The organism is Pseudomonas spelaei (genome assembly GCF_009724245.1).
GTDB lineage: Bacteria > Pseudomonadota > Gammaproteobacteria > Pseudomonadales > Pseudomonadaceae > Aquipseudomonas > Aquipseudomonas spelaei.
This window is the reverse complement of record NZ_WNNK01000021.1, coordinates 55,882-112,975: the sequence shown is the minus strand read 5'-3', so window position 1 is coordinate 112,975 and position 57,094 is coordinate 55,882. Positions and strand designations below refer to the sequence as shown.

48 protein-coding genes and 2 pseudogenes (2 of these 50 running past the window's edge) are annotated in these 57,094 nt (G+C 60.5%); 21 read left to right on the top strand and 29 right to left on the bottom strand.

The genetic code is table 11. From position 1 onward, the window contains the following. From GNF76_RS22395 to GNF76_RS22375, 5 genes are all read right to left on the bottom strand, one after another. Positions 1 to 689 carry the 5' portion of an SDR family oxidoreductase gene (locus tag GNF76_RS22395; RefSeq protein WP_155585256.1) on the bottom strand. It extends 79 nt beyond the left edge of the window, so 689 of the gene's 768 nt are visible here — the first part of the coding sequence; it begins with the start codon at positions 687 to 689; its stop codon lies off the left edge, out of view. Positions 690 to 705: 16 nt separating this feature from the next. Then, on the bottom strand, positions 706 to 1,773 hold the full coding sequence (locus GNF76_RS22390; protein WP_155585255.1) for a phosphotransferase family protein: 1,068 nt from the start codon (positions 1,771 to 1,773) through the stop codon (positions 706 to 708). A 138-nt stretch (positions 1,774 to 1,911) separates the two neighbouring features. Continuing rightward, positions 1,912 to 3,792, bottom strand: a complete 1,881-nt coding sequence (locus tag GNF76_RS22385) for a pilus assembly protein TadG-related protein (protein WP_155585254.1) — start codon at positions 3,790 to 3,792, stop codon at positions 1,912 to 1,914. Between the two features lie 120 nt (positions 3,793 to 3,912). Then, positions 3,913 to 4,863: a 2-hydroxyacid dehydrogenase gene (locus GNF76_RS22380; protein WP_155585253.1), complete on the bottom strand. Its 951-nt coding sequence runs from the start codon at positions 4,861 to 4,863 to the stop codon at positions 3,913 to 3,915. 132 nt (positions 4,864 to 4,995) lie between these two features. After that, positions 4,996 to 5,532 carry a cysteine hydrolase family protein gene (locus GNF76_RS22375; RefSeq protein WP_155585252.1) on the bottom strand — a complete coding sequence of 179 codons (537 nt, stop codon included), beginning with the start codon at positions 5,530 to 5,532 and terminating at the stop codon, positions 4,996 to 4,998. Positions 5,533 to 5,924: 392 nt separating this feature from the next. On the opposite strand from GNF76_RS22375, the gene GNF76_RS22370 reads away from it, so the two are divergent. Then, a complete protein-coding gene (locus GNF76_RS22370) occupies positions 5,925 to 7,202 on the top strand; it encodes an HAAAP family serine/threonine permease (protein ID WP_155585251.1) in 1,278 nt (425 codons plus the stop codon). Between the two features lie 247 nt (positions 7,203 to 7,449). On the opposite strand, the gene acnB is transcribed toward GNF76_RS22370, so the two are convergent. Next, complete coding sequence (gene acnB / locus GNF76_RS22365) at positions 7,450 to 10,050, bottom strand: bifunctional aconitate hydratase 2/2-methylisocitrate dehydratase (RefSeq protein WP_178123494.1); 2,601 nt, start codon at positions 10,048 to 10,050, stop codon at positions 7,450 to 7,452. Positions 10,051 to 10,442: 392 nt separating this feature from the next. Between acnB and GNF76_RS22360 the strand changes: the two genes are divergently transcribed. Further along, the gene (locus GNF76_RS22360; protein ID WP_155585249.1) at positions 10,443 to 10,913 is read left to right on the top strand and encodes a DUF1289 domain-containing protein; all 471 of its coding nucleotides are present in this window, start codon (positions 10,443 to 10,445) and stop codon (positions 10,911 to 10,913) included. 61 nt (positions 10,914 to 10,974) lie between these two features. Here the strand turns inward: GNF76_RS22360 and GNF76_RS22355 are convergent, their stop codons facing one another. Further along, positions 10,975 to 11,838, bottom strand: coding sequence for a universal stress protein (locus GNF76_RS22355; protein WP_155585248.1), 864 nt, complete (start codon positions 11,836 to 11,838; stop codon positions 10,975 to 10,977). 188 nt (positions 11,839 to 12,026) lie between these two features. Between GNF76_RS22355 and GNF76_RS22350 the strand changes: the two genes are divergently transcribed. The 3 genes from GNF76_RS22350 (at position 12,027) to GNF76_RS22340 (ending at position 14,791) form a co-directional block, all read left to right on the top strand. After that, positions 12,027 to 12,629: a MiaE family protein gene (locus GNF76_RS22350; protein WP_155585247.1), complete on the top strand. Its 603-nt coding sequence runs from the start codon at positions 12,027 to 12,029 to the stop codon at positions 12,627 to 12,629. A gap of 176 nt (positions 12,630 to 12,805) precedes the next feature. Beyond that, positions 12,806 to 13,513, top strand: coding sequence for a winged helix-turn-helix domain-containing protein (locus tag GNF76_RS22345; RefSeq protein WP_155585246.1), 708 nt, complete (start codon positions 12,806 to 12,808; stop codon positions 13,511 to 13,513). After that, on the top strand, positions 13,514 to 14,791 hold the full coding sequence (locus GNF76_RS22340) for an ATP-binding protein (protein ID WP_155585245.1): 1,278 nt from the start codon (positions 13,514 to 13,516) through the stop codon (positions 14,789 to 14,791). It begins immediately after the preceding gene. Positions 14,792 to 14,880: 89 nt separating this feature from the next. On the opposite strand, the gene GNF76_RS22335 is transcribed toward GNF76_RS22340, so the two are convergent. From GNF76_RS22335 to GNF76_RS22310, 6 genes are all read right to left on the bottom strand, one after another. Then, on the bottom strand, positions 14,881 to 15,786 hold the full coding sequence (locus GNF76_RS22335) for an HlyD family secretion protein (protein WP_155585244.1): 906 nt from the start codon (positions 15,784 to 15,786) through the stop codon (positions 14,881 to 14,883). Further along, on the bottom strand, positions 15,783 to 16,535 hold the full coding sequence (locus GNF76_RS22330) for an ABC transporter ATP-binding protein (RefSeq protein WP_155585243.1): 753 nt from the start codon (positions 16,533 to 16,535) through the stop codon (positions 15,783 to 15,785). The genes GNF76_RS22335 and GNF76_RS22330 overlap by 4 nt, the downstream gene beginning before the upstream one ends. A gap of 7 nt (positions 16,536 to 16,542) precedes the next feature. Next, positions 16,543 to 17,670: an ABC transporter permease gene (locus GNF76_RS22325; protein ID WP_155585242.1), complete on the bottom strand. Its 1,128-nt coding sequence runs from the start codon at positions 17,668 to 17,670 to the stop codon at positions 16,543 to 16,545. Continuing rightward, positions 17,670 to 19,028, bottom strand: coding sequence for an efflux transporter outer membrane subunit (locus GNF76_RS22320; RefSeq protein ID WP_178123490.1), 1,359 nt, complete (start codon positions 19,026 to 19,028; stop codon positions 17,670 to 17,672). The genes GNF76_RS22325 and GNF76_RS22320 overlap by 1 nt, the downstream gene beginning before the upstream one ends. Positions 19,029 to 19,271: 243 nt before the next feature. Next, positions 19,272 to 21,095 (bottom strand): serine hydrolase domain-containing protein, encoded by a 1,824-nt coding sequence (locus GNF76_RS22315; RefSeq protein WP_155585240.1) that lies wholly within the window; start codon positions 21,093 to 21,095, stop codon positions 19,272 to 19,274. Positions 21,096 to 21,238: 143 nt separating this feature from the next. Then, positions 21,239 to 21,730 (bottom strand): GFA family protein, encoded by a 492-nt coding sequence (locus tag GNF76_RS22310; RefSeq protein ID WP_155585239.1) that lies wholly within the window; start codon positions 21,728 to 21,730, stop codon positions 21,239 to 21,241. Positions 21,731 to 21,923: 193 nt separating this feature from the next. On the opposite strand from GNF76_RS22310, the gene GNF76_RS29825 reads away from it, so the two are divergent. Then, on the top strand, positions 21,924 to 22,211 hold the full coding sequence (locus GNF76_RS29825; RefSeq protein ID WP_155585238.1) for a double zinc ribbon domain-containing protein: 288 nt from the start codon (positions 21,924 to 21,926) through the stop codon (positions 22,209 to 22,211). On the opposite strand, the gene GNF76_RS22300 is transcribed toward GNF76_RS29825, so the two are convergent. Continuing rightward, positions 22,145 to 23,107 carry a LysR family transcriptional regulator gene (locus GNF76_RS22300; RefSeq protein WP_379652596.1) on the bottom strand — a complete coding sequence of 321 codons (963 nt, stop codon included), beginning with the start codon at positions 23,105 to 23,107 and terminating at the stop codon, positions 22,145 to 22,147. The two genes, GNF76_RS29825 and GNF76_RS22300, sit on opposite strands and share 67 nt — an antisense overlap. 127 nt (positions 23,108 to 23,234) lie before the next feature. Here GNF76_RS22300 and GNF76_RS22295 point away from each other — a divergent pair, with 127 nt between their 5' ends. From GNF76_RS22295 to dctM, 8 genes are all read left to right on the top strand, one after another. Then, positions 23,235 to 24,053, top strand: coding sequence for an HTD2 family dehydratase (locus GNF76_RS22295; RefSeq protein WP_155585237.1), 819 nt, complete (start codon positions 23,235 to 23,237; stop codon positions 24,051 to 24,053). 28 nt (positions 24,054 to 24,081) lie between these two features. Beyond that, on the top strand, positions 24,082 to 25,245 hold the full coding sequence (locus GNF76_RS22290) for an acyl-CoA dehydrogenase family protein (protein ID WP_155585236.1): 1,164 nt from the start codon (positions 24,082 to 24,084) through the stop codon (positions 25,243 to 25,245). A 10-nt stretch (positions 25,246 to 25,255) separates the two neighbouring features. Beyond that, positions 25,256 to 26,605, top strand: a complete 1,350-nt coding sequence (locus GNF76_RS22285) for an MmgE/PrpD family protein (protein WP_155585235.1) — start codon at positions 25,256 to 25,258, stop codon at positions 26,603 to 26,605. Positions 26,606 to 26,609: 4 nt separating this feature from the next. Then, positions 26,610 to 27,812 carry a CaiB/BaiF CoA transferase family protein gene (locus GNF76_RS22280; RefSeq protein ID WP_379652599.1) on the top strand — a complete coding sequence of 401 codons (1,203 nt, stop codon included), beginning with the start codon at positions 26,610 to 26,612 and terminating at the stop codon, positions 27,810 to 27,812. Between the two features lie 163 nt (positions 27,813 to 27,975). Further along, positions 27,976 to 28,791 (top strand): HpcH/HpaI aldolase/citrate lyase family protein, encoded by an 816-nt coding sequence (locus GNF76_RS22275; protein ID WP_155585233.1) that lies wholly within the window; start codon positions 27,976 to 27,978, stop codon positions 28,789 to 28,791. A gap of 159 nt (positions 28,792 to 28,950) precedes the next feature. Further along, positions 28,951 to 29,934, top strand: a complete 984-nt coding sequence (dctP, locus tag GNF76_RS22270) for a C4-dicarboxylate TRAP substrate-binding protein DctP (RefSeq protein ID WP_155585232.1) — start codon at positions 28,951 to 28,953, stop codon at positions 29,932 to 29,934. A 105-nt stretch (positions 29,935 to 30,039) separates the two neighbouring features. Beyond that, a complete protein-coding gene (locus GNF76_RS22265) occupies positions 30,040 to 30,672 on the top strand; it encodes a TRAP transporter small permease (protein ID WP_155585231.1) in 633 nt (210 codons plus the stop codon). Then, complete coding sequence (gene dctM, locus GNF76_RS22260) at positions 30,672 to 31,952, top strand: C4-dicarboxylate TRAP transporter large permease protein DctM (RefSeq protein WP_155585230.1); 1,281 nt, start codon at positions 30,672 to 30,674, stop codon at positions 31,950 to 31,952. Before GNF76_RS22265 ends, dctM begins: the two co-directional genes overlap by 1 nt. Here the strand turns inward: dctM and GNF76_RS22255 are convergent. Both GNF76_RS22255 and ampC read right to left on the bottom strand, forming a co-directional pair. Further along, positions 31,915 to 32,202: an Ada metal-binding domain-containing protein gene (locus tag GNF76_RS22255; RefSeq protein ID WP_155585229.1), complete on the bottom strand. Its 288-nt coding sequence runs from the start codon at positions 32,200 to 32,202 to the stop codon at positions 31,915 to 31,917. The two genes, dctM and GNF76_RS22255, sit on opposite strands and share 38 nt — an antisense overlap. A 14-nt stretch (positions 32,203 to 32,216) precedes the next feature. Next, complete coding sequence (gene ampC / locus GNF76_RS22250) at positions 32,217 to 33,371, bottom strand: class C beta-lactamase (RefSeq protein WP_155585228.1); 1,155 nt, start codon at positions 33,369 to 33,371, stop codon at positions 32,217 to 32,219. Between the two features lie 133 nt (positions 33,372 to 33,504). Here ampC and GNF76_RS22245 point away from each other — a divergent pair, with 133 nt between their 5' ends. Next, positions 33,505 to 34,377: a LysR family transcriptional regulator gene (locus GNF76_RS22245; protein ID WP_155585227.1), complete on the top strand. Its 873-nt coding sequence runs from the start codon at positions 33,505 to 33,507 to the stop codon at positions 34,375 to 34,377. A 7-nt stretch (positions 34,378 to 34,384) separates the two neighbouring features. On the opposite strand, the gene yghX is transcribed toward GNF76_RS22245, so the two are convergent. Both yghX and GNF76_RS22235 read right to left on the bottom strand, forming a co-directional pair. Continuing rightward, a complete protein-coding gene (yghX, locus tag GNF76_RS22240) occupies positions 34,385 to 35,272 on the bottom strand; it encodes a YghX family hydrolase (protein WP_155585226.1) in 888 nt (295 codons plus the stop codon). Between the two features lie 45 nt (positions 35,273 to 35,317). After that, entirely contained in the window at positions 35,318 to 35,812 is a 495-nt protein-coding gene (locus GNF76_RS22235; protein WP_155585225.1) for a PaaI family thioesterase, read from the bottom strand. A gap of 109 nt (positions 35,813 to 35,921) precedes the next feature. Here GNF76_RS22235 and GNF76_RS22230 point away from each other — a divergent pair, with 109 nt between their 5' ends. Further along, positions 35,922 to 36,482: a YceI family protein gene (locus GNF76_RS22230; RefSeq protein WP_155585224.1), complete on the top strand. Its 561-nt coding sequence runs from the start codon at positions 35,922 to 35,924 to the stop codon at positions 36,480 to 36,482. Between the two features lie 9 nt (positions 36,483 to 36,491). Here GNF76_RS22230 and GNF76_RS22225 read toward each other — a convergent pair whose 3' ends face one another. Continuing rightward, on the bottom strand, positions 36,492 to 37,385 hold the full coding sequence (locus GNF76_RS22225; protein WP_155585223.1) for a DMT family transporter: 894 nt from the start codon (positions 37,383 to 37,385) through the stop codon (positions 36,492 to 36,494). Between the two features lie 91 nt (positions 37,386 to 37,476). Here GNF76_RS22225 and GNF76_RS22220 point away from each other — a divergent pair, with 91 nt between their 5' ends. Beyond that, on the top strand, positions 37,477 to 38,802 hold the full coding sequence (locus tag GNF76_RS22220; protein ID WP_155585222.1) for an aminotransferase-like domain-containing protein: 1,326 nt from the start codon (positions 37,477 to 37,479) through the stop codon (positions 38,800 to 38,802). Between the two features lie 125 nt (positions 38,803 to 38,927). Here GNF76_RS22220 and GNF76_RS22215 read toward each other — a convergent pair whose 3' ends face one another. After that, positions 38,928 to 39,359, bottom strand: coding sequence for a nuclear transport factor 2 family protein (locus GNF76_RS22215; RefSeq protein WP_155585221.1), 432 nt, complete (start codon positions 39,357 to 39,359; stop codon positions 38,928 to 38,930). 223 nt (positions 39,360 to 39,582) lie between these two features. On the opposite strand from GNF76_RS22215, the gene GNF76_RS29995 reads away from it, so the two are divergent. Together GNF76_RS29995 and GNF76_RS22210 are read left to right on the top strand one after the other, a co-directional pair. Then, a complete protein-coding gene (locus GNF76_RS29995; RefSeq protein ID WP_379652595.1) occupies positions 39,583 to 39,735 on the top strand; it encodes a twin-arginine translocation signal domain-containing protein in 153 nt (50 codons plus the stop codon). A 21-nt stretch (positions 39,736 to 39,756) separates the two neighbouring features. Continuing rightward, positions 39,757 to 40,221: pseudogene (locus GNF76_RS22210) on the top strand (SMP-30/gluconolactonase/LRE family protein); the annotation flags it as partial. Positions 40,222 to 40,234: 13 nt separating this feature from the next. On the opposite strand, the gene GNF76_RS22205 reads toward GNF76_RS22210, so the two are convergent. From GNF76_RS22205 to GNF76_RS22190, 4 genes are all read right to left on the bottom strand, one after another. Then, the gene (locus GNF76_RS22205) at positions 40,235 to 41,401 is read right to left on the bottom strand and encodes a cystathionine gamma-synthase (protein ID WP_155585220.1); all 1,167 of its coding nucleotides are present in this window, start codon (positions 41,399 to 41,401) and stop codon (positions 40,235 to 40,237) included. Next, positions 41,398 to 42,774: a pyridoxal-phosphate dependent enzyme gene (locus GNF76_RS22200; protein ID WP_155585219.1), complete on the bottom strand. Its 1,377-nt coding sequence runs from the start codon at positions 42,772 to 42,774 to the stop codon at positions 41,398 to 41,400. Before GNF76_RS22200 ends, GNF76_RS22205 begins: the two co-directional genes overlap by 4 nt. 205 nt (positions 42,775 to 42,979) lie before the next feature. Beyond that, the gene (locus GNF76_RS22195; protein WP_155585218.1) at positions 42,980 to 43,783 is read right to left on the bottom strand and encodes a hypothetical protein; all 804 of its coding nucleotides are present in this window, start codon (positions 43,781 to 43,783) and stop codon (positions 42,980 to 42,982) included. A gap of 264 nt (positions 43,784 to 44,047) precedes the next feature. Then, positions 44,048 to 44,707, bottom strand: a complete 660-nt coding sequence (locus tag GNF76_RS22190; RefSeq protein ID WP_155585217.1) for a hypothetical protein — start codon at positions 44,705 to 44,707, stop codon at positions 44,048 to 44,050. A gap of 213 nt (positions 44,708 to 44,920) precedes the next feature. Here GNF76_RS22190 and GNF76_RS22185 point away from each other — a divergent pair, with 213 nt between their 5' ends. After that, positions 44,921 to 45,130, top strand: a complete 210-nt coding sequence (locus tag GNF76_RS22185; RefSeq protein WP_155585216.1) for a DUF6434 domain-containing protein — start codon at positions 44,921 to 44,923, stop codon at positions 45,128 to 45,130. On the opposite strand, the gene GNF76_RS22180 is transcribed toward GNF76_RS22185, so the two are convergent. Both GNF76_RS22180 and GNF76_RS29990 read right to left on the bottom strand, forming a co-directional pair. Beyond that, positions 45,118 to 45,699, bottom strand: coding sequence for an HD domain-containing protein (locus GNF76_RS22180; protein WP_155585215.1), 582 nt, complete (start codon positions 45,697 to 45,699; stop codon positions 45,118 to 45,120). The genes GNF76_RS22185 and GNF76_RS22180 overlap by 13 nt on opposite strands. A gap of 98 nt (positions 45,700 to 45,797) precedes the next feature. Beyond that, positions 45,798 to 45,986 (bottom strand): annotated as a pseudogene (locus tag GNF76_RS29990) (hypothetical protein); the annotation flags it as partial. A gap of 37 nt (positions 45,987 to 46,023) precedes the next feature. On the opposite strand from GNF76_RS29990, the gene GNF76_RS22175 reads away from it, so the two are divergent. Beyond that, a complete protein-coding gene (locus GNF76_RS22175) occupies positions 46,024 to 47,607 on the top strand; it encodes an FAD-dependent monooxygenase (protein WP_178123488.1) in 1,584 nt (527 codons plus the stop codon). Here GNF76_RS22175 and GNF76_RS22170 read toward each other — a convergent pair. The 3 genes from GNF76_RS22170 to GNF76_RS22160 all read right to left on the bottom strand — a co-directional run. Next, the gene (locus GNF76_RS22170; protein WP_155585214.1) at positions 47,580 to 48,422 is read right to left on the bottom strand and encodes a hypothetical protein; all 843 of its coding nucleotides are present in this window, start codon (positions 48,420 to 48,422) and stop codon (positions 47,580 to 47,582) included. The two genes, GNF76_RS22175 and GNF76_RS22170, sit on opposite strands and share 28 nt — an antisense overlap. 83 nt (positions 48,423 to 48,505) lie before the next feature. After that, entirely contained in the window at positions 48,506 to 55,558 is a 7,053-nt protein-coding gene (locus tag GNF76_RS29795; RefSeq protein ID WP_178123486.1) for a YadA-like family protein, read from the bottom strand. Positions 55,559 to 56,568: 1,010 nt separating this feature from the next. Continuing rightward, a protein-coding gene (locus GNF76_RS22160) for a LysR family transcriptional regulator (RefSeq protein WP_155585212.1) crosses the window boundary here: on the bottom strand, positions 56,569 to 57,094 show its 3' portion. The gene runs 389 nt beyond the window's last position; the window shows 526 of its 915 coding nt (coding positions 390–915); its start codon lies beyond the right edge, outside the window; its stop codon occupies positions 56,569 to 56,571.

The window sequence follows — 57,094 nt, the reverse complement described above, 5'->3', positions numbered from 1 at the left end:
GCACCCGCCATTTCACTCGGCGCAGCCACGCGCTTGAGTGGGATCTGTTGCAGGGCCATTTTCAGGATCGAATCGTTCTTCACCAGGGCCGAGGCGAACTTGGTGTCGGTCAGGCCGGGCAGCAGCGCGTTGCAACGAATGCCGAACTGCGCGCATTCCTTGGCGAACACTTTCGTCATGTTGATCACTGCGGCCTTGGTCACCGAGTAGATGCCCTGGAAGTGCCCCGGCGAAATGCCGTTGATCGACGCCACGTTGATGATGCTGCCACCGCCGTTTTCACGCATCAGCTTGCCGGCTTCCACCGACATGAAGAAGTAGCCACGGATGTTCACGTCGACGGTTTTCTGGAACGCGCCGAGGTCGGTGTCCAGCACGTTGCAGAACTGCGGGTTGGTGGCGGCGTTGTTGACCAGGATATCCAGGCGCCCGAACTGTTCGCGGATGCCGGCAAACACCTGGGTGATCTGCTCCATCTCGCCGATATGGCAGGCAATCGCCGTGGCCTTGCCACCGTCGGCGATGATTGCGTCGGCGACGTGTTGGCAGCCGTCGATCTTGCGGCTGGAGACGATCACATGCGCGCCTTGCTGGGCCAACAGCTTGGCAATGGCCTCGCCGATACCGCGGCTGGCGCCGGAAACGAAAGCAATCTTGCCGTCGAGGTCGAACAACTGGGTCTTGGACATGGTGGTTCCTTGTGGGTCAGAGCGCGGATTTGCCGATGACGCTCAGGCTCATTTGCTCCAGCAGCTTGTTCATCTGGATGAACTGCGCAAAGCGTTTGTCCTGGGTCTGGCCATGGAAGAAGCGGTAGTAGATCTGCTGCACGATGCCGGCCAGGCGGAACAGGCCGTAGGTGTAGTAGAAGTCGAAATTGTCGATCTGGACGCCTGAGCGTTCGGCGTAGTAATCGACGAACTGGCGGCGGGTGAGCATCCCTGGCGCATTGCTCGGCTGGCGGCGGGTCAATTGCACGGGGGCGGGGTCGCCGGCTTCGATCCAGTAGGCGAGGGTGTTGCCCAGGTCCATCAACGGGTCGCCCAGGGTGGTCAGTTCCCAATCCAGCACGCCGATGATCTGCATCGGGTTGTGCGGGTCGAGGATCACGTTATCGAAGCGGTAGTCGTTGTGCACGATGCTGGACGTGGGGTGGTCGGCGGGCATCTTGTCGTTGAGCCAGGCGCGTACGGTTTCCCAACTGGGCGCATCGGGGGTCAGGGCTTTTTCGTAGCGGTCGCTCCAGCCGCGAATCTGCCGTTCGACGTAACCTTCAGGCTTGCCCAGGTCGGCCAGGCCGCAGGCGGTGTAGTCCACCTGGTGCAGCTCGACAAACTTGTCGATAAAGCTTTTGCACAAGGCTTCGGTCTTGGCCGCGTCCAGGCCGAGTTCCGGCGGCAGGTCCGAGCGCAGGATGATGCCGTTGACCCGCTCCATCACATAGAACTCGGCGCCGATCACCGATTCGTCGGTGCAGTGCACATAGGCCTTGGGGCAGTACGGGAAACCGTCCTTGAGCTGATTGAGAATCCGGTATTCGCGGCCCATGTCATGGGCGGACTTGGCCTTGTGGCCAAAGGGCGGGCGACGCAGGACGAACTCCTGGCCCGGGTATTCCAGCAGGTAGGTCAGGTTGGACGCGCCACCCGGGAACTGGCTGATTTTAGGGGTGCCATCGAGGCCCGGGATATGGGCCTTGAGGTAGGGATCGATGAGGCTGACATCAAGTTCTTCGCCTGGGCGAATCCGGGTCGATTGGTCGTTAAGCGCCATGCTTATCCCTTCTGCTTATTCTAAAGGCCTTGGACTATTGGCTAATCTAATGCGCGCAGCCGCCCGGCCACAAGGTCGGGGCGGCTTAATAGGCTAGCGTGTTGGCCGATGATCAGTGTTCCTGATGTGCCTGAAGACTCAGATCACCAGGACCGCACGACCACCGGGGTTGCAGGACAGGTTGGCACCGATTTCGACTTTTGCCAGGTCGATGCCCAGGCCGGCGAGGAGGTTGTTGACGATAGGGTCGAGCAGGGGGCCGAGGACGCCGGAGATAAGGCCACTCAACAGGTTCAGCACACCGCTCAGCAGGCCTGTGACAACCCCCAGCAGCAGGCTCAGAAGGCTGTCGACGATCGGTACATGACTGATGAACTTGATACCGGCGAGGGTGCTGCTGAGGCTGCCGACCACGTTGTTGGCGGTGAAGCTGTAGAAACTTGGCGGTTGCTTGACCTCCGGCGGCATGTCGAACACATGGGGCTTGCTGGTTTGAGCGATGGGACTGTCGATTTTCAGGCCCAGGCCGCCTCCGGTAAAGGCTTGGCGGGTACAGGGCTTGCTGCCTGCACAGGTGATCATGCCGACATCCACCACCGGGAACTCGTCGACGCTCAGGTCTTTGCTGGAGGAGAACAGATTGGCGGGGTCAATCTGGCCAATCATCAGGCGAACGGCTGATGTGGTACCGACCACGGACAGTGATTTTTTCTGTGGGTCTGTACAGCTGTAGTCTGTGACATAGCTGCTGCCGCTGGCGGCCTCCAGGGCAACATTGAGGTGTTGGCCGATTTTCAGGCTGATCCTGGAGTCCGAGTTACCCAGCAACGCATTCAATAGGCCAATGGTACCGTCGAGAAGATCGTTCACTACCCCAACGATGGGCAGGTCCACGGTGACCAGCGTCCTGACCTGCGCTGTGCGTACATAGATTTGATTCGGTCCGCGCGGGTCCTTCCTGGCCAGTTCCGGGTTGCCGATCGCCGAGACTTGAGGCGGCGATATGACCTTGGTCTGAACCTTTACGCCGAGCAACCCCAGCACATTCACTGGCAATTCTGCGGCCACGGCACTTTCCTTGTTCGACAGTTGTACAAAGCCCTGGATCAGGTTGAACAGTTGCAGGTTCACATCGAGGGCTGCCTTGTCGAGGCCGGCCTGGATGTTCAGCAAGTCCTTGAGGTGCAGGATCTCGGTGCCGGCCGCGATCAGCTTGATGGCCTCCAGGCTGTTGATGATCACCTTGATCCCGTCGCCACCTCGTTGAAGCACATCAATGGCAGCCTGGATCAGTTGGCCCACGGTGGCGTCGGTATTGAGCAACTTGTCGTAGTTGCCGGCACTGACGTGCAGTTCAATGGCCAGGGCGTCGAGGTAGCTGAGCAGGTTGATGTCGGTGTTGATCAGGCCTTGCCAGCCCAGGGCGTCGATCTTCAACTTGCCGCCCAGCAGTCCGCCGATCAGTCCATTCAAGATTTCGGACTTGCTGCTGTCCACAGTCAGCAAGGTACTGCGTACCGTCAGTGTCGCCATTGGCGGCAAGGGCACAGCAGCCACCGCAACCGCCGTCAGTTGCGTCGTGAGATCAGCACGGCCGGTAGTGAACAAGGCGCGGATGCCACCGGCAATACTGGTGGTGACGCGATGCTTGGCGATGACCTGAATGGCGTCGGCCTTGAGCGGATCGGCATTGAAGGTGCGCAGGAAGCTGGCGCCCGTGACCAGCGTGCCGCAGGCAATGGTCAAGGTGCGGTTATCGTCGAGGGTAAAGTTATTGCGCGCAGCGCTTTCCCGGGCAAACACCACCGCGTTATTGGCCGGGGCGGCGCAGGTACCGCCACGGCTCACGGCTTCCAGGGCCGCCGTATCGACGACCCGCTGCAACTTGCGTTTTTCCAGGTACAACCGACCGCTATCGACCACGACCAACAGCAACAACAGCGCGAGTCCGAGGGTCAGCGCGCCCATCAGCCCGATCACACCGCGTTGGCGGGCCGGGCCTGATCCATGGCGAAACATACTGCGTCCTTCGCCAGTCCTGCACCGGCGTCCTGAGGTTCCCCGGAAGCAGTGTAGTCAAGATCTGGAAAGTTGCTGGCCATGAGCCATTATTTGTTTCGATAAAGGTTTTCGACAGTTTCAGTTCGCGGGTGGCAGTGCCACCGGGGTCAATACGGGGCGGCCTGCGAAGTATTCCATCAGGTTATCCGCCACCCGTTGCACCGTGTCATGAGCTGCCTCGGGCGACAAACCGGCGACATGGGGCGTCAGCACGGTATTGCTCAGGTGCTTGAGGGCATCTGGCACCTGGGGCTCATCATCGAACACATCCAGCGCCGCGCCGCCGATGCGTCGTTGCTCCAGGGCGCTGATCAAGTCGGCGGTGACAATCACACTGCCCCGGGCGATGTTCACCAGAAAACCGTGGGGCCCCAGAGCGTCCAGGGCCTGGCGGTCGATCAAGTGCCGTGTCGTGGCGCCGCCGGGGGTGGCCAGGATCAGAAAGTCCGAGGCTCGTGCCAGCTCCAGCGGGGTCGAGCAGTAGGTGTAGTCCACATCATCCCGGGGTTGGCGGCTGTGGTAGCTGACTTCCATGCCGAAACCCAGTGCTGCGCGTTTGGCAATCTCCATGCCCACCGCGCCCAGCCCGAGAATGCCCAGCTGTTTTCCCGACAGGGAAGGGCGCATGACCTTGGGCCATTCGCTGCGTCGCACCGCTGCGTCTGCCCGGGGAATATCCCGCACCAGCGACAACAGCAACGCCATGGCGTGATCGGCTACCGACGGTGCATTCACCCCGGCGCCATTGGTCACCACAATCCCTCGGTTACTGGCGGCCTGCAGGTCTACGTGCTCGTAGCCGGCGCCAATCACACAGATGATTTCCAGCAACGGCAGGGCGGCGATTTCCTCGGCGTACAGACCCAGCGGCCCACGGGTCAGCACCGCCTGGATTTGCCCGCCGTGGGCCTTGATCGCCAGGGCGCGTTCGGCTGGCGTGGGGGCCAGGATCACGTGAAAGCCATTGCCTTCGATGAGCGGCAGGTAGTCGTTGATGGTTTCAACCAGGACCAGAACAGTGATGGGCATGCGAAGGCTCTTCCTGAAGGCTTTGATGGCGTCAGTATGCGACATTTCCTTGGCCTGAATCCCGCGTCTGATGAAGAAAAATCTGATGCGCGCAGGGTAAATATCTCCCTGCGTGCATCCATGATCTGGATGTCAGGCCCAGACCTCTGCCGCCTTGACGCATTTCACAAATGCCCCGGACAGGGTTGCATTGTGATGCTCGATAATCGTCTCGGCCGATAACACCGGGGTGTCCATGCACGTGTGGCCGTCTTCCGGCAGCACTACCGAAAAGCCCAGTTCTACCGCTACCCGGCAAGTCGTGTCGATGCAGTACTGGGTCTTCATTCCGACAAGCACCAGATCATTGATCTGCGCTGCCGCCAGTTGCTGGGCCAAATGAGTGCCCAGAAAGCAACTGGGGTGGGTTTTGTTGAAGACCGTGTCCTGAGCTTCATCAACGTCCAGTGCTGGCCATAGCTGCCAGAGCGGACTACCGGCTTCGATGGGAGAACCGGTCGGGCCTGTATGACGGGCAGCGTAGACTGGGATACCTGCTCGCCGGGCGCGATGAATCAACTGGTTGATGGTGTCGAGTACCCGCTCACGGTCGAACGGTTTTTCCGGCCCATCGTACAGGCCGACTTGCATATCAATAATCAGCAGGGCGGTGCGTTTGGCGTCATGCATGAGGTTGCTCCATCGTGTTGCCAGGTGGACAGAGCAAGAAAAGGCCCCGTCCATTGCTGGCGGGGCCTTGGGTGTTGCGGGTGACTTGGTTTAGCTCAAGCGCCACTCACAACCACCGCACGACCCGCCAGAAGCGGTCGTGGTGGTGGTACGGGTGAGGGCCAGCTGAAGAATGTTCATGGGCCGATCATGCTTGGCCTGGCTCGGTGCTGTCAACGTGCCAGCCACCTTCGGATACCTGCACCGCACAACCATTCCTCAGCTAAGTCTTTGCTTATTCAAGCGAATCCCGGACAATCGCGCCCCTGTTACGGTGAGGGCGCTGTCTATCGGACTTTTCCGAGCCGTCCCCCACTGTGTGGCAATGAACCGGAATGCGGAGATCCGACCGGATGAATGATCAGGCCAATAGCGTCGACGAACGCTACGCAACGACACCTGCAACCCTCACAAGCTGGAGCCGCCAGGACACCACCTGGATGCTTGGCCTGTTCGGCACGGCCATCGGCGCCGGTACCTTGTTTTTGCCCATCAACGCAGGCCTGGGCGGCTTCTGGCCGCTGTTGGTGCTGGCGGTCCTGGCCTTTCCGATGACGTTCTATGCGCACCGTGGCCTGACCCGCTTCGTGCTCTCGGGCCGTGAAGGTTCGGACATCACCGAAGTGGTTGAAGAGCATTTCGGGATCAAGGCCGGTGCGCTGATCACCTTGCTGTACTTCTTTGCGATCTTCCCGATCCTGCTGATCTACAGCGTCGCCCTGACCAACACCGTCGGCAGTTTCCTTGAACACCAACTGCACATCACGCCGCCGCCACGGGCGATTCTGTCGTTTGTACTGATCCTCGGCCTGCTGGCCGTAGTGCGTTGTGGCGAGCAGGTGATCGTCAAGGCCATGAGCCTGATGGTGTATCCGTTTATCGTCGCCTTGCTGTTCCTGGCGGTGTTCCTGGTTCCTCACTGGAACGGCGGCATCCTCAGCACCGCCAGCACGCTGCCGGCGCCGTCGGCCTTGCTGCACACGCTGTGGCTGGCGATTCCGGTGATGGTGTTCTCGTTCAACCATTCGCCGATCATCTCGGCCTTTGCCGTTGACCAGAAGCGTCGTTATGGTGAACACGCCGAAGAGCGCAGCTCGCAGATCCTGTCCCGCGCCCACCTGCTGATGGTGGCGATGGTGCTGTTCTTCGTCTTCAGTTGCGTGCTGACCCTGTCGCCAGCGCAATTGGCCGAAGCCAAGGCGCAGAACCTGTCGATCCTGTCCTACCTGGCCAACCACTTCAGCAACCCGACCATCGCGTTTGCCGCGCCGTTGATTGCGTTCGTGGCCATTGCCAAGTCGTTCCTGGGCCACTACATCGGTGCCAGCGAAGGCCTGAAGGGCCTGATCGTCAAGAGCGGCCGCCGTCCCGGGCCCAAGGCTCTGGACCGCATGACCGCAGCCTTCATGCTGGTGGTGTGCTGGATCGTCGCCACGCTCAACCCAAGCATCCTGGGCATGATCGAGACCCTGGGCGGGCCGATCATTGCGTCGATCCTGTTCTTGATGCCGATGTACGCCATTCGCAAGGTGCCGGCCATGGCCAAGTACCGTGGGCAGGCATCGAATGTGTTTGTGACGGCGGTAGGCCTGGTGGCGATTACGGCGTTGGTGTATTCGTTTGTAGCGTAAAGCTTTCTGGGTTCAGGAGCTGATAAAGGCCGATCCGCGTTGCGGGTTGGCCTTTTTTATATCTGCAAGGTTGGTGTCGTTTGGTCCGGCCCCATCGCGGGCAAGCCCGGCTCCCACAGGGGTACGCATTTCAAATGTGGGAGCCGGGCTTGCCCGCGATGGGGCCGGAGCAGGCAACAACTTTCTTCCAGGCATAAAAAAACGCCGCGTACCTTGCGATACGCGGCGCCTTCTACATCAACAAACCTTAGGCTTGAACCACCGGAATGTTGGCGTTTGCAGCCGCTTCACGGAACTCAGCGATCTGGTCAAAACTCAGGTAGCGATACACATCGCTGGCCATGGTGTTGATTTCCTTCGCGTAGGCCATGTACTCCTCGACGGTCGGCAGGCGACCCAGGATGGACGCAACCGATGCCAGCTCGGCCGAAGCCAGGTAGACGTTCGCGCCATCACCCAGACGGTTCGGGAAGTTACGGGTCGACGTCGACACCACGGTGGAGTTCGGTTCAACGCGCGCCTGGTTACCCATGCACAGCGAGCAGCCCGGCATTTCCATGCGCGCACCAGCCTTGCCGTAGATGCCGTAGTAGCCTTCTTCGGTCAACTGGTGAGCGTCCATCTTGGTCGGCGGCGACAGCCACAGACGGGTTGGCAGCTGACCCTTGACCTGTTCCAGCAGCTTACCGGCAGCGCGGAAGTGACCGATGTTGGTCATGCACGAACCGATGAACACTTCGTCGATCTTCTCGCCTTGTACCGAAGACAGCAGACGGGCGTCATCCGGATCGTTTGGCGCGCAGAGCACAGGCTCCTTGATGTCGGCCAGGTCGATCTCGATGATTTCGGCGTATTCGGCGTCGGCATCGGCCACCATCAGCTCAGGGTTGGCAACCCAGGCTTCCATCGCTTGGGCGCGACGTTCCAGGGTACGCGCATCGCCGTAGCCTTCGCCGATCATCCAGCGCAGCAGGGTGATGTTGGAGTTCAGGTACTCGGTGATCGATTCTTTCGACAGCTTGATGGTGCAACCGGCAGCCGAACGTTCGGCCGAAGCGTCGGACAGCTCGAAAGCCTGCTCGATGCTCAGGTTGTCCAGGCCTTCGATTTCGAGGATGCGGCCGGAGAAGGCGTTCTTCTTGCCTTTCTTCTCTACGGTCAGCAGGCCAGCCTGGATCGCGTAGTAAGGAATGGCATGAACCAGGTCACGCAGGGTGATACCCGGTTGCATTTCGCCTTTGAAGCGCACCAGGATCGATTCCGGCATGTCCAGCGGCATAACGCCAGTGGCGGCGGCAAACGCTACCAGGCCGGAACCGGCTGGGAACGAGATGCCCATTGGGAAACGGGTGTGGGAGTCACCACCGGTACCGACGGTATCCGGCAGCAGCATACGGTTCAGCCAGCTGTGGATGATGCCGTCACCCGGACGCAGCGATACACCGCCACGGGTCATGATGAAGTCAGGCAGGGTGTGGTGGGTGGTCACGTCGATCGGCTTTGGATAGGCCGCGGTGTGGCAGAACGACTGCATCACCAGATCGGTGGAGAAGCCCAGGCACGCCAGGTCTTTGAGTTCATCACGGGTCATTGGACCGGTGGTGTCCTGGGAGCCGACGGTGGTCATCTTCGGTTCGCAGTAGGTGCCTGGACGAACGCCGGCCACGCCGCATGCCTTGCCGACCATTTTCTGCGCCAGGGTGTAGCCCTTGTCGCTTTCAGCCGGCGCTTCCGGCAGCTTGAACAGGGTCGACGGTGGCAGACCCAGCTCAACGCGAGCCTTCTCGGTCAGGCCACGGCCGATGATCAGCGGGATACGACCGCCAGCACGGACTTCGTCCAACAGCACCGGGGTCTTCATTTCGAAGGTGGTCAGGACTTCATCGCTGTTGTGCTTGGTGACTTTGCCAGCATGCGGGTACAGGTCGATCACGTCGCCCATGTTCATGTTGGTGACGTCGAATTCGATTGGCAGTGCGCCGGCATCTTCCATGGTGTTGTAGAAGATGGGAGCGATCTTGCTGCCGAAGCAGAAGCCGCCAGCGCGCTTGTTCGGGACATTGGGAACGTCGTCGCCGAAGAACCACAGCACCGAGTTGGTGGCCGATTTACGCGACGAACCGGTACCGACCACGTCACCGACGTAGGCGATCGGGAAGCCTTGGCCGCGCATTTCTTCGATCTGTTTCATCGGGCCGGTGACGCCTTGGACGTCAGGCACGATGCCTTCGCGGGCCATTTTCAGCATGGCCAGGGCGTGCAGCGGGATGTCCGGACGGGACCAGGCATCCGGGGCAGGGGACAGGTCGTCGGTGTTGGTTTCGCCGGTGACCTTGAACACGCGCAGGCTGATCTTGTCGGCCAGGACAGGGCGGTTCTTGAACCACTCGCCGTCGGCCCAGGACTGGATCACGTCTTTGGCGTGCTGGTTGCCGTTCTTGGCTTTTTCCGCGACGTCGTGGAACGCATCGAACATCAGCAGGGTGTGCTTGAGTTGGGCGGCCGCGACAGGCGCCAGCTCGGCGTCGTCCAGCAGCTCGACCAAAGTCACGATGTTATAGCCGCCTTGCATGGTGCCAAGCAGTTCAACAGCGCGTTTCTTGTCGATCAGGGGGGAAGTAGCTTCGCCCTTGGCCAGGGCAGACAGGAAACCGGCCTTGACGTAGGCAGCCTCGTCAACGCCTGGTGGAATGCGGTTGGTGATCAGGTCAACGAGGAAAGCTTCTTCGCCAGCCGGGGGATTTTTCAGCAGCTCGACCAGGCCTGCAGTTTGTTCGGCGTTAAGCGGCTGGGGAACGATACCCAGGGCTGCACGCTCTTCGATATGTTTGCGGTAGGCTTCAAGCACAGTTATTACCCTCATCAGTGGTCCCACGGGACGCTCATCCAGACATGCACGGCACGCATGCGCTCGGGGGCCTTTTGGGCCGTAGAGCCAGCGCTGCCGGCATTTCTCACAGAAGCTGCTTTCAAAGTTTTACGCCTGCAGAACGGAGCTGATGAGGGTTGGCGCTGGCTATTTATGGGGTAAATAACCGTCGCCAACACCGTTCTGAAGGAACGACTGTGCTCGTGACGCTTTGAAAACAGCTTCCAATGGATTATTGGCGCCTTACAAGGCCGGGTGATTCTACGGCAAAAAATTTCTAAACGTAAGTTGCTGCGCCAAGTTTGCGGGGTGATGAACCTTAGACAAAGGGCTAATATGGGCAACTGTTTCTGATTGGCGCGTTGTTGCCCATGTCCAACCAAACGATCAAAACCCCCTGCGTCGGCCTGTGTTCCACGGTCTACGGCGATCTTGTGTGCCGGGGCTGCAAGCGGTTCCACCATGAAGTGATCCAGTGGAACGGCTACAACGAGGAAGAAAAACGCGCGGTGTGGCTCAGGCTGGAGCAACTGTTGGTGCAGGTGATGGCCGGCAAACTGGAAGTGTTCGACCCGAAAATGCTGCGTTGGCAGTTGGAACAGCGAAAAATCCGCTTTGTCCCTCATCAGTCGGAGTACTGCTGGGCCTACCAGTTGATCGCGCGTGGTGCGCGGGTCATCACGAACCTGGAGGCCTACGGCATGGTGCTGATGCCGGAGTTTCGCGACTGGAACCTGCCCGAGCTGCGGGATGCCATTGATCGGGAATTTTTCATCCTTTCCGAAGCCCACTACCAGCGCTATATCGCGCCCGGGTTTCTCAAGGACGCGCTGGGGAACTGACTGACGCAGATCAAAATGTGGGAGCTGGCTTGCCTGCGATAACGGCTACACGTGCAGATCTTCAGGGTTTGGTGGCGAGTTCCTCCAGATGATCCATCAGCTCCTGGGGTTTGAGCACCAGTACATCACTTTCCAGCGCATCCAGTACCACCTCCGCAGTATTGCCGATCAATGCCCCCGAGAGCCCGGTACGCGCCACCGTGCCGATGATGGTGACCGCCGCCTGCCATACATGCGCCGCATGGGGAATCAGCACATCCGCCGGGCCTTCTTCGATGTGCAGGTGAAGGTCATCGATATCGAATTCGGCCTGGAATGCCTTGCATTGCTCGCGGTAGCGGGCTTCGATGGTCTCCTTGAGCTGGAACACCGGGTCCGCCGCCGAGAGCATTGGCGACGGATGGGCGCTGATTACATGCAACTGGGCCTTGGCCAGCCTGGCGATATCAAAGCCATGGTCGACGATGGTGTTGTGCAGCGCTTGATGCTCGCTGTCGGTGTTGCCCACGTCGATGGCTGCCAGGATGACGCCGCCGGCCCAGGGCGTGACGGTCTTGACCAGCAACACCGGAGTCGGGCAGTAACGCATCAGCTTCCAGTCAGCCGGTGTCAGCAGGGCCTTTTTCAACGGGCTGTCAGGGAAGTGCTGCTTGACCACCAGGCCGCAGCCCTCAGCCTGCTGCACATCGATGATGGTTTCATGCAGGCTGTCATTCCAGGCCTGCTCGGTGGTGACGCTGTAGCCGTCCTCCTGCAGGCCGGACTTGAGCAGGCTCAACATCGCCGAATGCTCATGCTTTTTATCGCAGACCAGCAAGTGCAGGTGCGCGCCAGTCACGCCGGCGATCAGCTTGGCGCGCTTGAGGGCCAGGCTTTCCGAATGCTCGGGCTCGATAATCACCAGGATGCTGCGGATGGCTTGCATGGTCGGGATCTCCGGAAAAGGGGCCTGGAACAACTATAGTTGCTGCTCGCCAGACGTCATGTTGACGTGCATCAAGGCCGGTGGCTGGTGGTCTGCGGCGCGCTCGGTATAATCGGCGCCCTTCGCTGTGAACCTTTATCCGTGAGCCTCATGTTCTTGACCCTTGTTGTTGTGCCGGAAGTGACCCGATGAACCTGCCGCAAATTCATGAATTCCTCGGCTGCCGTACGCCGGATGGCTGGGTCCAGGCCGCACTGGCGGATCAGGAAACCCTGCTGATCGACCACAAGAACTGCGAATTCAAGGCCGCCAGCACCGCCTTGAGCCTGATCGCCAAGTATCACTCCCATGTTGACTTGATCAACCTGATGTCGCGCCTGGCCCGGGAAGAGCTGGTGCACCACGAGCAAGTCATGCGCCTGATGAAAAAGCGCAAGATCGAGTTACGCCAACTGTCGGCCAGCCGGTATGCATCAGGTTTGCGCAAAGTGGTACGCAGCCATGAACCGGTCAAGCTGGTGGATACTCTGGTGGTCGGCGCCTTTATCGAAGCCCGCAGTTGCGAGCGTTTCGAAGCATTGGTGCCACATTTGGACGAAGAACTCGGCAAGTTCTACTTCGGCCTGCTGAAAAGCGAGGCGCGGCATTTCCAGGGTTATTTGAAGCTGGCCTATCAGTACGGCGACGCCAAGGACATTGCCCAGGTCATTGACCGAGTGCGGGCGGCAGAGCAGGAACTGATCGAATCACCGGACGTCGAGTTCCGCTTTCACAGCGGCGTGCCAGCCTGACGTTACGCAGACTGCGGACAATGTCTCGTTAAAGAGTGCGCTGGATTTGTTAAAAACTCTTAAAAGCATGAAGCTTCGTCGAAAACCTGCATTCAATGATGGCTACATGCTCTTAACCACCTGCGCTGACGCCTATAATACGCCCACTTCAATCTGCGTTAGCACACTGGGAATTTATGGAAAACTTGGGTCTTGGCAAGGTCTTGCTCGTTGAGGACGATCAGAAGCTGGCAGGGCTGATCGCGCATTTCCTTTCCCAGCATGGTTTCGAGGTGTTGGCGGTACACCGTGGCGATCTGGCGCTGGCCGCCTTCCTGGAGTTCAAGCCCAAGATCGTCGTGCTCGACTTGATGTTGCCTGGCCAGAGTGGCCTGCATGTGTGCCGCGAGATTCGCAATGTCTCCGACACCCCCATCGTAATCCTCACCGCCAAGGAAGATGACCTGGACCATATCCTGGGCCTGGAGTCCGGTGCCGACGATTATGTGATCAAACCGATCAAGCCGCCCGTGCTGCTGGCGCGTCTGCGTGCCTTGCAGCGGCGCCAGGTGCCGGAGCCGACCGTGCGCGGTTCCCTGGAGTTTGGCCGGCTGTCCATCGACCGCAGTTGCCGAGTGGTGAGCCTGGGTGACGAGAAAGTCGACCTGACCACCATGGAGTTCGAACTGCTGTGGTTGCTGGCCAGCAGCGCCGGGAAAATCCTCTCCCGTGATGACATCCTCAACCGCATGCGCGGGATTGCCTTCGATGGGCTCAACCGCAGCGTCGACGTCTACATCAGCAAGCTGCGCGGCAAACTTAATGATAATCCCAGGGAGCCGGTGTGCATCAAGACCATCTGGGGCAAGGGCTATTTGTTCAATCCGTTCGCCTGGGAGGTCTAGATGTTACGGCTGTTTCTACGCCTGTATGTGATTCTGGCCCTGGGGCTGGCGGGGGCGATCTGGCTGGTGAACTTTACCTTCGATGAGCTGATGCCTGAGGCCAACGAGACCTATAACCGCGAGGCAATGCGTGGGCCGATGTATGGCGTAGTGGAGCAACTGCGGCCGGTGCCTGATGCCGCGCGTGCCGGCCGCCTGGCCGAGCTGCAAACCCATTACGGGCTGCATCTGGCGTTGATGCCGCGCAGTTCGGCGGGGTTGACCGAGCGCGAGCAGCAACTGTTGGCCGCTGGGCAGGTGGTGGTACGTGGGGACTTCATGGAGTTCATTGCCGATATCGACGGCGGCCCGCAACTGCTTAATGTCAAGCTGCCGGAAGAGCCCAAATGGCTGTACCTGTGGGCCTATGGCTTCCTCGGTGTGAGCCTGGCGCTGGTCCTGTATTTCTGGGTTCGCCCCCATTGGCGCGATCTGGAACACATCCGCCTGGCGGCCCAGCGTTTTGGTGATAATGACCTGGGGTCGCGGATCCTCTTGCCACGGCGCTCCACCGTGCGCGAATTGGCCGGGCACTTTAACCAGATGGCCGAGCGCATCGAAAGCCTGATCGCCAACCAGCGGGAATTGACCAACGCGGTTTCCCACGAGCTGCGTACGCCGATTGCGCGGTTGTCGTTCGAGCTGGATCAGTTGAAACAACAGGCCGACCCACGGCAGAGCCGCGCACTGATTGCTGATATGTACGCTGACCTGGGCGAGTTGGAAGAAATGGTCTCGGAACTGTTGACCTACGCCAGCCTTGAGCGTGGCGCCACGCAGGTCACGCGGGAAAATATCGAGGCGCACAGCTGGCTCGACAGCGTGATTGGCAGTGTCGCCCTGGAGGCGGAAGCGGCTGGGGTGCAGTTGCTGTTGCGTACCTGTGAAGTCGACTACATCCGCATTGAACCGCGTTTCATGGCGCGGGCAGTGATTAACCTGCTGCGTAATGCCATTCGTTATGCCGACCATCGCGTTGAGGTGTCGTTGGTGAAGTTTGGCGCAGGCTATGAAGTGCGGGTTAACGATGATGGTCCTGGAGTGCCGCTGGATGGCCGGGCGAAGATCTTCGAACCCTTCCTGCGCCTGGATGCCAGCCGTGACCGCCGTACCGGTGGCTTCGGCCTCGGGTTGGCGTTGGTGAAGCGGGTCAGCCAGTGGCATGGCGGGCAGGTTGAAGTGCTGGATTCGGAGTGGGGCGGTGCGTCATTTCGGATGACGTGGGCGCATGTCGACTAATTCAGACAACGGCTTGTATCTACGGGGGGATGGCGGCTCGTCAGCGGTGGTCCTGGCACACTTGGGTGCCAGGACTACAACGCCAGAAACTACTGCGCCCCAAACCGCACAAGCATGCGTTGACCCACGCGCAGTGACGCAGGCGCAGGCTGGTCGAAGGCCAATATGCATTCAACGGTACGCATGTTGGCCCGTACCTGCGGATCGTCTTCGAGGGTGCTGTTGCCCAATACGGCACTGATGCGCACCACATGGGCGGACAGCGGCGGTGAGTCGTTGCCGCTCTCGTCCGATATTTCGGCTTTCATCCCGGGAAGTACCGCACCAACAAATGACTCGTTCAACTCGGCTCGCACGATACGTGCCTGGTTCGGCAACAGGATGAAGGCGGGTCCTGACTGGAACGAGACGGCGGCGCCAGGCTGGATCAGGCGTCGAACCACTTCAGCGTCGACCGGTGCATAGAGGCTGCGTTGCGCCAGCTCATAGCGTGCGGTGGTGAGCTTTCTGGTGGCTGTTTCGGCGTCCCCACGGTTCTTCTCAATGTCGTCGTGCAGTTGGGCGGCGGCTTCCCGAGCGTCATCGGCGCTCTGGCCATCTCCAGCACCCGCCGCGGCCGCCTTCGCCAGGCGAGTGGCCTTCTGGTCGGCAAACTTGAAGCGTCTTTCCAATTGCTTGGCTTGAACCTGAACCTGTTGTTGCTCGGCCTGGGCGGCACTGACTGCCAACCGTGCCAGTTCGCTGTCCAGCGATGACAGTAACTGACCTTTTCGGACGTGGTCGCCTTCTTTGATCTTGATATCGGCCACGATGCCGTCGCGGGTAACACCCAGCTTGAGCAGGCCACCTTCAACATCCACACGGCCACGGGCAACCGCCAGGTACGTCGCTGATGAGGCGGTTGTTTTAGCGGGGGCGTCTTCTCGGGGGCAACCGGTCAGGAAGAAACAGGCGCTGATCAGGACAAGCCAAGGGTGCAGTGAACGCGAATTCATACGGAGTGTTCCTGGGGGCCGGTAGCGTTGACCGGCCGGAGGTGAGGGGGGTGATCGCTGATGATGCGGCCGTCTTCAATGGCTAACACACGGTCGGTGTGGCTCACGAGGCGAGGGTCGTGGCTGACACACAGCACGGTCGTACCGTGCTCGCGTGCGATGCGGTGCAAGATATCGATCACGACCTGGCCGTTGGCGGCGTCCAGGGCGCTGGTGGGTTCGTCGGCGAACAGCAACTCGGGCTCCTTGGCCACGGCGCGGGCGATGGCCACGCGCTGTTTTTCGCCGCCGGACAACTCGGCAGGGCGCAGTTTCATGCGCGCGCCAAGACCGACTTCTTCCAGCGCCTGAGCCGCCCGCCGGTGCACTTCCTTCGTCGTAAGCCCCAGGTAGCTCAAGGGCAACTCGACCTGCTGCAGCGCCGTCAAGGCGGGGAACAGGTTGAAACCCTGGAATACGAACCCGGTGTGGTGCAGGCGAAAGCGCTCCAGTGCCCGGGCGTCGAGCGTTCCCAGGTCTTGTCCCAGGGCCATGACGCAGCCTTGGTCGGGTCGCTGCAAGCCGCTGAGAATGGCCAGCAGCGTGCTTTTCCCGCAACCGGAAGGTCCCGAGATCAAGGTCAGCTCGCCAGGCCGTATCGCCAGGGTGATGTCATGCAGCACCGTGCTGGCAACCTGGCCTGATGTAAACGACTTACTGATACCGCTGGCCTGCAGGGTGAAGGGTGTTGTCGTTGTCAGGTGGTTCATGGGCTGTTTATCTCAGAAGGCTTGTCGGGTCGGCATGGCGCAGCGTGCGGATGGCGGCCAGGCCGGACACCAGGACCAGGGCCATGCTCAAGAGCAGACAAGCCAGGGCCGCCACGGGCGAGAGCGCCACGGGAACGTTGTAGTAATGAGCAAGGGCGAAGAACAGGCAGGCCAGGACCGTGCTGCCCAGCAATCCCAATGCTCCCACCCAGAACGCTTGTTCCATCACCACTTTGCGCAGCGCTGTCACGCCGACGCCGAGGGCGTTCAAAGTCGCGTATTCGCGGATCGACCCAATGACGGCAGCCACCAGGGTCTGGCTGGTAATCACGGCCCCCACCAGGAACACGATTGCGGCTAAAAACAGTACGCCGGCTCCGGCCCCGGTATCGAACATCCAGTACGTCTGTGAGCGTTGAGCGAACTGGTCTGCGGTCCAGACGGCGTAGCTGCCGAAGGCCGACGCGCCGCCAAGGCGCGCGGCAACCGCATCCGCCTGGCTCGGGTCGCGTATTTTGGCCACCAGGTAGGTAATGCGATCAGCGGCGACGGTATCGAGTTGGCGAGCGGTCGCCAGGGAAGCCACCACGTTGACTCCACCCAATGCCCGCAATCCGCTCGTGACGCCGACCACACGCACCCGATGACCGTTGATGGTGGCGGCCTCTCCCAGGTTGACGCCCAGGCTGTCCAGGTCGGCGCGGTCAACGATGACCGCCCCCGGCTCATTCAGACGCACCCGCAGTGCGGTGGGCAGTACGCGGTCGAACATCAGGCCTTGTGGCCCGGCATCGATACCGGAGACAAAGACCGAAACGCCTCCTGTGTCACGAGCGCCGCGCCAATCGGCATCCACCCAGCGGAATGACTCCACCTTGAGCACATCGGGATCCATGCGCAAACGCATCTCCACGCCGGCGTCGATCGGTCGGCCCAGGTTGACGCTTTGGGTGCCGGGATAACCCACCCAGAGATCGGCGGTGGAGCCGGTGATGTATACGCTGGCGCTGCTGAAGATACCCAGTACCAGTGCCGTCTGAAGCAATTGCAGCAGTCCGGCGAAGCCCACGGCAATCATTGCCGGCAGGAAGCGACGCCACTCATGGATCAGCGTTTGACGGGCGAGCGCAACCATCAGTCAGTATCCTTGAGAGACGTTGCCGGCAGCGGCGCACCGCCGAGAGCCTTATAGAGCGCGACGTAGGCAATGTTACGCTCGGCACTGGCCCTGTCGACCTGGTGCTGGGCGCGCAGTTTTTCCACCTGTGCATTGCTCAGGTCCAATGTGCTCAACAGTCCCAGTCCGGCCTGTTGCTGCAGCGCATCCAGACGGGTTTGCGTGGCGGTATAAGCCTGTCGGGATGATTGCTCACGCACACGCAATTGCTCCAGGTCACCCATGGCGGTTTCGGTTTCAGCAATGCCTTCCAATACCGATTGCCGATACGCCAGGACGGCGGCCTGCATTTGGTGGTCCTTGGCTTTCGCATTGGCGACACGCTGGCCCCAGTCGAACAAGGGAATGCTGATCCCAGGTCCTGCAGAGAAAATGCTGTTGCCGCTGGGCGTCTTGCGGCGATTGCTGGCAATGTTCAACGACCACTGCAGTGAGGTACCGAAGCTGATGTGCGGGTAGATATCGGCCCGGCTCATGCCAAGTTCTCCGGCCGCGACAATCACTTCGGCTTCGGCGCTGGCAATTTCCGGGCGCGTGCGCAGCAGGTCAGTCGGTACGCTATTGAGTTGCCAGTGACCAAGTGTCGGTGGCGGTCCGGGTTGTAGCCAGAGAGGGTCTGGCTCGTTCTGGCCGGACAACACCGCCAACTGCTGCGCACTGCGGTTTATCCGTTGGCGCGGACGGGTCAGGGCCATCTGTGCCTGCGCCAGCTCAACCTGTGCCGCCGCTACGTCTGAGTGCGGTGCCAGGGCGAGCTGTTCGCGAACGAGTAGCAGCGCCAGCTTTTCATGCTGGATGTCGCGGATGGCCGCGAGGGTGTGTTCCATTTGTTGCGCTGCCCGCAACTCGATCCAGCGCCGGCTGACTTCGGCCACGAGTGACACCTGTACCCTGCGCAAATCGGTTTCCACCAACGTCTTGTTGCCCTGGGCGAGGCGATCAGCACTTTGTTTCGCGCCAAACAACGGGAGCTCCCATACCGAATCGAAACCGATCAGGAAGTAGGAGGTGCTGGTATCCGGGCTGACGGCATCCTTGGTATTGATGCTCAGAGAGGGCAAGTAGGGTGACTGCGCGTGTTGGCTGATGACCCGGATGGCGCGCAAGCGCTCTACCGCTTGGGCGACGTCTAAATTGTTCTGTAACGCTCGATCCACGAGGGCATTGAGCTGGGGATCGTTGAACGCCTGCCACCATTGATTCAGATCGGGTTGCTGGGGCGACAGAGGGCGTTGTGCGTTGCGCCATGCATCTGGCGTCGGCGGTTTCAACTCCGGCAGTGGTGCTACGGAGCATCCTGCAAGCGCTACTAACACTAACGAGAGTGCGCAGAGCGACCGGCAAGAATGCAATCTGTTAAGAGGCTTGATAGTCGTTCCCCAAAATGTACAGGTACTGCGCTATTGGTACGATGAAAACTGCAATCCACTGACACGTGTGGTATGTCATTGATCGATCAATGTTTAGTGTGACGTCGGGGCGTAACTTACCCGCAGGCGACGTTCAGTTCTGTAGGGAAATTGTATTGGCGCGCAATCACGCTTTTTTTCGTCCGTGGTTTAGAAACTCAAGTTGATGTGGGGTGAATCGGTACGCTTGAAGCGGTAGCCCGAGGCGCTGAGGCCGTTGACCTGGCGGCTCACGGTGTCGCCCAGGCCATAGCCGTTGCCGGCCAGTACCGCGTGGGCGTTGTCCACCGGCAACAGGATGTAATCGGTCAAGGGCTCGTCATGCAACTGCCCGCGAATCACCAGGAAACCTTCTTCCAGGCGCACGCTGATGCCGCTCAGCGGGGCATCGGGCTCGTGAGTGTTAAGCACTTGATACGTACCGACAGTGTTGGCCCAGGCGCCGGTCAGTGGTGTTGGCTCGATCCGCTCGCCCACCGGTACTCGTTGGCCATGACTCTTGGCGATCAGTACCTGGCGTCCTTGAACGGTCACCACATCCAGCTGAACCCGGCCCAACTCGCCCAGGTCCTTGAGCCAGAATCCGAGGAATTTTTTCTGGGCACGCAGCCAGTCATGATCATCGCGCAGCAGTTCGAAGCGGGTGTCGGATAGCTCACCGTGCAACTGGCCGTCTTCATCCTTGATGCGCAAGACGCCCCAGGAGGTGGCATAGAAACCGGCCAGGCGCTTGCGGTCGATAGCAGCGGGGATACGCCGATGATCCTTGCCGCCGGCCGGATTCTGGCAATTGTCGGCGCAGGCGACCTCTCCGGTCTGCGCCTGGAGCATCATGCGCAGGGCATGCGTGGCCAGGGACGCGACCATGTCTTCGGCGTTGCTGTCGTTGGCCATGATGATCACAGCCAACTGCTGGTCCGGCAGCATCGTCAGTTGAGCGGCGAAGTCGTCGCCGGCACCGCTGTGCTGATACGTGCGCACGCCGGGAGCGACCGGTTCATCGCCACAGGGCGCAAGAAACCAGCCCAGGCCGATCTTGCAGTCGAAGTCGAGTACGTTACCGACGTTTTGCTGCGTGAACATTTCGTTGATGGATGCATCGTCCAGCACACGCTTGCCTTTGTAGTTGCCTTGGGCGAACAGCATCTGCACGTAATGGCTGAGGTCCTTGGGGCTGGCCCACAAACCGCTGGCGGCGAGGTCGCGGATCTGGGCGTCGGCGCTGGCAGTACCGTCCTGATAACCCTGTGAACGGTTCCCGACTTCAGTATTGCTGCCAACAAAACTGGATTGGTTCATCTCCAGAGGTTTCAACAAACTGCGCTGCAGCTGGACCTCGAAGTCTTGTCCGGCACTGCGCTCGATGGCTGCGCCCACCAGCGAATAACCCAGGTTGGAGTAGGCCACCTGAGTGCCGGGTGGCGTGCTCAGCCAGACGCCCGAGACCCGCATCGGCATCTGGCTCATGGCGAACCCGCTGCGCAGGTCCCGCAGGTGTTCACTGGGCAGCCCGGACTGGTGGCTGAGCAAGCGACGCAAGGTGACGTCGCGGTCGGCGGCGCTTTGGTCGGCGTGAAAGCGCGAGCGTACGTAGAACTCCTTGAGGGTGTCTTGAATCGGCGTATCGAGGGCCAGGCGGTTTTGCTCGACCAACTGCAAGGCGGCGCTGGCCGTGATCAGCTTGGAAATCGCCCCCGCGCGGAACGCGGTATTGGGCGACACCGGCACGCCCCGAGCCTTGTCGGCATAACCGAAGCCGCGGGCCCAGATCAGCTCCTGGCCGTTGACCAGGGCAATGGACAACCCCGGTACGTTATAGCGCGCCATTTCCAGGGGAATGCGGTTTTGCAGGTAGCGAATGATTGCACCGTAGTCGCCCTTGGGAATGGGCGGCGCTGCCGGCGGCTGTGCGTGGCAGCCGATGCTGCTCAGCAGACAGCCCAGCAGCGGAATACTGCGCAACGTGCGAAACATGACGAACACCCGGAAGGTAATTTGGATGCTCGAATGCTACGCAGCGCCTGTCCAACAGTCTTTGAGAGCTTTGTCTGGAAACTGTCAAAGAGTGTTAAGAGGATGAATGTGTGGTGTTGGTGGCGAGCAGTCAGATCCACTCCTCAGGGCGACACCAACCCCAACCGCTCATGCCACTGCGCAATCGATTCCTCGGGATATTCCTCAAATTGCTGATCCCCCGGTCGCACGGACACTTCCACCCACGGCGCCTTGGACCCCAACATCAAATGCGTATGTTCCGGCGGTACCGGCAGTGGTGTGTCGATGGCCGATGCAAACGGATGAATCAACTCCGGCCACTCGGGGCTGAACAGCCACAGCGCCGTACCGCACTGCGAGCAGAAATGCCGTTCAGCGCTGCTGGCATGAAAGCGGCGGTCACCCGGCGCCTTCATCCGGGCGTGGTAGATCGAGATCTGTTTGCGCCCGCGCACTTTCAAACTGTCGGCATCACCCCCGAGGTTGATCGCATAACCGCCGCCGCCCTGGGTCTTGCGGCAGATCGAGCAGTAACAGCGCTGGTAAGGGTAGGGGTGAAGACTGGTCAAGCTGAACGTGACGGCGCCGCAATGGCAGGAACCTTCGAGCAACATGGGACTGTCTCCTTCATGCAGGGTGGGCGTCTTTCACAGGGTAGCCGGCAGCTTCTGCTTGGCAACGTTTTCACATCGACATGAGGGTGGTGTTGATTTATTCGGTTGACTCTATAGTTACTTCAGGGTTTTTACTGCGGCTACGGGCATGTCATCCGATGCGCCAGGGTCTTGAATTCATGGAGTCATCATCATGAGCTTTTTCAAAAAAATGCTGGGCGGTCATCACGGCTCTGGCGGCCACGGTTCCAATGGTGGGCACGGTTCCAATGGCGGTCGCCATGGACAGTACAGCCAAGGCGTGACACCGACGGACACGGGCGGTACCCGTTGCCCAGGCTGCCGGGTGATGAATCCCGATGACGCACGCTTTTGCAGGCAATGCGGCACCTCACTCGTGCCGGCAGCCTGTGTTCAGTGTGGTTCGGTGATGGTGGCCGGCGCCAAGTTTTGCGCGCAATGCGGCACGGCCTCTGCCTGAGGTGAACCACCCGGTTCCGGCATCAACGTGGCGATCAACGCGCGAATGGTGCCGGGCAAGGCTTCCAGCTCCCGCACCAGGATGCTGCGCTCGCGCATCGCCCAGCTTTCATCGAGCTTGATGGTGACCAGTTGCATGGTCCGGCTGTGCCGTACGGCAGCGGATTCGGGGATGATGCCGATGCCCACGCCGGCCTCGACCATTCGGCAGATCGCCTCGAAACTCGACACCTGAATCCGCAGTGACAAGTGCTTGCCGAGCCGTTCCACATGCTCGCGCAAGAAACTCAGCAGGGTGCTGCCTTCGTGCAGGCCGATATGTTGATAAGCCAGGGTTTGCTCCAGCGTCACCGATGGGTGATCCGCCAAGGGGTGACCTGTGGGCACCATCAGTACCAGGTGATCAGTGCTGAAGTGCAGCACTTGCAAGCCTGCAGCCTCTACCGGGCCGGCGATGATGCCCATGTCGCTGGTGCCGTCGAGCACGCCGCGGACGATGTCCCGGGACAGGCGCTCTTGCAGGTCCACGGTGACGCCGGGGCGTTTGGAGAGGAAGCCGGCGAGCACTTCCGGCAGAAATTCGGTCACCGCCGTGGTGTTGGCGAAGATGCGGATATGCCCGGCCGAGTCAACGCCGTATTGGGTGAACTCGCTCTTGAGGTAATCCACCTGGCGCATGATCAATCGGGCGTGGTGCAGCAGCCGCTCGCCGGCCGGGGTGATCTCCACGCCACGGCTGTCGCGGTACAGCAGGCGGGTTTCCAGTTGGCCTTCCAGGGCTTTGATTCGTGCGCTGGCGGCGGCGGGCGAGAGGAACGCACGTTTGGCGCCCTGGGTCAGGCTCGGGGACTCGGCGATATGGATAAACAGGCGCAAGTCGGCCAGATCGAAGTGCATGGAAGTCTCCCGAATAAGTCAGCGGCGTTCAGCATAGCCGAACGCTGCTTTATTGAAATGCAAATTCTCAGAACGGCGAATGGCTTGCATGATCCGGACAGATTCCCTGCCCGAGGACATGCACCTGATGAGCGCCACAGACTGGATCGGCCGTAGCGAAACCGCCCACGACCACTTGAGCCACAACCTGCTCAAACGTATCGCTGCGACCTTGGGTGAGGCGGTACCCGCCGACGGCGAGCCTGTCCCGCCATTGTGGCAATGGTGTTTTTTCCAGGACCCGCTGCCGGAATCTGCCCTGGGCAGCGACGGTCATCCGGCCCGTGGCGGCTTCTTGCCGCCGGCCGATAATCGCAACCGCATGTGGGCTGGTGGGCGCATCGAGTTTTTCCATGCCTTGCGCGCCGGTGAGTCCGCCAGCCGCGTGTCCACCATCACCCAGGTGGAAGAAAAAACCGGCCGCACCGGCTCGCTGCTGTTTGTCACCGTGCGCCATGACTATTCCCAGGACGGCCGCCTGGCGATCCGCGAAGAACAGGACATCGTCTACCGCGAACCGACGCCACCCAAGCAGGGCAATGGCGATGTGTTGCCCCAGGGCGATTGGCGCGAAGCCGTCGATCCCACCCCGACCTTGCTGTTCCGCTACAGCGCCGTGACCTTCAACGGCCACCGCATTCATTACGACTACCCCTATGTCACCGGCACTGAAGGTTATTCGGGCCTGGTGGTGCACGGCCCGCTGATTGCCACCCTGAGCCTGCGTGCGTTTTGCCGCGCCCATCCCGAGGCGACCTTGCGCCGCTTTGCCTATCGCGGCGTGCGCCCGTTGATTGCTCCGCAGCCCTTTGACGTCGGCGGACGCATCACCGCGCCCGGTGTCGCCGAACTCTGGGCCGGCAACGCTGATGGCTTGGCCCAGCGCGCCGACCTTTCTTTCGAATAGCCCCATAACAACAGGCGGAGAGCCGTTAATGAATCCCAACGACAACGACGAACTGAACGCTATCCGCGAAGGCGTGCGCGCCTTGTGTGCCGAGTTCGATGCTGCCTACTGGCGCAAGGTTGATGAAGAAAAGGGCTTCCCTGAAGCCTTCGTCAAGGCCCTGACCGACGCTGGCTGGCTGGCGGCGATGATTCCCGTGGAATACGGCGGCTCAGGTTTGGGCCTGGCCGAAGCCTCGGTGATCCTCGAAGAAGTGAACCGCTGCGGCGGTAACTCCGGCACTGTTCACGGCCAGATGTACAACATGTTCACCTTGCTGCGCCACGGCAGCGAGGCGCAGAAAAGTTTCTACCTGCCGAAACTGGCCAGCGGTGAGTTGCGCCTGCAATCGATGGGCGTCACCGAGCCCACCACCGGCACCGACACCACCAAGATCAAGACCACCGCCATCAAGCGTGGCGACAAATACGTGATCAACGGCCAAAAGGTGTGGATCTCACGGGTTCAACACTCCGACCTGATGATCCTGCTGGCACGCACCACGCCGCTGGCCGAGGTCAAGAAGAAGTCCGAAGGCATGTCGATCTTCCTGGTGGACCTGCGTGACGCCATTGGCAACGGCCTGACCGTGCAACCCATCGCCAACATGGTCAACCACGAAACCAACGAGCTGTTCTTCGACAATCTTGAGTTGCCTGAAGACAGCCTGATTGGCGAGGAGGGCAAGGGCTTTCGCTACATCCTTGACGGCCTGAATGCCGAGCGCACGTTGATCGCCGCCGAATGCATCGGTGACGGCCGCTGGTTTATCGAGAAGGCCAGCGCCTATGCCCGTGATCGTGTGGTGTTTGGCCGGCCCATCGGGCAGAACCAGGGTGTGCAGTTCCCGATTGCCGAAGCCCATATCGAAATCGAAGCGGCGGACCTGATGCGCTGGCGTGCCTGCGCGGAATACGACATCGGTGCCAACGCCGGGGCCAGCGCCAATATGGCCAAGTACCTGGCGGCCAAGGCCTCCTGGGAAGCGGCCAACGCTTGCCTGCAAACCCATGGCGGCTTTGGCTTTGCCTGCGAATACGACGTGGAGCGCAAATTTCGCGAGACCCGCCTGTACCAGGTGGCGCCGATTTCCACCAACCTGATCCTGTCCTACGTGGCCGAGCATCTGCTCGAGCTGCCGCGCAGCTTCTGAGGGCCTGACCATGAGCCATACCCAAGCCCTGTGCCGATTCCTGGCTGCGCTGGATTACGAACAACTGCCCGACCACGTGCTGGCCCGCACCGAGGACCTGTTTCTCGACTGGCTCGCTTCGGCGCTGGCCAGCCAAGGCGCACATCCGATCCCATTGTTCGAGCGTTATGCCCGGAAGATGGGCCCGGCCACCGGACCTGCGCAAATCATCGTCAACGGCGCCAGCAGCAGTGCGTATTTCGCCGCATTGGTGAACGCCGCCTCGTCGCACCTGGTGGAGCAGGACGACTTGCACAACAGTTCGGTCCTGCACGCAGCAACCGTGGTGTTTCCAGCGGTATTTGCGGCGGCGCAGGATCTTGGCAAGTCAGGCCGTGAGCTGTTGCTGGCCTCGGTGGCCGGCTACGAGGCGGGGATTCGCATCGGTGAATTCATGGGCCGCTCCCATTATCGAATCTTCCACACCACGGCCACCGTCGGCACCCTGGCCGCCGCCGTCGCGGTGGGCAAGTTGCTGGATTTCAACGAAGAGCAGTTCATCAACCTGTTGGGCAGCGCCGGCACCCAGGCTGCCGGATTATGGGAGTTCCTGCGGGACGCTGCCGACTCCAAGCAGTTGCATACCGCCAAGGCCGCTGCCGATGGCTTGCTGGCGGCATATTTGACGGCAGACGGCCTGACCGGTGCGCGCAATATTCTGGAGGGCGATCAGGGTCTGGCGGCGGGCATGTCCACCGACGCCGACCCAAGCAAATTGTCCGATCGCCTGGGCAGTCGCTGGGCCCTGCTGGAAACCTCGTTCAAGTTCCACGCGTCTTGCCGTCACACCCACCCGGCTGCCGATGCGCTGTTGGGTTTGATGCAGCGTGAAGGCCTCAGCCATGAGCAGATCGCCCACGTAGAAACCCGCGTTCACCAAGGCGCCATCGACGTATTGGGCCGCGTGAGCGTGCCGCAGAGCGTACACCAGGCCAAGTTTTCCATGGGCACTGTGTTGGGTCTGATCGCCGTACATGGCAAGGCTGGGTTGACCGAATTCCAGGCGTTTGCGCTTAACGATTCGAACGTGTCGGCGTTTCGCGACAAGGTCGGCATGACCCTGGACCGCGAAGTCGATGGTGCCTATCCGCAGCGCTGGCTGGGCCGGGTGGTGCTCACCACGGTTGACGGTCGTGTGTTGCACGGCGCTATCGACGAACCCAAGGGCGATCCGGGCAACACGCTGAGCCGGGAAGAACTGGCTGACAAGTTCCAGCGTCTGACCCGGTTCAGTGGCGCCCGCACGCCTGCGCAGAGCGGTGAGCTGATCCAGAAGGTTTGGGATCTGCGCAACGCCGTGTCTCTGGACCATTGGCTTTAGGGGAATCGTCATGACTGCTAATCAACGACCGTTGGACGGCATCACTGTCGTCAGCCTGGAACACGCGATTGCTGCACCGTTTTGCACCCGCCAGTTGGCCGATTTGGGTGCCCGTGTCATCAAGATCGAGCGCCCTGGTGCCGGTGACTTTGCTCGAGGTTATGACGAGCGCGTGCGTGGCCTGGCCTCGCATTTCGTCTGGACCAACCGCTCCAAGGAAAGCCTGACCCTGGACCTCAAGCAGGACGAGGCGGGCGACATCCTCGAGCACCTGCTGGCCGACGCCGATGTGTTGGTGCAGAACCTTGCGCCGGGTGCAGCGTCGCGCATGGGGTTGTCATTTGAAGCGTTGCATGAGCGCTTTCCACGGCTGATCGTCTGCGACATTTCTGGCTACGGCGAGGGCGGCCCTTATGAGAAGAAAAAAGCCTACGACCTGCTGATCCAGAGCGAAGGCGGTTTTCTCTCGGTGACCGGTGGCCCGGGTGACGACCAGATGGCCAAGGCCGGTTGCTCCATCGCCGATATCTCCGCCGGGATGTATGCCTACAGCGGGATTCTTTCGGCGTTGCTGCTGCGGGGCAAAACCGGGAAGGGCAGTCGCATCGACGTCAGCATGCTCGAAAGCCTGGTGGAGTGGATGGGCTACCCGATGTACTACGCCTTCGACGGCGCCCCCCAGCCGCCGCGTGCCGGTGCGGCCCATTCGACGATTTATCCCTACGGGCCGTTTCCCACCGGTGACGGCGGCACGGTGATGCTCGGCCTGCAGAACGAGCGCGAGTGGGCGGCGTTTTGTGACAAGGTTCTGCTGACTCCAGGACTGGCGGCTGACGAACGTTTCTCGGCGAACTTCAAGCGCTCGGCCAACCGTGAAGTGCTGCGCCAGATCATCGTCGACAGTTTCGCTCAACTGACGGCGGAGGCGGTGATCCAGCGTCTGGAAGAAGCGCAGATCGCCAGTGCCCGGGTCAACGACATGCAGGGCGTATGGGACCACCCGCAACTCAAGGCCCGCGACAGCTGGCGCGAAGTCGACAGCCCGGCGGGCAAGTTGCCGTCGCTGCTGCCGCCGGCCCGCAATGCGGCGTTTACCCCAAGGATGGACGGCGTGCCGGGGCTCGGGCAGCACACCGAGGCGATTCTCAAAGGCCTGGGTTACTCGACCGAAACCCTTGAACAATTAAGAGCACGTCGAGTCGTGTAGCCGCTGCTGGCACGACGCTGCGCTGGCTGTAGCCGCTGTCGAGGTACGAGGCTGCGATGGGCTGCGCAGCGGCCCCAGAGGGCGGTCCTGCGGACGCGCATCGCAGCCTCGTGCCTCGGCAGCGGCTACAGAATTCGAGATGTTTAGAAGAAGGAATATAGGTATGTCCCATCCCATAGTGCGCTCTGCACTGTTCGTCCCCGGCAGCCGCCCCGAGCGTTTTGCCAAGGCGTTGGCCAGCGGCGCCGACGCGGTGATTGTCGATTTTGAAGACGCAGTTGAAGAACCACTCAAGCGCCAGGCCCGGGACAACCTCGGGGTGTTTTTGCAGGCAACACCAGGGGCCCGTGTGTGGGTGCGGATCAACGCGCCCGAACATCCCGAGCACTTTGCCGACGTCGCGTTCTGCCAGGCGCATGCCGAGGTGGCGGGCGTGTTGCTGCCCAAAGTGGAAAGCGCGGCCCAGGTGGCGGTGGTGGCCGCGACGGGCAAGGCCATCTGGCCGATCATCGAAAGTGCGCGAGGCTTGCTGGCGGTGGCTGAAATCGCCCATGCGCCGCAGGTCGAGCGCCTGTCGTTTGGCGGCCTGGACCTGGCGCTGGACTTGAACCTGAGCAGCAACTCCCCGGCGGCGCACTTTGCCCTGGACCAGGCGCGCCTGGCGCTGATCGTGCACTCGCGCGCCGCCGGGCTGGTGGCGCCGCTGGATGGTGTACACCCGGCCATCGACGACCCTGAAGGCCTGCGTCGCTCGATTCGGCATGCCTATGAAATGGGCTTCGCCGGGGCGCTGTGTATCCATCCCAAGCAAGTGGCGGTGATTCACCAGGCGCTGGCTCCCAGTGCCGAGGACCTGGCCTGGGCAAAACGGGTGGTGGCGGCGGGTGCCCACGGGGCCGGGGCGTACCAGCTGGACGGGCAGATGGTGGATGCGCCGGTGTTGTTGCGAGCGCAAAGATTACTGGCAGCACAGCTCTAAAAATGTGGGAGCAGGCAAGCCAGCTCCCACCTGGATTTTGGATTGTCTGCCAGGTTGGCGTTCGTCCACGCCGAACGCAGGTATCTAAAATTCGAAATTCTCTATACGCGTGACATCAGGCACCTTGCCCTATAACACAACAATAAGAAGGTGAATTCCATGCTCAAGCTTTCTCGGGCGCTGTTCTGCGCCGCCACCTTGTTTGCCGCGGGCCTGGCCCAGGCGGCGGACCCGATTGTGATCAAGTTCGCCCACGTAGTCGCTGAAAACACCCCAAAAGGCCAGGGCGCGCTGCTGTTCAAGAAACTCGCGGAAGAGCGCCTGCCGGGCCGGGTCAAGGTCGAGGTTTACCCGAACTCGTCACTGTTCGGCGATGGCAAGGAGATGGAAGCCCTGCTGCTGGGCGACGTGCAGATGCTGGCACCGTCCCTGGCCAAGTTCGAGCAGTACACCAAGCAGGTGCAGATCTATGACCTGCCATTCCTGTTCAATGACCTGGCCGCCGTCGACCGTTTCCAGGCGGCCCAAGGCAAGGCATTGCTGACCTCGATGCAGGACAAGAACATCCTCGGCCTGGCCTATTGGCACAACGGCCTCAAGCAATTGTCGGCCAACAAGGCCCTGCGTGAACCCAAGGATGCTCGTGGCCTTAAGTTCCGCGTGCAGGCATCCAGTGTGCTGGAAGAACAGTTCAAGGCGATCCGCGCCAACCCGCGCAAAATGAGTTTTGCCGAGGTCTATCAGGGCTTGCAGACCGGCACCGTCAACGGTACCGAGAACACCTGGTCGAACTATGAAAGCCAGAAGGTCAACGAGGTGCAGAAGTACTTCACCGAGTCCAACCATGGCCTGATCGACTACATGGTGATCACCAACGCCAAATTCTGGAACGGCCTGCCACCGGACGTCCGCACCACGCTTGACCAGGTCATGGTTGAGGTCACCGTCGAGGTGAACAAACAGGCCGAAGCGCTGAACCAGTCGGCCAAGCAGAAGATCATCGACGCCAAGACCAGCGAAATCATCGAACTGACTCCGGAGCAACGCCAGCTCTGGCGCGAAGCTATGCGCCCGGTGTGGAAGAAGTTCGAAGGTGAAATCGGTGCTGACCTGATCCAGGCGGCGGATGCTTCCAACCAGTAACGGCTAGCTGACGGGACCGGCTTCTGTGGGAGCCGGGCTTGTCGGATCCCACAGGTTGATCCGGTTTCCAACTCGATACCTATTCCCGCTTCGCGAGGTTTTGCCATGCAAACGCTAAGGCGCGTCTGGGAGCACCTGGAGGAAGGTTTTATCGCCTTCCTGCTGGCCGCCATGACCCTGGTGACTTTTGTCTACGTCATGCTCAACAACATCTACACCTTGTTCTTTTCCCTGGCTGACAGATGGGCCCTCAGCAGCCACTTCTTCAATGCCTTGGGCGACAGCACCATGGGGTTGGCCCAGGACATGACCTGGAGCGTGGCCCTGACCAAGGCCATGTTCGGCTGGCTGATTTTCTTCGGGATTTCCTACGGTGTGCGCACCGCCGGCCACCTGGGCGTCGATGCGCTGGTCAAGCTGACCGCGCGCCCGGTGCAGCGTGTGCTGGGGATGCTGGCTTGCCTGTGCTGCCTGGCGTATGCGGGTTTGTTCATGGTCGCCAGTTACAAGTGGGTCAGTGCGGTGATGACCGCACACATCGGCGCCGAAGACCTCGACAAGTTCGGGGTGGATGTCGGCGACATCGTGGTGATCGTGCCGATCGGCTTCGCCCTGGTGTTCATCCGCTACCTGGAAATTTTCTACCGCATCTTTACCCATCGGCAAACCGGGCTGGGGCTGGCGGACGAAGCCGGTGAAGCCAGCAAGCTGGCGGGCAGCCATGAGGAGCGTCACTGATGGCCGTTCTTTGTCTGTTCCTGTTGTTGTTCGTGTTCATGTTCCTTGGCGTGCCGATTGCGATTGCCTTGGGGTTGTCCGGCGCTGTATCGATCCTGATGTTCAGCCCGGACTCGGTGAGTTCACTGGCAATCAAACTGTTTGAAACCTCGGACGCCTACACCTTCCTGGCGATTCCATTCTTCCTGTTGTCGGGTGCGTTCATGACCACCGGCGGCGTGGCGCAACGGTTGATCGACTTTGCCAATGCCTGCGTCGGTCACATCCGTGGAGGCCTGGCGATTGCCGCAGTACTGGCGTGCATGTTGTTTGCCGCACTCTCCGGCTCATCGCCGGCCACGGTGGCGGCGGTGGGTTCGATTGCGGTGGCGGGCATGGTGCGCTCGGGCTATCCGAAGGAATTCGGCGCCGGGATCATCTGCAATGCCGGGACCTTGGGCATCCTGATTCCGCCGTCGATTGTGATGGTGGTGTACTCGGCAGCCACCGAAACCTCGGTGGGCAAGCTGTTCATGGCCGGGGTGATCCCGGGGCTGTTGCTGGGCCTGATGCTGATGATCGCGATCTACATTGTCGCGCGCATCAAGAAGCTGCCGGCACAACCACGGGCCACGTTTCGTGAGTGGCTGACCTGCGCCCGTCGTGCGTTCTGGGGCCTGCTGTTGCTGGTGATCATCCTGGGCGGTATCTACAGCGGTATGTTCACACCGACCGAGGCGGCGGCGGTGGCGGCGGTGTATTCGGCGTTTGTGGCGCTGTTTGTCTACAAGGACATGAAATTCAGGGACTGCCCGAAAGTGCTGCTGGAGTCTGGCCGGCTGGCGATCATGCTGATGTTTATCATCGCCAACGCCATGCTGTTCGCCCACGTGCTGACCACCGAACAGATTCCCCAGGAAATCACCGCATGGGTGATCTCCGAAGGCCTGACGCCCATTGGCTTCCTGATCATGGTCAACGTGGTGCTGCTGGTGGCGGGCAGTTTTATGGAACCGTCAGCCATTGTGCTGATCCTGGCGCCGATCTTCTTTCCGATTGCCATGAAGCTGGGCATCGACCCGATTCACCTGGGGATCGTGATGGTGGTGAACATGGAGATCGGCCTGGTGCACCCGCCGGTGGGGTTGAACCTGTTTGTGACATCGGCAGTGACCGGGTTGACCCTCGGTCAGACGATCCGGGCGGCGTTGCCGTGGTTGATGATCCTGCTGGCGTTCCTGATTCTCGTCACGTATGTGCCGTTTATCTCGCTGGCGTTGCCGGGGTGGTTGGGGATGTAGTTTTCCATCGCGCATATTCGGCCGGCATGCACACTGCACACGGTCGATATCCCGCGGCCTTGGCTGTCGCTTCATCCAGGAAAAACACTCGACTCGCCACATAGCCGCCCCGTGCCAAAGCGCGCAGGGCGGCCGGGCAATCCAGCCGGCCATAGAGCCGGCTTTTTTTATGCCCGCCGACAGTGCCGGGGCGGTCGCTGGAAAACGGCTGTCCCTGGCTGTCGAGTAGTGTCCACTGGCGGTCGGGCATTATTGATGAAGGTCCTATTGATCCATGGCACTCAAGATAGCGTGGGCGGCTTTCACGCGCTCGGCATTCGGGTAGTTCTTGTTCGCGAGGATCACGATACCGATGCCTCTGCTGGGCACGTAGGCCACGTAGGCGCCGAAGCCATTGGTGGCGCCGGTCTTGTTGGCCAGCGTATCGGCATGGGGTGGTTGCGGCGGGGTCAGCCAGGTGACCTTGTGGGGTTTAAAGGCCATGGAGTCCGAATTGCCGGCAACCAAAGCATCCAGCTTGATCGGGTAAGGATACATCTCCCAGCCCAGGCCTTGGGTGGTGCCTTCGACCGTGTAGTAGCCGGTGTGGGTGGCCGTGATGGCTTGTTGCAGGGGTTTTTCCAGGCTGGCCGGATTCATGTTCAGTTCGACATAGTGAATCAGGTCCGAGGTGCTGGTCTTGATCCCGTAGGCTTCGCTGTCCAGGGCGCCCGGGCCTACACGCGAGGGTTTGCCGTCCTTGTCATAGCCTTGGGCGTACAGGTTCATTTGCGACTTGGGCACGTTGATATAGGTGTGCTTGAGACCGAGTTTCGGGAGCAGGGTTTTCTCCATCACCTGGTTGAAGGGTTGCCCCAGGCTTTGCGCCGCCAGGTAACCAAACAGGCCCAGGCTCGGGTTGGAATACAGGCGTTGCGTGCCGGGCGCGAAATCGGGTTTCCAATGCTGGTAGTAGCCGATCATCTTGTCGGTACTGTCGGCTTGCGGGGGGAATTGCAGCGGCAAGCCACCCGCTGTGTAAGTGCCGAGGTTAAGCACGCTGATGTGATCAAACGTGCCGCCCCGCAACGCAGGCAAGTACTGGCTGGCGGGGGCCTCCAGATTCAATTTGCCGGTGGCCTGGGCGTAGCCCGCGAGGGTGGCGGCGAAGGTTTTGCTCACCGAGCCGATTTCAAACAGGGTGTTTTCGGTGACCGGTTGCTGGCGGTCCTTTGAGGCGACGCCGTAGTTAAAGTATTGCGCCTGACCGTTCTGCACGATCGCTACCGAGAGGCCGGCAATTGCCTGTTGTTGCATCAACGGTTTAACCGTTGCGTCGACAACCTGGCGAATGTCGGTGGCTGCCATGCAGTTGCCTGCGCCGAGTAATAAGGCGAATATCGTGACTTTACGCACTCTAGACAAAGATTTTTCGTACATGATGATGTCGCTTCCATGAGGCTGATTCGTTGGATACCTGCACCGGCGCGGGCGTTGCAAATCTAGGCAGTTTGTCGCCATCGGGCAAACGACCATATCTCGCAGCAGCCATTAGAAAAATTTGGATCAAAGCATGCTTCGTTCACATCTGCCCCTCAATGCCTTGCGGGCCTTCGAGGCCTCGGCGCGCCACCTGAGCTTTACGCGGGCGGCCATCGAGCTGTGCGTCACTCAGGCTGCGGTCAGCCACCAGGTGAAAAGCCTGGAGGCACAGCTTAATGTCACCTTGTTCAAACGCCTGCCCCGGGGCCTGATGCTCACCAGCGAAGGCGAAACTTTGCTGCCGGTACTGCGCGAATCCTTCGACCGCATCGCCCAGACCCTGAGCCGGTTTGAGGGTGGGCATTATCGCGAAGTCCTGACCGTCGGCGCGGTGGGGACGTTTGTTGTCGGTTGGCTGCTGCCACGACTGCCGGACTTTCAGGCGCGTTATCCCTTTATCGATTTGCGCTTGTCCACCAACAATAACCGCGTCGACGTGGCTGCTGAAGGCCTGGATTACGCCATTCGTTTCGGCGCGGGTGCTTGGCACGGTACTGAGGCGTGCCGGTTGCTGGAGGCGCCGCTCACCGTGCTGTGTGTGCCGCAGATCGCCCGGCAATTGCAGACCCCCGCCGACCTGTTGAAGCACACCTTGCTGCGCTCCTACCGCGCCGATGAATGGACCCAATGGTTCCAGGCCGCTGGCCTGCCGGCCGATACGCTGGTGCCACGCAGCATTGTTTTCGACTCGTCCCTGGCGATGATGGAAGCCGCGCAGCAAGGGGTGGGTGTGGCCCTGGCGCCGGCGATGATGTTCTCCCGGCAACTGGCCACGGATGTGATCCGGCAACCGTTCGAGGTGGGCATCACCACGGGCAGTTACTGGCTGACGCGCTTGCAGTCGCGGACCGAAACCTCGGCGATGCTGGCGTTCAAGGCGTGGTTGCAGGAGGTGAGTGGGTAGGGCGGCGCTAAGCCAGGTATTTACGAAACCACCCCAACGTCCGCTCCCACGCCAGGTTCGCCGCCGCCTCGTCATACCTCGGTGTCGAATCATTATGAAAACCATGATTGGCACCCTTGTAGATAAACGCCTCATACGTGGTGCCCGCGGCCTTCAAGGCCTTTTCATACGCCGGCCAACCCTCATTGATCCGTGTATCCAGTTCACCGTAATGCAGCATGATCGGCGCCTTGATCCGTGGCACATCCTTGGCGTCCGGCTGGCGCCCATAAAACGAGACTGCCGCACCCAGTTCGGGATAGGCCACCGCCGCCGCATTGGTCACGCCACCGCCATAACAGAAGCCGGTGATGCCGACCTTGCCCGTGCTGGCATCGTGGTGCATCAACCATTCAATGGCGGCGAAGAAGTCGTTCATCAGCTTTTCAGGATCGACTTTCTGCTGCAGCTCCACACCTTTTTCATCGTTGCCGGGGTAACCACCCACCGAGGTCAGGCCGTCGGGGGCCAGGGCGATAAAGCCGGCCTTGGCCAAGCGCCGCGCGACGTCTTCGATATACGGGTTGAGGCCACGGTTCTCGTGTACGACCACCACGGCGGGGATTTTTCCGCTGGCGTTGGCTGGGCGCACCAGGTAGCCGCGCACCGTGCCGTTGCCCTTGGGCGAGGGGTAGGTGATGTAGTCGGCAACGATGTCCGGGTCGGTGAATTTCACCTGCTCGGCCAGGGCGTAGTTCGGGCTCAAGGCCGTGAGCAGCGCCGAGGCTGTCAGCCCACCCAAGGTGAACAGTGCCGCGCGGTCCAGGAACTCGCGGCGGTTGATCTTGCCGTGGGCGTAGCCGTCGTAGAGTTCCAGCAGCTCAGGGGCGAAGTCTTTGGCGGTCAGACGAGTCATCGGTGTATTCCTCATTCAACGGATGGCACTGAATGTAGACCACTATCAGGCATCCCGGCCATGGGCGGCGGCGGCCAACTGTCCGGTATCGACTCGTACAAAAATCGAATCGCCAATCGCCGTGAGCACGTCACCGGCGTACACCTCGCAGACCACGCGGCTCTTGCGCCCGACCTCACCCTCAACCTTTGCCCGCAAGGTCAGCGGTACGCCCATCGGCGTCGGCTTGATGAATTTGATGCCCAGGTTGCCGGTGACGCAGTCGATGCGAGGCAGGCTGCCCGGTTCGCGGTTTTCAGCCCGGTAGTGGTAGGCCATGGCGGTCCAGTTGGAGTGGCAGTCCACCAGCATTGCGATCAGCCCGCCGTAAACCAGGTCGGGCCAGCCGGAGTATCTGGCATCCGGCAGATGCTCGGCGATGACGTGGATACCGTCTGCATCCCAGCGACTCTTGATATGCAAGCCATGGGGGTTGCTGCCGCCGCAGCCGTAGCAAATGCCTTCAGGGGCGGTGGTGTCCTGCAATGAAAGGTGGTGCATCGGGGATCCTTATTGTTCTGGGGCAGCTAACCTGCGTTAGAGGGCACGAGCCTAATGCCAGATGCCGGAATAAATCCAGTGCTCGCCCTTTGCCCTTGGGGAGAGCTCCATGAATCGCCGATTTTTGCCGTCTGCCGCGCTGGTGACTCTCTTCGCCCTGTGCAGCGCCCAGGCCGTGGAATACACCTACGTCAATCCGGCGGCCAGTACCATCAGCTTCACCTATGACCAGATGGGCCAACAGGTGTACGGCACCTTCAGCCAGTATGAAGCGGCCCTGGATTTTGATACGCAAAACCCGGCCGCTTCCCACGCTGTGCTGAAGATCCAACTGGCGAGCATCGATGCCGGTAGCCGCGATGCCAACACCGAATTGACCAAGCCCGGCTGGTTCGATATGGCTACGTTTCCGGTGGGCACCTTTGAATCGACGCGAGTCACCGACTTGGGAGGCAACCTTTACCTGTTCACGGGCAACCTGACCCTCAAGGGGCAGACCCGGCCGGTCGATGTGCAAGTAGCTCTCAAGGAGCAGGGCGGTATCGGCGTGTTCGATGGCGAGCTTGTGCTCATGCGTGGTGACTTCAATATCGGCGCGGGCGAATGGGCGGACAGTGCGGTGTCCAATGCAATCACCATCAAGTTCAAGATCGTGGCGCCTCAGCGCTGAAACGCGGCGCTAGCGGGCGAACCTCTTCGCGCCGGCCACGCACAGAATCACCGCCACGGTGACCACCAGCATGCCCAGGCTGACACGCTCATGGAGCAACGTCGCCGCCAGCGCCAGGCCGAAGAACGGTTGCAGCAACTGCAACTGGCCCACGGCAGCAATGCCGCCCTGGGCCAACCCGCGATACCAGAACACAAAGCCGATCAGCATGCTGAACAACGACACGTAGGCCAGGCTCAGCCAGGCGGGCAGACTGATGCCCGAGAACGAGGCGGGCATCAGCAGCAAGGTCAGGGGCGCCACCACCGGCAGTGACACCACCAGTGCCCAGCAGATCACCTGCCAGCCGCCGAGGGTGCGGGACAGTTTTGCGCCCTCGGCATAACCCAGGCCGCACGCCAGTATTGCCAGCAGCATCAGCAGGTCGCCGGCAGGCGCCGCACTTAGCCCTTGGGAGACGGCGTAGCCCATCACCAGCAGGCTGCCCAGTATCGAGAACAGCCAGAACACTGGCCGCGGGCGCTCGCCTCCGCGCAGCACACCGAACACGGCGGTGGCCAGGGGTAGCAGGCCGACAAACACAATGGAATGCGCGGAGGTCACGTATTGCAACGCCAGTGCCGTCAGCAGTGGAAAGCCGATCACCACGCCCAGCGCGACGATGATCAGCGGCACCCACTGATGGCGGGCCGGGCGTTTTTCCTTGAACAACCACAGCAGGCACAGCCCCAGCAGCGCGGCGATTGTTGCCCGGGCCACGGTCAGGAATATCGGATTGAATTCCAGTACCGCCAACCGAGTCGCCGGCAATGAGCCACTGAAAATCAGCACACCGATAAAACCATTGATCCAGCCGAGGGTGTTGTTGTGTTCCACGGCATTCAGGGGCGAGGTACGTTCCATGAGAGGCAGGCTCGATAAGGATGGGTTGCATCCAGGGCATCCTATGATCGAAGATTAAGACAATCAAAAAATTGTCATGGATACGCTGCCGATGCCTCGTGCTCGCTACAAGTCGCTGGTTGATAGCTTCGCCAGAGATATCCGCTCCGGAAGCCTGGTGCCCGGCACACGTTTGCCGACGCACCGGCAATTGGCGACCACCCACGGCTTGGCATTGGCCACGGCCAGCCGTGTGTATACCGAGCTTGAGGCGATGGGACTGGTCAGTGGCGAAACCGGTCGCGGGACCTTTGTGCGGGAGATATCCCTGTCGCCGGGGCAGGGTATCGGCCAGGTCGCCGTGGCGGCCGGCATGATTGATCTCAACTTCAACTATCCATCGTTGCCGGGTCAGGCTGATCTGCTGCGCACCGCATTGCGGCAATTGGCGTTGTCCGGCGACCTGGAGTCGCTGTTGCGCTATCAACCCCATGGCGGGCGTGCCCATGAACGGGTTGCGGTGGCGCGGCATTTGCGCAGCCGGGGGCTGACGGTTCCGGGCGAGCAAGTGCTGATGGTCAGTGGCGCCCAGCATGGCCTGGCGGTGGCGATGATGGCGCTGCTCAAGCCTGGTGATGTGGTGGCGGTGGATGGGCTGACCTACTCGGGCTTCAAGGTCCTGGCCGAGGCGTTGCACCTTGAAATCGTAGCCCTCCCGGTTACGGCGACGGGCCCGGACCTTGGCTTTCTGGAAGACCTTTGCCGCCGGCGCAAAGTGCGTGCGGTATACAGTATCCCGACCCTGCATAACCCCTTGGGTTGGGTATTGGGAATCGAACAACGCCAACAGTTGGTGGCGATCGCCCGTCATCACGACCTGATCCTTATCGAAGACGCGGCCTATGCGTTCCTGGCAGAGGATGCGCCGCCACCGTTGGCAGAGCTGGCACCGGAACGTACGGTGTACATTTCAGGGCTGTCCAAGAGCGTCGCTACCGGCTTGCGCGTTGGCTTCGTGGCCGCGCCCCTTGAATGGGTGCACGCGTTGGAACGCATCATTATGGCGACTGTCTGGAACGCGCCTGGGGTGATGACGGCCATCGCCGTCGCCTGGATTGAAGACGGCACCGTCCTGCAACTGGAAGCGCAGAAGCGCGAAGACGCCCGGGCGCGTCAGCTGCTGGCGGATGAGGTGCTCGCCGGGCTGGATTACATTCGTCACCCGTCGTCGTATTTCCTGTGGCTGGCGTTGCCGGAAGACACCCGGGCGGATCAGTTCGCCATGGCATTGAGCCAGGAGAATATCTCGGTGTCCACGGCCGAGCCGTTTGCGACGACGGTGCATGTGCCCCATGCAGTTCGCCTGGCGCTGGGGTCGGTGGATATCGCGGCGTTGCGGGAGGCGTTGATCAAGGTACGGCGGTTGGTGGCGTGGTGAACGTCGGCTTTCTGTAGCCGCTGCCGAGGCACGAGGCTGCGATGCGGGCCGCAGGACCGCCCTTGGGGCCGCTACGCAGCCCATCGCAGCCTCGTGCCTCGGCAGCGGCTACAGAAACAGTGTGTTCAGAACTTGAACGCTTGGCGCCCAACCAGCAGCCAGTGGCCTTTCTGTTTCTGCCAGACCTGAAAATTCTCGATCTCGGTTGGCACTTCCACGCCGCTGTTAACGGCCTGCGCCGAAAAGTGGTTGCGCACCAGGGCGGTGTCGCCGTTGAGGGTGATGGTCTGTTTTTGCATTTCCAGGGTCTTGAAGCCGCTGCGGCCGGTTTCGATGTCGGCGATGAATTCCTGCTTGTTCTGGATCTTGCCGCTGGAGTGGCCGTAGGTGAGGTTGTCCGCGGTGAGGGCCTGAAGCTGGGGGATGTTCTTGTGCAGCATGGCCTGGGTCAGGTGGTCGACGGCCTGGGCGACGTCTTTGTCGGCAGCGGCTGGGCTGGCGGCCACATAACCGCTGAACAGGCATAGAAAACCGATCAGCACTTTGACGTTTTGCATGGGGATTTCCTTGTTGTTATAGGGCGCGTATGGATGAGCTGAATTTTGCGAAGGTTAGCGCTCATGTCATCGTACAACACTGCAATAAATGTCTATGGAAAGGAAAGTGAAATTTCTAATTAGGGCCTTAATTGCAGGGATTTGTGTATAAATCATCTTGTATGATGTCTCATCACAAGCTAAAAATGGTGCCCCGTCTAACAATAAATAACGGAGACCTCCCATGGATTTTGCCCCATCGTCCCACTCGGCAGATAACAGCCGCCGGGTGTTTCTCAAGCGAACCCTGGCCGTATCAGCAACGGTTGCGGTACTCGGCAACCTGCCTCGGCTGGCCCAGGCCGAGCCGCTGAGCCGTACAGGCCGACAGTTTTGACGGCAAGCCTTGACGGCAAGCCTTGACGGCGACAGCGGTAAGGTCAGCCGGGTGATCGACGACCTCAACGGACCCAACGGCCTGTGCTTTTCTCCCGATGAAAAGGTCCTCTACGTGGTAGAGGGGCGAGCCAAACCCAACCGGCTTATCTGGGCGATCAGCGTCAATGAAGACGGCAGCCTCGGTGCCCGCCGAAAACACATCGAAGGCCTGGATTACGCTGCCATCGACGGCATGAAATGCGATGAGAGTGGCAACCTCTGGTGCGGCTGGGGTGGCAATGGCGACCCCAAGGCCGACCTGGAAAAGCTCGATGGCGTGCGGGTATTCAACCCCGAGGGCAAGGCTATCGGCCACATCTCATTGCCGCAGCGTTGCCCCAATTTGTGCTTCGGGGGGAGGGAAGGCAACCGGCTGTTCATGGCCGGCAGCCATTCGGTGTACGGGTTATTTGTGAATACCCGGGGCGCCACCTTTGTCGATTGAATGAGCCCGTTGTTCAGATCCGCGCGAGGGCCTGGGCCAGATCCTTGCGCAGGTCTTCGACGTCCTCCACACCCACCGACAACCGCACCAGGCCATCGCCAATACCGAGTTGCGCACGCGTTTCGGCGGGGATGCTGGCGTGGGTCATGATTGCCGGGTGTTCGATCAGGCTTTCCACGCCACCGAGGCTTTCAGCCAGGGCGAAAATCTGCACGTTTTCCAGGAAGCGCTTGGCCCCGGCCAGGTCGCTTTTCAGGTCCACGGAAATCATCCCGCCGAAGCCACGCATCTGCCGACGGGCCAGTTCGTGCTGAGGGTGTGATGCCAGGCCCGGATAGTAGACCCGCGCCACTTGCGGCTGTTGTTCCAGCCAGGTCGCCAGGTCCAAGGCATTACTGCAATGACGTTCCATGCGCAGGGCCAAGGTTTTCACGCCGCGCAGCGTTAGGAACGCGTCGAACGGGCCGGCGATGGCACCGACGGAGTTCTGCAGGAAGCCCAGGCGCTCGGCCAGTTCCGGATTTTGACCCACCACCGCAATGCCGCCGATGACATCCGAGTGGCCGTTCAGGTACTTGGTGGTCGAGTGCACCACGATATCGAAACCCAGCTCCAGCGGACGCTGGATCCACGGGCTGGCAAAGGTGTTGTCAGCCACGCAGATGATGCCTCGGGCGCGGCAGATGCGGGAGATGGCCGCCAGGTCAGTCAGGCTCAGCAGGGGATTGCTCGGGGTCTCGACCCAGACCATTCGCGTATCGTCCTGCAAGGCGGCTTCAAAGGCCGCTACGTCGCTCAGGTCGACGAAGCTGAAACGATGCCCGGCGCTGCGTTGGCGCACCTTGTCGAACAGGCGGAAGGTGCCGCCGTACAGGTCATTACCGGAGACCACATGCGTACCGGCATCCAGCAGCTCCAGTACCGTGGAAATCGCCGCCAATCCGGAGGCAAAGGCGAAGGCCTGAGTGCCGCCTTCTAGGTCTGCCACGCAGCGTTCCAGGGCAAAACGCGTAGGGTTGTGAGAACGCCCGTAGTCGAGTCCCTTGTGCACGCCGGGGCTCTGTTGCAGGTAAGTGGAGTTGGCATAGATCGGCGGCATCAGCGCCCCGGTCGTCGGGTCTGGTGACTGCCCTGCATGGATGACACGCGTGGCAAAGGCGGTTTTATCGTGCTGACTCATGCAAGGGATCTCCGTAAGTGATTGAGCAGGTCGACGCGGGTAATCAGGCCGTGAAAGCCCGAGGCGTCGGCGATGATTGCCACCAGCCCGCGATCGAGTTCTGCCTGCAGTTCAGCCAGGCTGGCGCTGGGCGCGAGGGTTTGCAGGGTGTTGGTCATGGCGCTGGCCACGGTCATGTGAAAGTGCGAGGCATCCTGGTGCATGCCCAGCAAGATATCCGATTCGTCGATCACGCCGACCAGGCGCTGGCCGTCCACCAGCACCGGCAGTTGCGAGACATCCGCCAGGCGCATGCGCTGGAAGGCGGTGAGCAAGGTGTCGTCCGGGCCGACACTGATCACCCGGCCATCCTCGAAGCGCCGGGCGATCAAGTCGCGCAGGTCGCCGTAGTGCTTGTACTGCAACAGGCCCTGATCGTTCATCCATTGGTCGTTGTAGACCTTGGACAGGTAACGGGTGCCGGTGTCGCAGACAAAGGTCACGACCCGTTTGGGCTCAGTCTGCTCGCGGCAGTAACGCAGGGCCGCGGCCAGCAGGGTGCCGGTGGAAGACCCGCCGAGAATACCTTCGGCGCGCAGCAGTTGCCGGGCGTGGTCGAAGCTTTCTTCGTCGCTGATGGAGTACGCCTGGCGCACGCTGGACAGGTCGGCAATCGAGGGGATGAAATCTTCGCCGATGCCTTCCACCGCCCACGAGCCTGGCGTGACGAGGCTGGCGCTGCGGCTGTATTCGGCCATCACGGAACCGACCGGATCCGCCAGCACCATGACCAGGTTCGGTTGCACGCGCTTGAAGAAGCGGGTCAGCCCGGTCAGGGTGCCGGCCGAGCCGACGCCAACCACGATGGCATCCAGGTCATGTTGGGTTTGCGCCCAGATTTCCGGGGCTGTACTGGTTTCATGGGCCAGCGGGTTGGCCGGGTTGTTGAATTGATCGGCGAAGAATGAATCGGGAATTTCCTGTGCCAGGCGCGCCGCGACGTCCTGGTAATACTCGGGATGGCCCTTGCCCACGTCGGAGCGGGTGATGTGTACCTCGGCGCCCATGGCCTTGAGGTGCAAGACTTTCTCGGTAGACATCTTGTCCGGAACCACCAGCACTACCCGATAACCCTTGGCCCGGCCCACCAGCGCCAGGCCCAGGCCGGTATTGCCGGCAGTGGCTTCGATAATGGTGCCGCCAGGTCGCAAGCGACCATCACGCTCGGCGGCGTCGATCATTGCCAGGCCGATACGGTCCTTGATCGAACCGCCAGGGTTCTGTGATTCAAGCTTGAGGAACAGCGTGCACGGGCCGGTATCGAAGCGGCTCACGCGGACCAGCGGCGTATTGCCGATCAGTTCGAGCACAGCGGGGCGAGAGTTTTGGGGCATGTCGTCACCTGGCTACGGGGCAGTCGTATGGGATGGACAGCGGGATGCGAGTGCAGGTTGCAAGTCAACGTGTCGTTTGAAACATAGGCGGATACGGTGCCAGCTGCAACCGTATGCTGGCATCCGCTTCAGAACTGCACAGGCTACAACAACAGATCTATCCGGGTTGTCTAAATGTAGTCGACGCAGTGAGTGCGTGAAATGTTTAGCTGTTGCTATCGGATAATAGTTCATCCAATGCTGACATGAACTCGGAAAGAAAATTTCTGAAAATATTAAGTTCGTTGTCGGGGATCAAGTAGAATTTGTCAGTAGTGATAGTGCTGTGTTTGAATAATTCTTCAGTTTCAATAACTATTGAGCTTAGTATAAGGTCCTCGTGGTAGGCTGACTCAAACTCGGTTTTAAAGATTGTTGATTTTTCGATTAGCGCTTTTCGGTTCTCTTCGGAAATAACGCCATGAGTATGAGAGTATACATTGCGCAGTCGGCAAAAAAGATCCCATAGACTTATCATGAATGGTTTGCTCATTTTGTGCTCTTCAAACATGATGCTTTCGAGTGGTTGATGAGTTTTTAGTATTTTTGAGATCAGGTCGTTAGTCACGTACTCATTGTTTCCTACCACTTCTTTTAGTGCGCTTTCAGCAATGCTGAATAGAAATATAAACTCCCATACATTTAAAAAACCTTTGGTTATCTCGTACCAACTGTCGGATTCTACTGAGTTTTGCAGGTCGTCCAGGTTTACATCTATTTCTCGATTCATGTAGTCACCGATGCCGACGCCCTGGCACATCAGAACATGCTCGATTTCTCTGAATTTGGATTTGAAACTGCTAATGATCTCCTGCAATCCTTCTTTAGCATCCTCTGCATAGATTTTTTCACGATTTGCAAAGCTTATATCGAAGTGTTCATGCTTGTGGATAATTCCTCTGCTTTTGAAATCTTCGATTGTCTCTTGGCTGGCGTGATTTAGTTTTGTCAGCTCGATGAAGCTGTTCATATATGAAAGTAGTAGGTGGTTTGTCAGTTGTGACATGTAAAAGGAGTTGTGAAATTTTTTGTACCAGTCCTTTGAATTTGATGCGGGCTTTCTAAGAGTCGGGATGTGTGCGTTTATCATGTAATACCTGATGACGTTGGCTGTGAATTGAGTTTTCTGGAACTTGCTTTTTTAATCGCGTGAATGTGGTGGCACGAATAACACTTGTAGGGATCCACTCGCTGGAAAGGCAGGCTCCAGATTAAGTCTGAAGTTGGTTACCATTCACTTTGCATGAGGTAACAGCAATCCTAGTGCGCCGACTATAAAAGCCATGGAAATGGCCCCCATCAAGCCAATTGCCCCCACGCTTCCTGACGCAATGAAATCGGAAAGTGCACCGTTTACATGTTGCTGCTTAAGCAGCAGCAAACAGATGGCAATCGAGGGCAGGAAAGGCAGCAAGAAACCGATGAGACGAACAGCCAGTTGGCGGGTCATCAATAACCACCCACCGGCAATGGTAAGGACGGTCGTGGTCAACCCGTAAAGCGCGCGTTCAAGCACGGTAGTGACCAGTTGGTCTTTGGTCAGGTCCACGCAAAAGACCGCAAGAGCTGTCAGTGCTGGGAGCAGCCATTGGTAGGGGTGTTCCTTACCCTTTTCTATGATCCTCACAACGACTAGATAAGTCGCGCCGGCTCCTGCTGCGCCCACCCCTACGGTCGCGGCAATCGGTAGCCACGCCGCGACACTGCCAGCCGTCGCAAAGCCCGTCGTGGCGACGGCTACAGCGAGTCCCGCCGCTGCCGCGATCGCTTGGATCAATATCCCGAAGAAAGCTGCGATCGCCGGTAACAACTGGGCGATCCCCCATAGGACAGCGCCGGCAGCCACGCCTGCGGCGAGGATGACGGCGGGATTCGAAAGGCTTGAGCGATTCATAAAAGAACTCCATGTTCTGATTTTTCGGGGCACTATTGTGCGTGCAGCAGGTGGCTCTATGCCAGCATTTAGATGGATGGAGTTTATTTATGCTTTGAGGTGGCCTGCGATGAGCTTCTGATGCGTGGCCAACAGGTAAGGGCTTCAGGCTCTCACTCACGAAATTTACGATGAGCCCTTGGCTCGCATGCGCTGAGTTTTTTTGGAGAATATATGGAATTTGACTGGCACAGCCACGTGATCACCCGCAGCACTGAAGTTTCCCGGCACTATAAAAACACCCAGAACGTACGCCGATTCATGCTTGAGCACTGCGGCGCCGCGTTCAAGTTCGACCGGGCCTTCATGGCTTGGATCCGCAACGGCATGCCCAAGACCATGGGCGATGTCGTTGATGAGTGGAAGCAACGTCAGGAGCGTTGAAGCCCGGCCTCCAGATTCCGGCGTGTGTCTTCGTCCACCAGTTTGCGCATGGCGGCAAACAGCGGGTGCAGGCTGGTATAGCGGCGTCCGTAATCCAGGTTGAATTCAAAATCAAAGTCGGGCGGATTGTTGCCTTGATTGTGCTGGAGCATGGTTTCCAGCTTGTCGAACGCTTTGACTGCCAAGGCTTCCGGGGACGAGGCCTGCTCGTATTCGTCCCACAGCGACAGGATGCCTTCGCGCACCGGTGCATCCACGGAGCGGGCGAGGAACAGCAAATCGTCTCGCTCCTGTTCGCCCTTGTTCTGCCCGGGGATTTGCGCAATCGCCGGCACATCACCGTGAATGGCTTCGCCCAAATCGTGGATGACGCACATCTTGAGCACTTTCAGACGGTCCAGGTCGGCCAGTTCATCCTCGAACACCATCGCCATCAGGCACAGGCGCCAGCTGTGTTCTGCAGTGCTTTCGGTACGGCCGGACGAGGTGTGGGCCGAGCGCAGTACGTCCTTGAGCTTTTCCGCCTCGCGGAGGAAGTCGAGGCGGCCTTTGATTTTTTCGATGTCCATATGGAACTGCTCACTTGGGTGACTGCCGACAGCCTAGGGTGCCACTGAAGAAGAATGCAAGCCGGTCGCCCATTTCGGGCGCCCGGTGTCAGTGCTGTTTATTGTGTGGCCTCAAACGCCTCGTGAAATCTCACGCTACTGCTCGCAAACGACAACGCTTGAAAGTATTCCGCTGGGACGCCAGGTAACTCAAGGCCTGGCTGGGCCTTGAATCCGAAGCGCCCGTAGTAGCCAGGGTTACCGAGAACGACGCAACCCGCCCCACCCAGTTTTTGCAACTCGGCAAGGGATGCCTTCAAATACCCGGGCAAGCACCACAGGCAGATGGCATTCTGTGGCGCCACGGGGCAGCGGCCAAAACGCTTGAGGAGTGTGTCTGTGATCTATGACGTCGTGATTGTCGGTGCCGGCCCGGTTGGTTTGTTCCTCGCTTGTGAACTGCGCATCGCCAAACTGTCGGTGTTGGTATTGGAGCAGGCCGAGAGCCCACATTCGCCGTTGAAGCGGCTGCCATTCGGTATGCGCGGTCTGTGGACGCCCACCCTCGAGGCCTTTTACCGTCGCGGGTTGCTGGATGACCTCGCGATGTCGCAACCCACGAAAGTTGACTCGGGCAGTCGTGCGCAACCGGCACGCGGACCGGCGGGCCATTTCGCCGGTATCGTGTTCGACCACGCGCGTATCGACACCTCGCAATGGCCTTATCACGTGCCAGGCGCCCATGTCACCCATATGGCGTCCGATATGGAACAGATCGAGTCTGTCTTGGCTGCCCGTGCAGGTGCGATGGGCGTCGAGGTCAGATGGGGCGTGGGTGTCGAAGACTTCGAACAATCGGACGAAGACGTGATGATCCGTGCCGGCGGTGAGCAACTCCGCGCACGCTGGCTAGTGGGGTGCGATGGCGGTCGCAGTACCGTGCGCAAGGTCGGTGGCTTTGAGTTCATTGGCACCGATCCTGAGTTCACCGGTTATTCCGTTCAAGTCGAAATGGCCGACCCCGAGAAACTCCGCCCAGGCCGCCATTACACGCCCACAGGCATGTATTCCCTGACGCCGCCCGGAACCCTCGCAATGGTTGATTTCGACGGCGGTGCTTTCCACCGAACGCAGCCGATCACCCTCGAACATGTGCAGGCGGTGTTGCGCCATGTCGCGGGTGTCGACGTCACCCTGACGGCGCTCAAGCAGGCCAGCACCTGGACTGATCGCGCTTATCAGGTGACGGCGTACCGCAAAGGGCGGGTGCTGCTCGCCGGGGACGCTGCGCACATTCATTCCCCCTTGGGTGGCCAGGGGCTCAATCTCGGGTTTGGCGACGCGATGAACCTGGGCTGGAAGCTGACAGCAACCCTGCGTGGCGACGCGCCGGAGGGCCTGTTGGACAGCTATTCAAGCGAGCGGCATCCGGTGGGCGCGCAGGTCCTTGACTGGTCACGCGCCCAGGTCTCGTTGATGCGGCCGAGCCGGCACTCGCGCGCGCTCGAAGCCATCATCCGTGACCTCATCGACACGCGCGATGGCGCCACTTATTTCGCCGAGCGTGTGTGGGGCATTTCCTTGCGCTACGACCTGGGCAGCCACCACCCGCTGGTGGGTCGTAGCGCGCCGGACTTCGCGCTGGCGGACGGGACGAAGTTGGGCGAACGGCTGAGGGAGGGGAGAGGGCTGTTGTTGGACTTCGACAGCTGTGCGCCGCTTCAAGCGCTGGCAAGCTGCTGGAGTGATCGGCTTGCCTATGTCGCGGTGGATGCCAGGGAACGGCTTGGTTTACGTGCTGTGCTTGTACGGCCGGATGGCATTGTCGCCTGGGTGGGTGAGGCGAGTATTGACCTTGAGACAGCGGCCGAGGCAGCAGCACGATGGTTCGGTAAACCGCGTCATTTAACCGGAAGATTGGCAAAGTAATCGACATCCAGCAGGTAAGGTTTACCCAGCAAATGGCCCGCGCCGTACCAAGGTGTTCGGTTGAAGCTCAGGTTCAGCCCATCGTATCCGAACTCAAAAAGATAGCCGTTATTGCTGGTGAACTTGAAGTCGCTATCGGAATACTCAACCAGCGTGTACTGGACATTCTGCCCCTGTGCATAGAGGTCCTTGACCCGTTGCAGATACAGGGGGGCGATGTCGGCGAACTGGGTTTTGGCCTGCTGAGTGTATTGCTCCAGCGTCAGGCCTGGAGTCTTCTCCAATCGGGTGGCTATCAGCGCGAAGAAATCAGCATCCGCCTTGGCGACCGCCAATTGTACGCCGAGGAAATAGTTAAGTTTTTGCGGGTCGACGTTCAGCTTTTTCTTGCCCGAAACGGGTGCGGTGGTTGCCTCCACCATGAACTCGGCGGTTTTTGGCAGCATCATCACTGAGGTGGCGATGTAGGCCGCACACGCGGTGGCGCGTCGTGACCTATCCGGATCAACCAGTAATGACAGCGGGTGGCCTTGTTGAGGCACCCGGCTCAGGTCAATGCCTTGCTGCAAAAGGTTTTGAGCGACTTGCTGCTGAGTGCTTTCGCCCCGTGCCAATGCACAGACCTGGTTCATCATCAATTCATTGCGCTGACCATCCGGCATGGGCACCAGCGCCATGACGGCACCCTGAATAATCGGGAGTGCCGGCAGTGCTACGCCTTGGGAGGTTTTTGCAGCGACGGTGTGAGCGCTGTTATCGCAGCCGGCCAGCAACACCAGGGGGAGGATCCATCCAGAAATCTTGAACAACGACATAGGGCATTAGCCTTGTGCTGATGTGGATAAAGACAGGCTGCACGGGTGCAGCCTGTTCGTCAGGTACTAAACAACGCACTTACTTACCACTGGTAGCCGACGCCAACGCCGATGCCCGCATCGCCCTGGGTGTTGGTGGTGGCCTGGAGTTTGCTGACCCAGCGGCCGTTATCGGAGATTCTCGACACGCCAAACGACAGCGCTGATTGCCCGCGATAGTTGGCGGCTGCGATGGACGTCATGCTCGCTCCTGGTGAGTAAGGTTGTGGCAGGCTCGCCATGGCCATGGCGCCGGCGATGCCCGCGCTCAAGGTGTCGTCCTGTTTCTTCAGGTCGCGCTTGAGTTCGGAGTAACGCTGGTCAGTGTAGGCGTTAACGTTGTTGGTGACGTTCGACACGCTTTTATTGAGCTGATCGAAGTTCACCGCGTCAGTGCCCTGGGTGGCTGCGGCCACATTGGTGATCTGCCGTTCACTGCCCTTGGCACCGACCGAGACACTGTTATCACGATCCGCCACCGAGTTGGCGCCCAGGGCCGTGCTGTTGCTCCCCGTGGCGCTGGCGCCGTTACCCATGGCCACCGAATTGGCTCCGGAGGCCTTGGCATTGGTGCCGACCGCTGCGCTGTTGTTGCCGGAAGCCACCGAACCGACACCGCCGGCCACCGCATTGGTACCGGTAGCGGAAGGCTTGGCGCCAGCGCTGGTGTTGTTCACCTGGAACATGCCGTCGGTGCCGTTCTGTACCTTGGTGACATTGCTTTCTACCTGAGTCACACGGTTATCCACGGCAGTGATGGCGCCGGTGACGTTGCTAATGTTGTTGTTGACGGTTTTCAGCGAGTCGTCGGTGTACTGCTTGGACTCGGCTACCGCGCCATCGAGTTGCCGCACGTTGACCGCATCGGTGGCCTGGCGGCCATCGGCAACGTTGCTGAGGGTGCGGGTCTGGCCCGTGGCGGCATTGCCCACCGAAACCGTGCCTACACTGGCGTTGCTGGCGTTGGAGTATTTACCGGTGTAGTTCTCCGCGCCGCGGCCGCCATCGCTGGAGCCTTGGCCAACGGCTACGCTGCCATCGGCGCTGGCCGTGGCGCCATTACCAACCGCCACCGCCCCGGCGCCGGATGCCTGGGCACCGTTGCCGGAAGCCACCGAGCCTGTGCCCGAAGCTTTCGCGCCGTTGCCCGAAGCCACCGCCCCAGTACCCGAAGCACTGGCGTTACCGCCGATCGCCACCGAGTCCGCGCCACTGGCCACCGAGTCAGCCTGGGTGGAGTTGGCGTGGAAGTACTTCACGCCACCGCCGTTGGTGATGTTGTTGATGTTGCCCTCAATGGTGGTGACTCGCCCGCCGAGGTTGGTGATGCTGGTGGTGTTTTGCGCCACCTGGTCACCCACCGCCGTCAGTTGCTCCACGTTCACCGCATCGTTCGGCGCCGAGCCGGCCGCCACGCCGGTGATCTTGCGATTACCCGCTGCGGTGCCAATACCCAATTCGCCGACCGAAGTCTGCGGTGCGGTCAGGCCATAAGCGGTGTAGCCGCTCTGGGCGCCGACCGTAGTGACCGAATTGGAACCCAGCGCGATGCTGGTGGCCTGACTGGCCACCGCGCCGGCGCCGAGTGCCAGCGACTGTGCGCCTTGAGCCTGGGCATCGACGCCAAGAGCAATACCGGAAGTCGCCAACACCTTGCTGTTGCGACCAATCGCAATACCATCCGGCGCGGCCTGGTCGACGGTGGCCTGGTTCCCGATACCGATACCGTTGTCACCACTGACCACGGTACCGCCACCCACGGCGACGGCTTCCTGGCCTACCGCCTGGGAGTCCGCGCTGGTCGAATTGGCGTGGAAGTACTTGATGCCCGCACCGTTGGTGATGTTGGTGATGTCGCCCTCGATGGTGGTGACCCGCCCGCCGAGGTTGGTGATGCTGGTGGTGTTCTGCGTTACCCGATCACCGACGGTTGTCAGTTGTGCCACATTCACCGCATCGTTCGGCGCTGAGCCGCCGGCCACGCCGGTGATCTTGCGATCACCCAGTGCGGTCCCAATCCCCAATTCGCCAACCGACGTTTGCGGAGCGCTGAGGCCATAAGCGGTGTAGCCGTTCTGGGCACCGACCGTGGTGACCGAGCTTGACCCCAGCGCGATGCTGGTGGCTTGACTGGCCACCGCACCGGCACCGAGTGCCAGCGACTGTTCACCCTGGGCTTGGGCCTCGGAGCCGATGGCAATGCCGGAGGCCAGCAGCACCTGGGTATTGCGACCCATCGCGATGCCGCCAGGGGCCGCCTGGCCGACGGTGGCCTGGTTACCGATACCGATACCGTTATCACCGTTGACCACGGTGGCCGGGCCTACGGCAATCGACTCTTGCCCTACGGACAGGGAGTCTTGCGGGTTAGTCGAGTTGGCATGGAAGTACATGGTGCCGGTGGCGCTGATCGAGCCGATTGCGCCGGTCAGTTGGCGCAACGTCACGGCATCCTGGGAGCTGGTACCGTCCGCTACGTTGGTGAGTTGACGGTACTGGCCGGTTTTGCCCAGTGACACGGCACCTAATAAGGTCGCGTCCGTGGTGTCATAGCGAATGGCGCCATTGCCCACTGGAATCAGGCCGGTGGCGGGTGCGATGGCACGGTCCGAAATCGAGCCTTGGCCCAGCGCCACACCGCCCGCTACTTGCACGCTACTCAAGTTACCCAAGGCCACGCCGCCGGAGGTGCTTGCCACTGCACCGGCGCCGGCTGCGAAGGATTGCGCGCCACCTGCTACCGATTGCGGACCAATGGCCACGCTGTCGGTGCCCGTGGCGGTGCTGTCGGCCAAGGTCGAGTTAGCGTGGAAGTACTTGATGCCTGCGCCGTTCACGATGTTGTTGACCGTCGTGCCGACGCTATTGACCGCCGTGTTGGTGGCGAACAGTTGGCTGCCGTTGACGGCATCGGTGCTGGTCCCGGTGACTTGGCCGGCCGCCACATTGGTGATCTGGCGTTCATTGCCCGCACTGCCCACACTCAAGACGCCTGTCGGTGCGCCTCCCGCATAGGTGTAGGCCGTGCCATTGACCGTGCCGCCGGTGGTGGCGTTAGCCGCGGCAGTGGTTGCGCCGCTGCCCAAGGCTATCGAGTTGGCGGTGCCTGCCGTGGCACCGTTGCCCAAGGCCATGGCGTTGGTCGCCGTGGCACTGGCGCTTGGTCCGACAGCGACACTGTCGGTGCCAGTGGCGGTGCTGTCGGCCAGGGTCGAATTGGCGTGGAAATACTTGATGCCCGCGCCGTTCACGATGTTGTTGACCGTCGTGCCGACGCTATTGACCGCCGTGTTGGTGGCGAACAGTTGGCTACCGTTGACCGCATCGGTGCTGGTGCCCGTGACTTGGCCTGCCGCCACGTTGGTGATCTGGCGTTCATTGCCCGCCGATCCCAGGCTGAGCACACCAATCGGTGCGCCGCCGGCGTAGGTGTAGGCGGTGCCGTTGATGGTACCGCCGGTGGTGGCGTTGGCGGCGGCGGTGGTTGCACCGCTGCCCAGGGCTACCGAGTTGGCGGTGCCTGCCGTGGCGCCATTGCCCAGGGCCATGGCGTTGGTGGCGGTGGCACTGGCGCTCGGCCCGACAGCGACACTGTCGGTGCCGGTGGCGGTGCTGTCGGCCAGGGTCGAGTTAGCGTGGAAGTACTTGATGCCCGCGCCGTTCACGATGTTGTTGACCGTCGTGCCAACGCTATTGACCGCCGTATTAGTGGCGAACAGTTGGCTACCGTTGACCGCATCGGTGCTGGTGCCGGTGACTCGACCTGCCGCCACGTTGGTGATCTGGCGTTCATTGCCCGCCGATCCCAGGCTGAGGACACCAATCGGTGCGCCGCCGGCATAGGTGAAGGCCGTACCGTTGATCGTGCCGCCCGCGGTGGCGTTGGCGGTGGCGGTGGTGGCGCCACTGCCCAGGGCCACCGAGTTGGCCGTTCCCGCCGTGGCACCGTTGCCCAGGGCCATGGCGTTGCTTGCTGTAGCACTGGCGGTTGGGCCGACAGCCACACTGTTAATCCCGCTGGCAGTGCTGTCGGCCAGGGTCGAGTTAGTGTGGAAGTATTTGATGCCTGCACCGTTGTTGACGATGTTGTTGAGTGTTGTGCCGACGCCAGTGACCGCCGTGTTGGTAGCGAACAGTTGGCTGCCGTTGACGGCATCGGTGCTGGTGCCCGTGACTCTGCCTGCCGCCACATTGGTGATCTGGCGTTCATTGCCCGCCGTCCCCAGGCTGAGGACACCAATCGGTGCGCCGCCGGCGTAGGTGTAGGCGGTGCCATTGATCGTGCCGCCGGTGGTGGCGTTAGCCGCAGCGGTGGTTGCGCCACTGCCCAAGGCTACCGAGTTGGCAGTTCCCGCTGTGGCACCGTTGCCCAGAGCCATGGCGTTGGTCGCCGTGGCACTGGCGCTAGGGCCGACAGCTACGCTGTTGGTGCCGGTGGCGGTGCTGTCGGCCAGGGTCGAGTTAGTGTGGAAGTATTTGATGCCTGCGCCGTTATTGATGATGTTGTTGACCGAAGTACCCAGGCCGTCGACGGCGGTATTCGTCGCAAACAGTTGGCTGCCGTTAACCGCATCGGTGCTGGTGCCTGTGACTCGGCCTGCCGCCACATTGGTAATCTGGCGTTCATTGCCCGCCGATCCCAGGCTGAGCACACCAATCGGTGCGCCGCCGGCATAGGTGTAGGCCGTGCCGTTGATCGTGCCGCCAGTGGTGGCGTTAGCCGCAGCAGTGGTTGCGCCACTGCCCAGGGCCACCGAATTGGCAGTTCCCGCCGTGGCGCCGTTACCCAGGGCCATGGCGTTGGTCGCCGTAGCATTGGCGGTCGGACCGACAGCCACGCTGTTGGTGCCGGTGGCGGTGCTGTCGGCCAGGGTCGAGTTAGTGTGGAAGTACTTGATGCCCGCACCGTTGGTCACGATGTTATTGACCGTAGTACCGACGCTATTGACCGCCGTGTTGGTGGCAAACAATTGGCTACCGTTGACGGCATCGGTGCTGGTGCCCGTGACTTGACCGGCTGCCACATTGGTGATCTGGCGTTCATTGCCCGCCGTCCCCAGGCTGAGGACACCAATCGGTGCGCCGCCGGCATAGGTGTAGGCGGTGCCATTGATCGTGCCGCCGGTGGTGGCGTTAGCCGCAGCGGTGGTTGCGCCACTGCCCAGGGCTACCGAGTTGGCAGTGCCTGCTGTGGCACCGCTGCCCAGGGCCGTGGCATTGGTTGCCGTGGCTTTCGCGTTTGGACCGACGGCTAACGAATTGTCGGAATCCGCTGACGCGCTGGTGCCAAAGGCTGCGGCATTGAGACCCAGTGCTTCGGCGTCGTAACCCATTGACGTGGAGTTATCACCATTAGCCCATGAGTCGCGGCCAATCGAAACGGCACGCTGTCCGAAGGCTTGTGTATTGCTGGTACCAATGGCGATGGCATCCGCGCCGGTTGCGGTGGGCTTGAAGCTGCTATTCGTTGCCCCCGTGCCACCGATCGCGATGCTGCCGTCACCTGCCGCTGATGTATTACCCACCGAGATCGATCGTACGCCTGTCGCCGAAGAGTTGGCGCCCAGGGCCGAGCTTTGGGCGGCAGCGGCGGAGGCGTTACTGCCGACAGCGGTCGAGGTGGCGCCATTGGCGACCGCCAACGGACCCACCGCCACACTGTCGACGCCGACAGCGCTGGAGTCAGCGGCGGTCGAATTGGCATGGAAATACTTGATGCCCGCACCGTTGCTCACGATGTTATTGAGCGTGGTACCGACGCCATTGACCGCCGTGTTGGTGGCGAACAACTGGCTGCCGTTGACGGCATCGGTGCTGGTGCCTGTAACTCGACCTGCCGCCAGATTGGTGATCTGCCGTTCATTGCCCGCTGTGCCCAGGCTGAGCACACCAATCGGCGCGCCACCGGCATAGGTGTAGGCCGTGCCGTTGATCGTACCGCCAGTGGTGGCGTTAGCTGCCGCGGTGGCGGCGCCGCTGCCCAGGGCCACCGAGTTGGCGGTTCCTGCCGTGGCGCCGTTGCCCAGAGCCATGGCATTGGTCGCCGTAGCATTGGCGGTCGGACCGACAGCCACGCTGTTGGTGCCGGTGGCGGTGCTGTCGGCCAGGGTCGAGTTAGCATGGAAATACTTGATGCCCGCGCCATTGTTGACGATGTTGTTGAGCGTGGTACCGACGCTATTGAGCGCGGTGTTGGTGGCAAACAATTGGCTGCCATTGGTGGCGTCAGTACTGGTGCTCGTGAGTCGGCCAGCTGCCACATTGGTCACCTGGCGCTCGCTGCCCGCAGCGCCGACGCTGAGCACCCCGCCAGCCGCTGGCGCCGCACCTGCAAAGGTGTACGTCACGCCATTGATCGTGGCATTCGCGGTAGGCGCCGAGGCGGCTACGGTGGAGTTGTTGCCCAATACAACGGCGCCATCCAGCCCCGTCGGTATCGTGATGTTGTTGCCCAGTGCAAAGGCATTGTTAGACACGATCGTGTTGTTGTTACCCAACGAGTACGAGTTGGCCCCCGACACCGTGCTCGGGTCACCAATGGCGCCGGAATTGTTGCCGCTGACCGTATTGCCCAGGCCGATACTGATGCTGGCAGTCCCCGTCGCCCTGGCGCCTCGCCCGACAGCGATTGCGTTGGCGGCAGCGCTGGCACCATCCCCCGCAGCCACCCCGTAGGTTCCCGTGGCAGAGCTGCCGCGTCCAAGAGCGATGCCGGAGGTTGCTCCCGTCGCCACGGTAGACTGGCCACCGATTGCGATGCCATCGACTGCATTGGCTTGAGCCCCTCGTTGACCATTGCTGCCAATGGCAGTCGAGCCGTCGCCTGTGGCAATCGTAGAGTTGGCCGGTGTCAACACGGTTGTACCGTCACCACCCGCCCCACCAATCGCGACAGTGTTAAGACCGCGTGCCTGGGCACCGAAACCTAACGCTGTGCTGCCGATACCCGTCGCTGTACTGGACAGCCCATACGCCGACGCCCATTGGCCTGCCAATGCGGAAAAGCCAAACGCGGCGCCGCCCTGCGCGGTTGCCTGGGCAAAAGTACCGAAAACGGAAACAGATGATTGCCCATTACCACTGGCGTTACATCCCACGACATTTGAATACGTTCCGGAGCCATCCACAGGGCCCACGGTAGTCGGCCCTGTCGTGACCTGACCGATCGGGACATTCCCGCCCCCTGAAACGCAAGTTCCAGCGGGAGGGTAGGCTGATGCTTCAACCGTTTGAAAGCAGCCAGCTGCCAGGAGAATCAACGCCGACGTGGCGGTAATGCACTCTTTTCGCAGAGCTGGTTTTTTTGCTTTTTTACCTTTTTCCTCCGGTATTGATGAGCCTGGCGAACGATCAAGACTAACACTAAAAGGATTGATTTTTTTCATCTTAATACCGCCCCTATATCATCGATCAACAAAAACATGCATAGGCCCAGGGCCCATCCATTGTTGCGAACAAGGCGTAATCATCTGTTTATGTCATGTCTTCGAATCGCACACTCAAGCCTGATAAAAGGGCATAAAACGCTTATGCGTACTTACAGTCTCGCACTGCACTTCGAACCACACATCAGTTTGATTAGACGTCTAGTTCCTACAATAAAACTTGGAGGTGAGTAACCGATTGCCGTTTTCTGGCGTAAAGGTCTTCAAGTGGTATCAATCCTGCGAAAAAAGGCGCGATCCAAGTTCACTTGAATTTTCAAGATATTGAATAGCAAGGTATTTATGGAGGTGGCTTTCGGAACGCACGCGGCCATTTTTCGGGCCGTAATCCCTTTGCCAGGAAATAACGGACAACCGTTGTCGCGAAGGTCGTTCACCAACAGTCCGTGTAAGGTAGTTACAACAACCATGACAATTCCTTGGCGTCAAAAAAACATAAAGTCATTTGAAAACAACAGGTTGGTAGCCTGTTGCTAACCGTAGCAAGAGTCTGGCGCGCGATTGTATTGTTTTGCTATAAGGACGCTAATTAAATGATATTAGCAGGGCTTTAGTTTCTTGTTTTACTTTGTGGTGGGGATTTCAGGAAAATTGGTATTAGTTATAAAGGTATACTTTGCTGTTTTCGGAACACCCTTGATGCCTGCTCTTTCAAAGCATAGTTAATGCAGTGCCTGCTCATCCAGATAGTTACTCAGGCACTCGATAAATGCCTGATGCTTGCGGGTATGACGTCGGTGTTCCGGGTAGATAACATGGATTTTGGCGCCGAACTGATCGGGGTCCAGCTCTATATCAGGGAGCAGTTGCACCAGTTCACCACGCCTTAGATAGGGAACGGCGCTCCATTGCGGACACAACTGCAAGCCCATGCCGGACAGGAGGGCGGCGAACAGGCAGTCATAGTTGTCGCTCACCAGGCGAGGCACTGGCTGGGATATGCGCTGGCGTTCTCCTTCATGGGTAAACCACCAGTAATGAGGGTTCAGCGCGGGGTGTCGAAAAATCAGCCAGTCGTGTTGGTCGAGCGTGTGAGGTAGCACCTCAAGTGGATTGCGTTGCAGGTAGCGTGGGCTGGCGCAAATCAGGATGCGGTTGGCGGTCAATGGCCGTGCGATCAGGTCGGGCAATTCGACAGGCCCGTCGCGTACCGCAAGGTCGTAGCTGCCCTCGACAAGGTCCACCAGT

What these genes read in the sequence shown, in the direction of transcription:
- GNF76_RS22390 (WP_155585255.1), bottom strand. Translation starts at nt 1,773, where the DNA reads ATGGCGCTTAACGACCAATCGACCCGGATTCGCCCAGGCGAAGAACTT.
- GNF76_RS22385 (WP_155585254.1), bottom strand. Translation starts at nt 3,792, where the DNA reads ATGTTTCGCCATGGATCAGGCCCGGCCCGCCAACGCGGTGTGATCGGG.
- GNF76_RS22380 (WP_155585253.1), bottom strand. Translation starts at nt 4,863, where the DNA reads ATGCCCATCACTGTTCTGGTCCTGGTTGAAACCATCAACGACTACCTG.
- GNF76_RS22375 (WP_155585252.1), bottom strand. Translation starts at nt 5,532, where the DNA reads ATGCATGACGCCAAACGCACCGCCCTGCTGATTATTGATATGCAAGTC.
- GNF76_RS22370 (WP_155585251.1), top strand. Translation starts at nt 5,925, where the DNA reads ATGAATGATCAGGCCAATAGCGTCGACGAACGCTACGCAACGACACCT.
- GNF76_RS22360 (WP_155585249.1), top strand. Translation starts at nt 10,443, where the DNA reads ATGTCCAACCAAACGATCAAAACCCCCTGCGTCGGCCTGTGTTCCACG.
- GNF76_RS22355 (WP_155585248.1), bottom strand. Translation starts at nt 11,838, where the DNA reads ATGCAAGCCATCCGCAGCATCCTGGTGATTATCGAGCCCGAGCATTCG.
- GNF76_RS22350 (WP_155585247.1), top strand. Translation starts at nt 12,027, where the DNA reads ATGAACCTGCCGCAAATTCATGAATTCCTCGGCTGCCGTACGCCGGAT.
- GNF76_RS22345 (WP_155585246.1), top strand. Translation starts at nt 12,806, where the DNA reads ATGGAAAACTTGGGTCTTGGCAAGGTCTTGCTCGTTGAGGACGATCAG.
- GNF76_RS22340 (WP_155585245.1), top strand. Translation starts at nt 13,514, where the DNA reads ATGTTACGGCTGTTTCTACGCCTGTATGTGATTCTGGCCCTGGGGCTG.
- GNF76_RS22335 (WP_155585244.1), bottom strand. Translation starts at nt 15,786, where the DNA reads ATGAATTCGCGTTCACTGCACCCTTGGCTTGTCCTGATCAGCGCCTGT.
- GNF76_RS22330 (WP_155585243.1), bottom strand. Translation starts at nt 16,535, where the DNA reads ATGAACCACCTGACAACGACAACACCCTTCACCCTGCAGGCCAGCGGT.
- GNF76_RS22325 (WP_155585242.1), bottom strand. Translation starts at nt 17,670, where the DNA reads ATGGTTGCGCTCGCCCGTCAAACGCTGATCCATGAGTGGCGTCGCTTC.
- GNF76_RS22315 (WP_155585240.1), bottom strand. Translation starts at nt 21,095, where the DNA reads ATGTTTCGCACGTTGCGCAGTATTCCGCTGCTGGGCTGTCTGCTGAGC.
- GNF76_RS22310 (WP_155585239.1), bottom strand. Translation starts at nt 21,730, where the DNA reads ATGTTGCTCGAAGGTTCCTGCCATTGCGGCGCCGTCACGTTCAGCTTG.
- GNF76_RS29825 (WP_155585238.1), top strand. Translation starts at nt 21,924, where the DNA reads ATGAGCTTTTTCAAAAAAATGCTGGGCGGTCATCACGGCTCTGGCGGC.
- GNF76_RS22300 (WP_379652596.1), bottom strand. Translation starts at nt 23,107, where the DNA reads ATGCACTTCGATCTGGCCGACTTGCGCCTGTTTATCCATATCGCCGAG.
- GNF76_RS22295 (WP_155585237.1), top strand. Translation starts at nt 23,235, where the DNA reads ATGAGCGCCACAGACTGGATCGGCCGTAGCGAAACCGCCCACGACCAC.
- GNF76_RS22290 (WP_155585236.1), top strand. Translation starts at nt 24,082, where the DNA reads ATGAATCCCAACGACAACGACGAACTGAACGCTATCCGCGAAGGCGTG.
- GNF76_RS22285 (WP_155585235.1), top strand. Translation starts at nt 25,256, where the DNA reads ATGAGCCATACCCAAGCCCTGTGCCGATTCCTGGCTGCGCTGGATTAC.
- GNF76_RS22275 (WP_155585233.1), top strand. Translation starts at nt 27,976, where the DNA reads ATGTCCCATCCCATAGTGCGCTCTGCACTGTTCGTCCCCGGCAGCCGC.
- dctP (WP_155585232.1), top strand. Translation starts at nt 28,951, where the DNA reads ATGCTCAAGCTTTCTCGGGCGCTGTTCTGCGCCGCCACCTTGTTTGCC.
- GNF76_RS22265 (WP_155585231.1), top strand. Translation starts at nt 30,040, where the DNA reads ATGCAAACGCTAAGGCGCGTCTGGGAGCACCTGGAGGAAGGTTTTATC.
- dctM (WP_155585230.1), top strand. Translation starts at nt 30,672, where the DNA reads ATGGCCGTTCTTTGTCTGTTCCTGTTGTTGTTCGTGTTCATGTTCCTT.
- GNF76_RS22255 (WP_155585229.1), bottom strand. Translation starts at nt 32,202, where the DNA reads ATGCCCGACCGCCAGTGGACACTACTCGACAGCCAGGGACAGCCGTTT.
- ampC (WP_155585228.1), bottom strand. Translation starts at nt 33,371, where the DNA reads ATGTACGAAAAATCTTTGTCTAGAGTGCGTAAAGTCACGATATTCGCC.
- GNF76_RS22245 (WP_155585227.1), top strand. Translation starts at nt 33,505, where the DNA reads ATGCTTCGTTCACATCTGCCCCTCAATGCCTTGCGGGCCTTCGAGGCC.
- yghX (WP_155585226.1), bottom strand. Translation starts at nt 35,272, where the DNA reads ATGACTCGTCTGACCGCCAAAGACTTCGCCCCTGAGCTGCTGGAACTC.
- GNF76_RS22235 (WP_155585225.1), bottom strand. Translation starts at nt 35,812, where the DNA reads ATGCACCACCTTTCATTGCAGGACACCACCGCCCCTGAAGGCATTTGC.
- GNF76_RS22230 (WP_155585224.1), top strand. Translation starts at nt 35,922, where the DNA reads ATGAATCGCCGATTTTTGCCGTCTGCCGCGCTGGTGACTCTCTTCGCC.
- GNF76_RS22225 (WP_155585223.1), bottom strand. Translation starts at nt 37,385, where the DNA reads ATGGAACGTACCTCGCCCCTGAATGCCGTGGAACACAACAACACCCTC.
- GNF76_RS22220 (WP_155585222.1), top strand. Translation starts at nt 37,477, where the DNA reads ATGCCTCGTGCTCGCTACAAGTCGCTGGTTGATAGCTTCGCCAGAGAT.
- GNF76_RS22215 (WP_155585221.1), bottom strand. Translation starts at nt 39,359, where the DNA reads ATGCAAAACGTCAAAGTGCTGATCGGTTTTCTATGCCTGTTCAGCGGT.
- GNF76_RS29995 (WP_379652595.1), top strand. Translation starts at nt 39,583, where the DNA reads ATGGATTTTGCCCCATCGTCCCACTCGGCAGATAACAGCCGCCGGGTG.
- GNF76_RS22205 (WP_155585220.1), bottom strand. Translation starts at nt 41,401, where the DNA reads ATGAGTCAGCACGATAAAACCGCCTTTGCCACGCGTGTCATCCATGCA.
- GNF76_RS22200 (WP_155585219.1), bottom strand. Translation starts at nt 42,774, where the DNA reads ATGCCCCAAAACTCTCGCCCCGCTGTGCTCGAACTGATCGGCAATACG.
- GNF76_RS22195 (WP_155585218.1), bottom strand. Translation starts at nt 43,783, where the DNA reads ATGAACAGCTTCATCGAGCTGACAAAACTAAATCACGCCAGCCAAGAG.
- GNF76_RS22190 (WP_155585217.1), bottom strand. Translation starts at nt 44,707, where the DNA reads ATGAATCGCTCAAGCCTTTCGAATCCCGCCGTCATCCTCGCCGCAGGC.
- GNF76_RS22185 (WP_155585216.1), top strand. Translation starts at nt 44,921, where the DNA reads ATGGAATTTGACTGGCACAGCCACGTGATCACCCGCAGCACTGAAGTT.
- GNF76_RS22180 (WP_155585215.1), bottom strand. Translation starts at nt 45,699, where the DNA reads ATGGACATCGAAAAAATCAAAGGCCGCCTCGACTTCCTCCGCGAGGCG.
- GNF76_RS22175 (WP_178123488.1), top strand. Translation starts at nt 46,024, where the DNA reads ATGGCATTCTGTGGCGCCACGGGGCAGCGGCCAAAACGCTTGAGGAGT.
- GNF76_RS22170 (WP_155585214.1), bottom strand. Translation starts at nt 48,422, where the DNA reads ATGTCGTTGTTCAAGATTTCTGGATGGATCCTCCCCCTGGTGTTGCTG.